58 protein-coding genes, 1 tRNA gene and 1 other RNA gene (1 of these 60 running past the window's edge) are annotated in these 57,671 nt (G+C 39.3%); 14 read left to right on the plus strand and 46 right to left on the minus strand.

What is annotated here, in order from left to right; all coding sequences use genetic code 11:
* Positions 1-408: 408 nt before the first annotated feature.
* From PGP85_RS14485 to PGP85_RS14520, 8 genes are all read right to left on the minus strand, one after another.
* Positions 409-1,914: a HAMP domain-containing sensor histidine kinase gene (locus PGP85_RS14485; RefSeq protein WP_270328193.1), complete on the minus strand. Its 1,506-nt coding sequence runs from the start codon at positions 1,912-1,914 to the stop codon at positions 409-411.
* The gene (locus PGP85_RS14490; protein WP_010740068.1) at positions 1,911-2,597 is read right to left on the minus strand and encodes a response regulator transcription factor; all 687 of its coding nucleotides are present in this window, start codon (positions 2,595-2,597) and stop codon (positions 1,911-1,913) included. Before PGP85_RS14490 ends, PGP85_RS14485 begins: the two co-directional genes overlap by 4 nt.
* Positions 2,598-2,704: 107 nt before the next feature.
* Positions 2,705-4,126 (minus strand): NADP-dependent phosphogluconate dehydrogenase, encoded by a 1,422-nt coding sequence (gene gndA, locus PGP85_RS14495; protein WP_010740069.1) that lies wholly within the window; start codon positions 4,124-4,126, stop codon positions 2,705-2,707.
* Between the two features lie 303 nt (positions 4,127-4,429).
* A complete protein-coding gene (gene rpmF / locus PGP85_RS14500) occupies positions 4,430-4,609 on the minus strand; it encodes a 50S ribosomal protein L32 (protein WP_010740070.1) in 180 nt (59 codons plus the stop codon).
* 59 nt (positions 4,610-4,668) lie between these two features.
* Entirely contained in the window at positions 4,669-5,220 is a 552-nt protein-coding gene (locus tag PGP85_RS14505) for a YceD family protein (protein ID WP_010740071.1), read from the minus strand.
* A gap of 344 nt (positions 5,221-5,564) precedes the next feature.
* On the minus strand, positions 5,565-7,349 hold the full coding sequence (gene pyk, locus PGP85_RS14510) for a pyruvate kinase (RefSeq protein ID WP_178982264.1): 1,785 nt from the start codon (positions 7,347-7,349) through the stop codon (positions 5,565-5,567).
* Between the two features lie 61 nt (positions 7,350-7,410).
* Positions 7,411-8,373, minus strand: coding sequence for a 6-phosphofructokinase (gene pfkA, locus PGP85_RS14515; protein ID WP_010740073.1), 963 nt, complete (start codon positions 8,371-8,373; stop codon positions 7,411-7,413).
* 140 nt (positions 8,374-8,513) lie between these two features.
* Entirely contained in the window at positions 8,514-11,771 is a 3,258-nt protein-coding gene (locus PGP85_RS14520; RefSeq protein WP_270328196.1) for a DNA polymerase III subunit alpha, read from the minus strand.
* A gap of 581 nt (positions 11,772-12,352) precedes the next feature.
* Between PGP85_RS14520 and PGP85_RS14525 the strand changes: the two genes are divergently transcribed.
* Positions 12,353-12,532, plus strand: a complete 180-nt coding sequence (locus PGP85_RS14525; RefSeq protein WP_010740075.1) for a YjzD family protein — start codon at positions 12,353-12,355, stop codon at positions 12,530-12,532.
* Positions 12,533-12,776: 244 nt separating this feature from the next.
* On the opposite strand, the gene PGP85_RS14530 is transcribed toward PGP85_RS14525, so the two are convergent.
* On the minus strand, positions 12,777-13,979 hold the full coding sequence (locus PGP85_RS14530; RefSeq protein WP_010740076.1) for a multidrug efflux MFS transporter: 1,203 nt from the start codon (positions 13,977-13,979) through the stop codon (positions 12,777-12,779).
* Between the two features lie 183 nt (positions 13,980-14,162).
* Here PGP85_RS14530 and PGP85_RS14535 point away from each other — a divergent pair, with 183 nt between their 5' ends.
* Positions 14,163-14,969 carry a Cof-type HAD-IIB family hydrolase gene (locus tag PGP85_RS14535; protein ID WP_178982260.1) on the plus strand — a complete coding sequence of 269 codons (807 nt, stop codon included), beginning with the start codon at positions 14,163-14,165 and terminating at the stop codon, positions 14,967-14,969.
* Positions 14,970-15,012: 43 nt separating this feature from the next.
* Here the strand turns inward: PGP85_RS14535 and PGP85_RS14540 are convergent, their stop codons facing one another.
* The 23 genes from PGP85_RS14540 to PGP85_RS14650 all read right to left on the minus strand — a co-directional run bounded on the left by PGP85_RS14540 (position 15,013) and on the right by PGP85_RS14650 (position 30,552).
* The gene (locus tag PGP85_RS14540; protein WP_251867828.1) at positions 15,013-15,513 is read right to left on the minus strand and encodes a flavodoxin family protein; all 501 of its coding nucleotides are present in this window, start codon (positions 15,511-15,513) and stop codon (positions 15,013-15,015) included.
* Between the two features lie 213 nt (positions 15,514-15,726).
* Complete coding sequence (locus tag PGP85_RS14545) at positions 15,727-16,509, minus strand: hypothetical protein (protein WP_270328203.1); 783 nt, start codon at positions 16,507-16,509, stop codon at positions 15,727-15,729.
* A 243-nt stretch (positions 16,510-16,752) separates the two neighbouring features.
* Complete coding sequence (locus PGP85_RS14550) at positions 16,753-17,385, minus strand: DUF2922 family protein (RefSeq protein WP_270328205.1); 633 nt, start codon at positions 17,383-17,385, stop codon at positions 16,753-16,755.
* Between the two features lie 54 nt (positions 17,386-17,439).
* Positions 17,440-17,823, minus strand: coding sequence for a hypothetical protein (locus tag PGP85_RS14555; RefSeq protein ID WP_010740081.1), 384 nt, complete (start codon positions 17,821-17,823; stop codon positions 17,440-17,442).
* A gap of 357 nt (positions 17,824-18,180) precedes the next feature.
* Positions 18,181-18,408 carry a hypothetical protein gene (locus PGP85_RS14560; protein ID WP_010740082.1) on the minus strand — a complete coding sequence of 76 codons (228 nt, stop codon included), beginning with the start codon at positions 18,406-18,408 and terminating at the stop codon, positions 18,181-18,183.
* 355 nt (positions 18,409-18,763) lie between these two features.
* Positions 18,764-19,390 (minus strand): hypothetical protein, encoded by a 627-nt coding sequence (locus PGP85_RS14565; protein WP_270328207.1) that lies wholly within the window; start codon positions 19,388-19,390, stop codon positions 18,764-18,766.
* Between the two features lie 380 nt (positions 19,391-19,770).
* Positions 19,771-20,103, minus strand: coding sequence for a phage head closure protein (locus tag PGP85_RS14570; RefSeq protein WP_270328209.1), 333 nt, complete (start codon positions 20,101-20,103; stop codon positions 19,771-19,773).
* Positions 20,090-20,374 (minus strand): head-tail connector protein, encoded by a 285-nt coding sequence (locus PGP85_RS14575; RefSeq protein ID WP_048721460.1) that lies wholly within the window; start codon positions 20,372-20,374, stop codon positions 20,090-20,092. Before PGP85_RS14575 ends, PGP85_RS14570 begins: the two co-directional genes overlap by 14 nt.
* 56 nt (positions 20,375-20,430) lie before the next feature.
* Complete coding sequence (locus PGP85_RS14580; RefSeq protein WP_270328212.1) at positions 20,431-21,954, minus strand: phage major capsid protein; 1,524 nt, start codon at positions 21,952-21,954, stop codon at positions 20,431-20,433.
* Positions 21,947-23,122 carry a phage portal protein gene (locus PGP85_RS14585; RefSeq protein WP_270328213.1) on the minus strand — a complete coding sequence of 392 codons (1,176 nt, stop codon included), beginning with the start codon at positions 23,120-23,122 and terminating at the stop codon, positions 21,947-21,949. Before PGP85_RS14585 ends, PGP85_RS14580 begins: the two co-directional genes overlap by 8 nt.
* A gap of 3 nt (positions 23,123-23,125) precedes the next feature.
* Positions 23,126-23,311 carry a hypothetical protein gene (locus PGP85_RS14590; RefSeq protein ID WP_270328215.1) on the minus strand — a complete coding sequence of 62 codons (186 nt, stop codon included), beginning with the start codon at positions 23,309-23,311 and terminating at the stop codon, positions 23,126-23,128.
* On the minus strand, positions 23,277-24,971 hold the full coding sequence (locus PGP85_RS14595; protein ID WP_270328217.1) for a terminase large subunit: 1,695 nt from the start codon (positions 24,969-24,971) through the stop codon (positions 23,277-23,279). The genes PGP85_RS14590 and PGP85_RS14595 overlap by 35 nt, the downstream gene beginning before the upstream one ends.
* Positions 24,968-25,441, minus strand: a complete 474-nt coding sequence (locus PGP85_RS14600; RefSeq protein ID WP_270328219.1) for a phage terminase small subunit P27 family — start codon at positions 25,439-25,441, stop codon at positions 24,968-24,970. The genes PGP85_RS14595 and PGP85_RS14600 overlap by 4 nt, the downstream gene beginning before the upstream one ends.
* 68 nt (positions 25,442-25,509) lie before the next feature.
* Positions 25,510-25,665, minus strand: a complete 156-nt coding sequence (locus tag PGP85_RS14605; RefSeq protein WP_065423091.1) for a DUF2292 domain-containing protein — start codon at positions 25,663-25,665, stop codon at positions 25,510-25,512.
* 126 nt (positions 25,666-25,791) lie between these two features.
* On the minus strand, positions 25,792-26,181 hold the full coding sequence (locus PGP85_RS14610; RefSeq protein WP_270328223.1) for an HNH endonuclease: 390 nt from the start codon (positions 26,179-26,181) through the stop codon (positions 25,792-25,794).
* Between the two features lie 3 nt (positions 26,182-26,184).
* Positions 26,185-26,403 carry a hypothetical protein gene (locus PGP85_RS14615; protein ID WP_270328225.1) on the minus strand — a complete coding sequence of 73 codons (219 nt, stop codon included), beginning with the start codon at positions 26,401-26,403 and terminating at the stop codon, positions 26,185-26,187.
* A complete protein-coding gene (locus tag PGP85_RS14620; RefSeq protein ID WP_270328228.1) occupies positions 26,396-26,749 on the minus strand; it encodes a hypothetical protein in 354 nt (117 codons plus the stop codon). The genes PGP85_RS14615 and PGP85_RS14620 overlap by 8 nt, the downstream gene beginning before the upstream one ends.
* A 264-nt stretch (positions 26,750-27,013) precedes the next feature.
* Positions 27,014-28,486: a virulence-associated E family protein gene (locus PGP85_RS14625; protein ID WP_270328230.1), complete on the minus strand. Its 1,473-nt coding sequence runs from the start codon at positions 28,484-28,486 to the stop codon at positions 27,014-27,016.
* Positions 28,476-29,324, minus strand: a complete 849-nt coding sequence (locus PGP85_RS14630) for a bifunctional DNA primase/polymerase (RefSeq protein ID WP_270328232.1) — start codon at positions 29,322-29,324, stop codon at positions 28,476-28,478. The genes PGP85_RS14625 and PGP85_RS14630 overlap by 11 nt, the downstream gene beginning before the upstream one ends.
* Positions 29,325-29,336: 12 nt before the next feature.
* Positions 29,337-29,633 carry a hypothetical protein gene (locus PGP85_RS14635; RefSeq protein ID WP_270328233.1) on the minus strand — a complete coding sequence of 99 codons (297 nt, stop codon included), beginning with the start codon at positions 29,631-29,633 and terminating at the stop codon, positions 29,337-29,339.
* The gene (locus PGP85_RS14640; RefSeq protein WP_270328235.1) at positions 29,633-29,797 is read right to left on the minus strand and encodes a hypothetical protein; all 165 of its coding nucleotides are present in this window, start codon (positions 29,795-29,797) and stop codon (positions 29,633-29,635) included. Before PGP85_RS14640 ends, PGP85_RS14635 begins: the two co-directional genes overlap by 1 nt.
* A 134-nt stretch (positions 29,798-29,931) precedes the next feature.
* Positions 29,932-30,237, minus strand: a complete 306-nt coding sequence (locus tag PGP85_RS14645) for a hypothetical protein (RefSeq protein WP_270328236.1) — start codon at positions 30,235-30,237, stop codon at positions 29,932-29,934.
* A gap of 39 nt (positions 30,238-30,276) precedes the next feature.
* Positions 30,277-30,552 (minus strand): DNA-binding protein, encoded by a 276-nt coding sequence (locus PGP85_RS14650; protein ID WP_087064045.1) that lies wholly within the window; start codon positions 30,550-30,552, stop codon positions 30,277-30,279.
* A gap of 150 nt (positions 30,553-30,702) precedes the next feature.
* Here PGP85_RS14650 and PGP85_RS14655 point away from each other — a divergent pair, with 150 nt between their 5' ends.
* Together PGP85_RS14655 and PGP85_RS14660 are read left to right on the plus strand one after the other, a co-directional pair.
* Positions 30,703-31,590: a helix-turn-helix domain-containing protein gene (locus tag PGP85_RS14655; RefSeq protein WP_270328240.1), complete on the plus strand. Its 888-nt coding sequence runs from the start codon at positions 30,703-30,705 to the stop codon at positions 31,588-31,590.
* Between the two features lie 41 nt (positions 31,591-31,631).
* Entirely contained in the window at positions 31,632-32,795 is a 1,164-nt protein-coding gene (locus PGP85_RS14660) for a site-specific integrase (protein ID WP_270328243.1), read from the plus strand.
* A gap of 47 nt (positions 32,796-32,842) precedes the next feature.
* Here PGP85_RS14660 and PGP85_RS14665 read toward each other — a convergent pair.
* Positions 32,843-32,930, minus strand: a tRNA-Ser gene (locus PGP85_RS14665).
* A 41-nt stretch (positions 32,931-32,971) separates the two neighbouring features.
* Positions 32,972-33,544 (minus strand): TetR/AcrR family transcriptional regulator, encoded by a 573-nt coding sequence (locus tag PGP85_RS14670; protein ID WP_270328246.1) that lies wholly within the window; start codon positions 33,542-33,544, stop codon positions 32,972-32,974.
* Positions 33,545-33,937: 393 nt separating this feature from the next.
* Here PGP85_RS14670 and PGP85_RS14675 point away from each other — a divergent pair, with 393 nt between their 5' ends.
* The 4 genes from PGP85_RS14675 (at position 33,938) to PGP85_RS14690 (ending at position 38,395) form a co-directional block, all read left to right on the plus strand.
* On the plus strand, positions 33,938-34,690 hold the full coding sequence (locus tag PGP85_RS14675; protein WP_010740084.1) for a threonine/serine exporter family protein: 753 nt from the start codon (positions 33,938-33,940) through the stop codon (positions 34,688-34,690).
* Between the two features lie 39 nt (positions 34,691-34,729).
* On the plus strand, positions 34,730-35,179 hold the full coding sequence (locus tag PGP85_RS14680) for a threonine/serine exporter family protein (protein ID WP_010740085.1): 450 nt from the start codon (positions 34,730-34,732) through the stop codon (positions 35,177-35,179).
* Between the two features lie 182 nt (positions 35,180-35,361).
* A complete protein-coding gene (locus PGP85_RS14685; RefSeq protein ID WP_010740086.1) occupies positions 35,362-35,961 on the plus strand; it encodes a TVP38/TMEM64 family protein in 600 nt (199 codons plus the stop codon).
* A gap of 865 nt (positions 35,962-36,826) precedes the next feature.
* A complete protein-coding gene (locus tag PGP85_RS14690; protein WP_010740087.1) occupies positions 36,827-38,395 on the plus strand; it encodes a glycerophosphodiester phosphodiesterase family protein in 1,569 nt (522 codons plus the stop codon).
* Between the two features lie 56 nt (positions 38,396-38,451).
* Here the strand turns inward: PGP85_RS14690 and PGP85_RS14695 are convergent, their stop codons facing one another.
* The 5 genes from PGP85_RS14695 to gdhA all read right to left on the minus strand — a co-directional run bounded on the left by PGP85_RS14695 (position 38,452) and on the right by gdhA (position 44,150).
* Complete coding sequence (locus PGP85_RS14695; RefSeq protein ID WP_010740088.1) at positions 38,452-39,252, minus strand: ABC transporter permease subunit; 801 nt, start codon at positions 39,250-39,252, stop codon at positions 38,452-38,454.
* Positions 39,245-40,156, minus strand: a complete 912-nt coding sequence (locus tag PGP85_RS14700; RefSeq protein ID WP_270328251.1) for an ABC transporter ATP-binding protein — start codon at positions 40,154-40,156, stop codon at positions 39,245-39,247. Before PGP85_RS14700 ends, PGP85_RS14695 begins: the two co-directional genes overlap by 8 nt.
* Positions 40,157-40,844: 688 nt before the next feature.
* The gene (locus tag PGP85_RS14705) at positions 40,845-41,063 is read right to left on the minus strand and encodes a hypothetical protein (protein WP_010740090.1); all 219 of its coding nucleotides are present in this window, start codon (positions 41,061-41,063) and stop codon (positions 40,845-40,847) included.
* Between the two features lie 311 nt (positions 41,064-41,374).
* Positions 41,375-42,721 carry a glucose-6-phosphate isomerase gene (locus tag PGP85_RS14710; RefSeq protein WP_270328253.1) on the minus strand — a complete coding sequence of 449 codons (1,347 nt, stop codon included), beginning with the start codon at positions 42,719-42,721 and terminating at the stop codon, positions 41,375-41,377.
* Between the two features lie 85 nt (positions 42,722-42,806).
* Positions 42,807-44,150: an NADP-specific glutamate dehydrogenase gene (gene gdhA / locus PGP85_RS14715; RefSeq protein ID WP_010740118.1), complete on the minus strand. Its 1,344-nt coding sequence runs from the start codon at positions 44,148-44,150 to the stop codon at positions 42,807-42,809.
* Positions 44,151-44,312: 162 nt separating this feature from the next.
* Between gdhA and PGP85_RS14720 the strand changes: the two genes are divergently transcribed.
* The gene (locus tag PGP85_RS14720; RefSeq protein WP_251867861.1) at positions 44,313-45,569 is read left to right on the plus strand and encodes a BaiN/RdsA family NAD(P)/FAD-dependent oxidoreductase; all 1,257 of its coding nucleotides are present in this window, start codon (positions 44,313-44,315) and stop codon (positions 45,567-45,569) included.
* Here PGP85_RS14720 and ybaK read toward each other — a convergent pair.
* Positions 45,566-46,051, minus strand: coding sequence for a Cys-tRNA(Pro) deacylase (gene ybaK, locus PGP85_RS14725; protein WP_010740120.1), 486 nt, complete (start codon positions 46,049-46,051; stop codon positions 45,566-45,568). The genes PGP85_RS14720 and ybaK overlap by 4 nt on opposite strands.
* A 131-nt stretch (positions 46,052-46,182) precedes the next feature.
* Here ybaK and PGP85_RS14730 point away from each other — a divergent pair, with 131 nt between their 5' ends.
* Positions 46,183-47,220: a tagatose 1,6-diphosphate aldolase gene (locus PGP85_RS14730; RefSeq protein WP_010740121.1), complete on the plus strand. Its 1,038-nt coding sequence runs from the start codon at positions 46,183-46,185 to the stop codon at positions 47,218-47,220.
* A gap of 32 nt (positions 47,221-47,252) precedes the next feature.
* Here the strand turns inward: PGP85_RS14730 and aroD are convergent, their stop codons facing one another.
* Together aroD and PGP85_RS14740 are read right to left on the minus strand one after the other, a co-directional pair.
* On the minus strand, positions 47,253-48,002 hold the full coding sequence (aroD, locus tag PGP85_RS14735; protein ID WP_010740122.1) for a type I 3-dehydroquinate dehydratase: 750 nt from the start codon (positions 48,000-48,002) through the stop codon (positions 47,253-47,255).
* Between the two features lie 22 nt (positions 48,003-48,024).
* Positions 48,025-49,194 (minus strand): class I SAM-dependent rRNA methyltransferase, encoded by a 1,170-nt coding sequence (locus PGP85_RS14740; RefSeq protein WP_010740123.1) that lies wholly within the window; start codon positions 49,192-49,194, stop codon positions 48,025-48,027.
* A 177-nt stretch (positions 49,195-49,371) separates the two neighbouring features.
* On the opposite strand from PGP85_RS14740, the gene PGP85_RS14745 reads away from it, so the two are divergent.
* From PGP85_RS14745 to PGP85_RS14755, 3 genes are all read left to right on the plus strand, one after another.
* Positions 49,372-51,483: an LTA synthase family protein gene (locus PGP85_RS14745; RefSeq protein ID WP_010740124.1), complete on the plus strand. Its 2,112-nt coding sequence runs from the start codon at positions 49,372-49,374 to the stop codon at positions 51,481-51,483.
* A gap of 124 nt (positions 51,484-51,607) precedes the next feature.
* Complete coding sequence (locus PGP85_RS14750) at positions 51,608-52,264, plus strand: hypothetical protein (protein WP_010740125.1); 657 nt, start codon at positions 51,608-51,610, stop codon at positions 52,262-52,264.
* A 134-nt stretch (positions 52,265-52,398) separates the two neighbouring features.
* Positions 52,399-53,838, plus strand: a complete 1,440-nt coding sequence (locus PGP85_RS14755; protein ID WP_010740126.1) for an NCS2 family permease — start codon at positions 52,399-52,401, stop codon at positions 53,836-53,838.
* Positions 53,839-53,875: 37 nt separating this feature from the next.
* Here PGP85_RS14755 and PGP85_RS14760 read toward each other — a convergent pair whose 3' ends face one another.
* Both PGP85_RS14760 and PGP85_RS14765 read right to left on the minus strand, forming a co-directional pair.
* Positions 53,876-55,354, minus strand: coding sequence for a sensor histidine kinase (locus PGP85_RS14760; RefSeq protein WP_270328257.1), 1,479 nt, complete (start codon positions 55,352-55,354; stop codon positions 53,876-53,878).
* Positions 55,351-56,073: a response regulator transcription factor gene (locus PGP85_RS14765; RefSeq protein WP_010740128.1), complete on the minus strand. Its 723-nt coding sequence runs from the start codon at positions 56,071-56,073 to the stop codon at positions 55,351-55,353. Before PGP85_RS14765 ends, PGP85_RS14760 begins: the two co-directional genes overlap by 4 nt.
* A 209-nt stretch (positions 56,074-56,282) precedes the next feature.
* Here PGP85_RS14765 and ssrA point away from each other — a divergent pair.
* Positions 56,283-56,651: a transfer-messenger RNA gene (gene ssrA, locus PGP85_RS14770) on the plus strand.
* A gap of 73 nt (positions 56,652-56,724) precedes the next feature.
* Here the strand turns inward: ssrA and PGP85_RS14775 are convergent.
* Complete coding sequence (locus PGP85_RS14775; protein WP_010740129.1) at positions 56,725-56,907, minus strand: hypothetical protein; 183 nt, start codon at positions 56,905-56,907, stop codon at positions 56,725-56,727.
* Positions 56,908-57,080: 173 nt separating this feature from the next.
* A protein-coding gene (locus PGP85_RS14780; protein ID WP_010740130.1) for an energy-coupling factor transporter transmembrane component T family protein crosses the window boundary here: on the minus strand, positions 57,081-57,671 show its 3' portion. 243 nt of this gene lie beyond the right edge of the window; 591 of the gene's 834 nt are visible here — the last part of the coding sequence; the start codon falls outside the window, past its right edge; its stop codon occupies positions 57,081-57,083.

Consider the following 57,671-nt stretch of genomic DNA (forward strand, 5'->3'; position numbering starts at 1 on the left):
ATTCGTTCAGTTTTCAAAGGTCTACATTGTTTGTCGCTTTGTTTCAGCAACTTTTATATCATATCAGGTTTCTATTTAAAAGTCAACAACTTTTATTTAAAAATTTTTTGATAAAAAAACAAGTTTGCTTTCTGCTTTGTTCAAGCGACTTTATAAAAATACCACAAGATTTTTCATCCGTCAACAATTATCTTTAATTTTTTTCGAGATGCTTTACTCTCTTGGGAACATTTAATAATATAGCAATCTTCAAGCAGTAATGCAACTATTTTTTGAACATTTTTTTAATCTTTTTTATTTTTCGAACGTTCATTTAAAACTCCAAAATAACGTTCGATTTTAAAACAAAAATAACGCTATCTTGATCAATATTCTTTTCTATCTTTCGCATAAAAAAACAGCCGAGTTCTACTCGGCTGTCTTCTCTTCTACCATCGGGATGAAAATTCTAAAAATTGTTCCCTTCCCGACAGAGCTTTCTACACTAATGCTTCCTTTATAGCTCTCTAAAAGTTTATGAGCAATTGATAATCCCAACCCATTTCCGCCTTTTGTGCGGGCACGGGCTTTATCGACACGATAAAAGCGATTGAATACTTTATCAATATCTTCGTCCGGGATTCCTTCGCCAAAGTCTTGGATAGCTATCTCAAACTTATTGAGCGTGGAAGACACGGAAATGTGTACTTCTTTACGATCCGTAGAATATTTTACGGCATTGTCTAAAATGATGATCAATATTTGCTCTAGGTGATTGCGATAGATTTTCAGAATCTTCTCGCCATCTAGATCGTCATCCAACGTAAACGTAAATTCGGGATAGAGTAATTTAAAGTTATTGAATACTTGATACGTGACTTCTTTTGCTTTAGAGGTCTCATTGCCATAATAGACATCAACCTGCTCTGCACGAGATAGATCCAGCATCTCCTGAACTAGGCTCTTCATTCGGACAATTTCTTGCAAACTTGCTTGAATGGACTCATCCAAAATTTCGGGATCGTCTTTTCCCCAGCGGTTCAGCATATTCAGATGACCTTCAATAACCGCTACGGGTGTCCGCAGCTCATGCGAGACATCTTCAACAAATTGTTCTTGCTGTTCAATATACATTCGGATACGATCAATCACGTCATTAAAAATGACTGCTAAATCAGCCAATTCATCATTGGTGGTAATCTCAGGCACATGTACTTCTGCTTGCGGATCTTGCCGAATGATCTCCATCGTATCCCGTAAGATTTTGACAGGTTTTAAGAAATACGACGATAGTAAGAAGCCTAAAAAGCTGCTCAAGAGCAACGAAACGATCTCTAACACGATCAATGTCAGCAATAATTTACTGCGCATCTCGTAGAAATCAGAGAGCTCGTAAAATACTTGCGCATAACCGATCTTCTCACGAGTCTTCTTAGAATAAATCGGCTCCACTGATAAGAAGCCGTTCTTTTCATCGACTGTTACAATCGTTGGTTCTTTATGTTTTGTTTGGACTAAAGGCTGATAGCTCTTTTGTGTTTTAAAAATCAGCTTTTTGTCTAAGTTGTAGATATCTAAAGATAATTGCCGTTGTCCCAACTCTGAAACAAAGTCATCGATACGCATCATATTGCCTTCTAACGTCATGTTTTGATCATACATGGCATTATCTTGGCTGTCTGTCTCGGTCAAAGTCCGGTACGTATTCACCAAAGTTAGCTCCTCATCTGCATTTGCTAAACGAGAGGTTACCTCAGAGATCGTGCGTTCAACGTTCGTACGTTCTTTTGTTACGATCAGATTCACCGAAGACTTATACGTAATTACAGCAAAAATCGTAAATACGACGAATATAAAGAAAGAACTTGTAAAGGCCCACTTGATGGTAAGTGAGGGCCCTTTCAGTTCTCTTTGTTTCTTGATAAATTTTCTCATGAGCGCATAACGTACCCAGTACCGCGGACAGTTTGAATATAGCTGTCTTCGCCTGGTACATCGATTTTATTACGCAGGTAACGAATGTACACGTCCACAACGTTGGTCTCTACTTCTGTTTCGTAGCCCCAAACTTTGTTAAGTAAAACATCACGTGCAAGAACCACGTTAACATTTTCCATAAGTGTCAATAGTAATTCGTATTCACGTTTAGTCAACTCAATGATTTCGTTTCCGCGACGTACGACACGGTTTTCTTTTTCGATCGTTAAGTCACGATAAGTAATCGTTGTTTGTTTAGCGACATTTTTATCGCCTTCGATATCGATACGACGAAGTAAAGCACGTAAACGCGCCAACAATTCTTCAATCGCAAAAGGTTTCACGATATAGTCATCTGCACCATGATCCAAACCAGATACACGGTCAATCACTGAATCCCGTGCTGTCATCATGATGATTGGGGTATTTTTCACTTGGCGAACACGACGGCACACTTCTAAGCCATTTAACTCAGGAAGCATTAAATCAAGTAAGATTGCATCCCAGTCGCTTTCCAAAGCAGCTTCAAGTCCCGTTCTACCATTATAATGAACTTCTGTATCATAGCCTTCGTGCTTCAATTCTAGTTCGACAAAACGAGCTAGATTTTTCTCATCCTCAATGATCAGAATATTACTCATTTTTTTAGTTCCTTTCCATGTTGAATTTCATTAAACCTCTATCATTATAGGGCTAAACCTGTCAAAAAGCTATAGTTACTGTCACTAAATGTTATAAATAACCTTTGCTATTCTTCATGATACCAACTATAGTGATAAATTCCCTCTTTATCTGTCCGTTCATACGTGTGCGCACCGAAGTAATCACGTTGTGCTTGGATCAAGTTCGCTGGCAAACGTTCTGCACGGTAAGAATCATAATAAGTAATCGCAGATGAGAATGTTGGCACTGGTACGCCTGCTTGAACAGCGATAGCAACAACTTCACGTACAGCTTGTTGATACTTATCAGTGATTTCTTTGAAATAATCATCCAACATCAAGTTTGCTAGATCCGCGTCTTTTTCATACGCATCGGTAATCTTTTGTAAGAAACGCGCACGGATAATACAGCCAGCACGCCAAATCTTCGCGATTTCGCCAAATGGCAGATCCCAGCCGAATTCTTTTGAAGCGGCCCGTAATTCAGAGAAGCCTTGAGCATAGCTCATGATTTTACTGAAATAAAGTGCTTCGCGGATTTTTTCGATTAATTCTTGCTTATCTCCATCATATTTGTAAGGTGCTGGTCCGGCAAGAACTTTGCTTGCAGCCACACGTTCATCTTTATATGCAGAAATGAAACGAGCAAAAACAGATTCTGTAATCAGCGGCAATGGAACACCTAAGTCCAAAGCACTTTGTGACGTCCATTTCCCTGTTCCTTTATTTCCAGCAGCGTCTTTGATGACATCCACGATTGCTTTATCTGTGCCTTCGTCATCTTTACGTGTCAAGATATCCGCAGTGATTTCGATTAAGTAGCTGTCTAATTCTCCTTTGTTCCATTCAGCGAAAACATCCGCCATTTCATCAACGGACAATCCTAGCAAGTGCTGCATCAAATCATATGATTCTGCGATCAATTGCATATCGCCGTATTCGATTCCGTTATGGACCATTTTTACATAGTGTCCGGCACCGTTCGCGCCAATATATGTCACACAAGGTTCGCCGTCTTCAGCTTTCGCTGCGATTTGTTCAAAAATCGGTGCAACTAAGTCATAAGCTTCTTTTTGTCCGCCTGGCATCATTGAAGGACCTTCTAGAGCACCTTTTTCACCACCGGAAACCCCAGTACCAATAAAGTTGATACCTGAGTTCGCTAATTCTTCATTACGACGAATCGTATCTTTGAAGAAGGTATTTCCTCCATCAATCAAGATATCGCCTTTATCTAAATGTGGTAACAATGATTGAATCGTCGCATCTGTTGCAGGTCCTGCTTGCACCATCAACATGATGCGGCGAGGTTTCTCGATTGAATCAACGAATTCCTCGATTGAAAATGTTGCTTTTAAGTTGCGATCAGGATGTTCTGCTGCCACCGCTTCAGTTTTTGATCCAGTCCGATTGTACAAAGCCACTGAGTAGCCGCGGCTTTCGATATTCAAGGCTAGATTTTTCCCCATCACGGCCATACCTACGACGCCGAATTGTTGTTTTGACATATTTATCCTCCTAGTTCATGTTGATGTACTTATTCTCCCATAAGAAAAATAAGGTGGATTCTCACCACGTCTGACATTCTACGAATCACGCACACGCGTAAAGTAGAACGGTCATCCTAATTACTCAATACGTTTCTCATTATATCCTAAGAAAGTGAGAATGGAAAATGAATCGTATTTTTTTGTGAAAAGCTTTGGTAAAATCGTGCAGCCGTATCTGTCCCGCCGAATTTTTCCCAAGAAAAAAACCTCAAGACTCCATGGTTAGTCTTGAGGTTTTGACTTTCTCTATTAAAAAAGTGTTTATGCTTCTTTAGACATAACATCTTTTCCATCATAGTAGCCACAGTTGGCACATACGTGATGGCTCTTCTTCATTTCGCCACAGTTCGGACATTCGTTTAATCCTTTAATGGTCAATTTGTAGTGAGTACGACGTTTGTTCTTTTTAGCTTTTGATGTTTTTCTAGCTGGTACTGCCATTGGGTGTCACACCTCCTTGTAAAATGAAGTATCATTTACTGATACATTTTATTCCAATCTTACTTGTCATCCTCTGATTCATTGAACAGCTCGGATAATTTCGCAAGACGAGGATCAATTGTTTCAGCGGGTTCCTTTTTCTGCAAATACTCTTCTTCGCTTACGACTTCCCAATCGTTGCCTTTCGGTAAGTCTGTTGCGTGAAGTTCTTCTTCAGAAAAGACTTGCATCGGAATCGCCAATAAAATGTTATCTTCGATAGAATCTGTTAAGTCGATCGTATCATTGTCTAAGACAAGGATCTCTTCGTCTCGTTCTTCTTCCATTGAAGACCATTGCTCCCTTGTCATGAATACTTCGTCCACTGAAAGATCAAGTGGTAGATCAACTGGTTTTAAGGAGCGGGCTGAAGGAACAGTTACAATAGTTTTCAACCGATAATGTAAAATATATTCATTTTTTCCGACAGACAAGATTCCTTCTACAGTAACCGGAGCTACGGCTAAGACCTCATTGTCACGGGTTGTCAATGCGTCATTCACATCGATCGTTTCTGAAAAATTTAGTGCTTCTTCTTTATAGCGGCGCAATTCGCCAATCGACCATTTCATTATTCATCACCTCTAAGCAACAATCGCTATTATACAGGTGTAAAAATTCTTTGTCAATGAAATTTTCTTGACACCTTTAATGACTTTACAGACTCACCTAACTTTTGCTTGGTAAGACTAAAGTAATTCTAAATTACTTTCTAAATCCCAAACGATTTTAACAATCGGTGGCATGTAAAGTCAGTCAGATAAAAGCGTTATGGTGCGATTTTATAGATTTTGTTTTCTATCAAAAGCGGACTGCTGCGAACGTCACTCACAAAAAGTGTGTGGCAAATGATATGCCACACACAGAGTTTCAATCAGTATCGTTACATTGTAACAACCACTTTTTAAATCAAGCTTTAGATTGCTGTTGTTTGTCCACGGTAGACAATTCCACGACGAGGGTCAACGGTAACTAATTCACCATCAACAACTGTTGAAGTAGCATCTTTCGCGCCAACAACTACAGGGATATCTTGAGCGATCCCAACAACGGCAGCATGTGAAGTTAACCCGCCATCTTCAACGATCAAAGCAGCTGCTTTTTCGATTGCAGGCATATATTCTTTATCTGTTGTAGGAACAACTAGAACCATGCCGTCTTTCGCGTTTTTGATTGCTTCTTCAGCTGATTTAGCAACAACTGCATGAGCAACTACTGTTGATTCGCCAATACCTTGTGCTTGTAATAGTTTAGAACCGATCATTTGAACTTTCATAACGTTGGTTGTTCCACGTTCACCAACTGGTACACCAGCAGTGATCAAGATCAAGTCGCCTTCTTTAGCAAAGCCTAAGTCAACTGCTTTTTGGGCAGCTAAGTCGAACATGTCATCTGTTGTTGTTGGTTTTTCAGCAACAGTTGGGTATACACCCCAGTTAACCATCAAGCTGCGTTTTGTATTTTCATCAAATGTTACAGCCAAGATGTCAGCATCAGGACGGTATTTAGAGATCATACGGGCAGTATGGCCTGATTCAGTTGCTGCAACGATTGTTTTAACGCCTAAGTTTTTCGCAGCGCGAGCTACAGATAAACCGATTGTTTCAGTTACGTTTGATTTGTCGAATTCGTTGATTTGGAATGAACCTAATTCTGACAATGCAGATTCAGCTTCCATATCGATACGAGCCATTGTGCCTACAGCTTCTACTGGGTATTTACCGTTAGCAGATTCACCAGAAAGCATTGTAGCGTCTGTTCCGTCAAATACAGCGTTGGCAACGTCAGATGCTTCCGCACGTGTTGGACGTGGGTTTTCTTGCATTGATTCTAACATTTGAGTCGCTGTGATAACTGGTTTACCGGCGTAGTTACATTTCTTGATAATGCGTTTTTGAACCATAGGAACTAGTTCAGGCGCGATTTCAACACCCATGTCCCCACGAGCAATCATGATACCATCTGAAACTTTGATGATTTCGTCGATGTTATCGATTCCTTCTTGTGATTCGATTTTAGGGAAGATATGCACGTGTGTCATATTTTTTTCTTCAAGGATTTCACGGATTTCAAGAACGTCTTGTGCTTTACGAACAAAACTTGCTGCGATAAAGTTGATGTCGTTGTCTAAACCGAAACGGATATCGTCAGCATCTTTTTCAGTGATACCAGGTAAGTTGATTGAGATACCAGGAGCGTTAACACCTTTACGAGAACCTAGCATACCAGCATTTTTAACCAACATGATCAATTCGCGATTTGCTTCGTCTTTGTCAACGATTTCCATGTCGATCAAACCATCATCGAATAAGATATGTCCGCCGATATGAGCATCGTCGAATAAACCTGGGTAAGTTACAGCGATTTTTTCTTTGGTTCCTTTTAATTCAGAATCCATTGAAATGCGTGTTTCGTCGCCTACGTTAAATTCGATATAGCCTGCACGACCGTAGTCTGCTTCTGTAGTATCTTGAACAGTTGTACGGATTTCAGCACCTTTAGTGTCTAAAAGAATACCGACATCTTTACCAGTTTTTTCGACTGCTTCACGAACCATGTTCATACGTGTTAGTTGTTCTTCGTGGTCTCCGTGTGAGAAGTTGAAACGGAACACGTTAGCACCAGCTTCAATTAATTGAGAAATTGTTTCTACTGTGTTACTTGCTGGTCCTAATGTACTAACGATTTTGGTTTTTTTCATTACGTAATACGCTCCATTCTTGATTGTCTATAATATATAGTCTGCACTATTATTAACGAGATTAAAATGAGATTTGGTTGTTCAAATCATATAAAGTTAAATCAGGTTTATGTTTGTTGTTTTCCAAAGTATCAACGATGTCGGCTGCAGTGACTTCATTGTTTTCCATACCGATACATAATCCGCCTTTACCAGCTAACAATAAATCTACGGCATATGAACCGAATTTGCTTGCTAAAACACGGTCGCGTGCGCTTGGTGAACCACCGCGGACAACGTGACCCAATACACTGACACGTGTATGGAAGTCGCCGTATTCAGCTAATTTATCAGCGAATTCATTTCCGCCCATAACGCCTTCAGCAAGGATGATCAAGCAATGTTTCTTCCCGCGATCGCGGCCTGCTTGAATTTTCTTCGCAATTCTTTCCATATCGAATTCGTGTTCAGGGATGACGATTTCATCGGCACCGCCGGCAACACCAGACCATAAAGCGATATCGCCCGCGTTACGGCCCATTACTTCGATAACAAAAGTACGAACATGTGATGTTGCAGTATCGCGAATGCGGTCGACAGATTCTAAGACAGTGTTGATTGCTGTATCAAAGCCTACAGTAAAATCTGTTCCTGGAATATCATTATCAATCGTTCCTGGGATTCCGACAGCTGGATAGCCGTGTTTTGTCAATGCCATCGCACCATGGTAAGAACCATCGCCGCCGATGACTACTAATCCTTCGATACCAAATTTTTTCAATTGTTCGATCCCTTTTAATTGCCCTTCTTCAGTAGCAAATTCTGGGTAACGAGCTGAATATAAGAACGTACCGCCTCGTTGGATCTTGTCACCGACATCTGCAACGTCTAAACGACGAATGTCGCCAGCAACTAAACCAGCGAAACCATAATTGATGCCATAAACTTCCATGCCTTCAAAAATCGCTTTACGAACAACTGCACGAATAGCAGCGTTCATTCCTGGAGCGTCTCCTCCACTTGTTAAAATACCAATGCGTTTCATTTTCTCACCTCATAAATATTTTCAAAAAAACAGACATCGTCTAATTCATGGTACATTCTACCAAAAAACATCCCAAAAGTCTTGGGATGTCCACGGGAAAAGCCCGTATTTTGAAAAAAGTTTTTGAAAGTTACAAGAAATCATCTTATTACGACGTTTTGTTCGCCTAATATGTCACTTAAAGCATTTAACAAGGTGTCATTAACCCTCACCCAAAACTTTTTATCCAGCACAATCTTTCGCCGACTTTTCTCATAATAGATCACAACTGGGATTTTTCCTGGAGATAATTGAAGTCTTTCGGCAATTCCTTGCTGAATCTCCGATGTATCCTGTTCTGCTTGAACTCGTAAAAACAATGTTTTATCACTGACCTCGTCTTCGGCCGCCTGGGCTGGAGCCATCTCTTCGACTAATAATTGAATGGCTTGATCATATCGACTGCGTTCGACCTTCCCTTGAACGAGATAGACACTTTCCAGCTCAAGATCATTGCGTAAACGCCGATATGTCTGCGGAAAGATCGTTAGCGAGATATCGCCGCTTTGATCATTTCCAGTCAAGAACGCCATTTGCTCACCTTTCTTAGTTCTGATCTCTCGGATATCCTTTAAATAGAAGAGAATCTTCCCATGATTGCCAACAGTCAGCTCGGTTATCGGCTGCAAATCCTTCTGCTTCAATAATTTCGGGAAATTTTCCGTTGGATGCCCAGAAACATACAGACCAAGATACTGTTCTTCATAATTCAAACGTTCAGCTAAGGAGTAATCCTCCGAAGAGCGTTCCTTCAAGCTCATCATATCAAGCAAGGACATACTGCCGCCGCTGTATTGGACATTTTGGATCTTTCCTTCTAATCCATCAGCCAATTCCCGCCGATTCGAATGAAGCTCATCAAACGCACCAATAAAGATCAATGGCGCGATGTATTCATTCTTCAACCAGCGTGTTTCAATCCGCAGCAAGAATTGATCCAATGATTTAAAGGCCCCTTCTTCTTTGCGAGTGGTCAGAATATCACTAACAAAATCACGCCGCATTCCCTTGATCGCATCAAGTCCAAAACGAATCAAGTCCTTTTCTACTAGGGTGAAGCTATAACTGCTGCGGTTGATGTCCGGTGCCAATAGCTTTACTCCAGCGCGATTCGCTTCAGCGATATATTCCCGCAGCTTCTTCGGATCATTTCGTACTGACTGCATCAACGCCGTGTAAAACGCACCCGGGTAATGAACCTTCATATACGCCATTTGATACCCGACAAAACTATACGCAACCGAATGTGACCGGTTAAATCCATAATTTGCGAAGCGTTCGATGTAATCGTACACTTCTTCCGCACTCTTTTGACTGTGTCCGCGACCAACCGCACCACTGACAAAATGACGTCTTTCTTCATCTAATAAGTCTTTCTTCTTTTTACTGACCGCACGGCGCAGAATGTCCGCTTCGCCTAGACTAAAGCCTGCCATCTGAGCAGCCACCTGCATGATCTGTTCTTGGTAGACGATAAACCCATAGGTCGGCGCCAAAATCTGCTGAACAGAAACGTCAGGGTAAGTCACTTGCTCCTTGCCGTTTTTCCGCGCGATAAACTGATCAATGATCTGCATTGGACCCGGACGATACAGAGCATTTACTGCCACGATATCTTCAAATGATGTCGGATGAAGGTTCCGTAAAACCTTTCGAATGCCGGCAGATTCAAATTGGAAGACCCCGCTGGTTTCGCCTCGTTGGAACAAGGCCAGCGTTTCCGGATCATCTAATGGTACATTCTTTAAATCCAATTCTTCATGGTAAACTCGCCGAATGTTTTGCTGCGCATTATCAATAATCGACAGATTCCGCAATCCCAAGAAATCCATTTTCAACAAGCCAATCGCTTCAACATCGGTCATAGTAAACTGCGTCAATAGAATATCTTCGGAACCATTTTGCAATGGTACGACGCCAATCAAATTCACATCGCTGATTACCACCCCGCCTGCATGGGTGGAGACGTGCCTTGGTAAACCTTCCAAAGTCAAAGCTGTTTGGAATAGCAAATTGCTGCGCTCATCATGAGCTACTAAGCGTTTCAACGGTTCAGACTTATCGTAAGCCTCCCGTAAAGTAATCTTCAATTGACTAGGAATTGCTTTTGACCAGCGATTCGCTTCACTTTGTGATAGGCCAAAGACACGACCAACGTCCCGTAAGACCATTTTCGCAGCCATCGTACCAAACGTCGCGATTTGCGAAACATGGAAATGACCGTATTTCTCATGAACATAATGCAAGACCTGATTCCGGCGATTATCCGGAATATCCAAATCGATATCGGGCATACTGTTTCGTTCAGGATTCAAGAACCGTTCAAACAATAAATTGTATTTAATCGGATCAACGTCCGTGATACTCAGAACATAAGCAACCAGCGATCCAGCCGCCGAACCACGACCGGCACCAGAGACGATTTTGCTGCGATGAACATAATCCATCACATCCCAGACAATCAGAAAATAATCATCAAAGCCCATGTTATGAATGATCTTCAACTCACGGGTCAAGCGCTGCTTGTATTCCTCAGTAACCTCCGTGATTCGTTCCGGCAACTTTTTCCAGCAAAGCTCCTGCAGATAAGCATCGGCCGTTTGCTGTGATGGTAATGGATAATGCGGCAGCAGCTTTTGATGCAGCGGCAAGTCAAATTGGCAGCTCTCTGCCAGTCGCTGAGCGTTTGCCAAAGCTTCTTCATCCTCAAACCCAGCAGTCAATTCTTGTCTCTCAACTAAGTAATTATCTCCCAGCTGATTGGTTAATTCTTCTCTAGGTAGTTGACTGCCGTTTTGAATGTGATTCATGACCTTGATAGCAAACGCTTGGGTCGCTTCCAAACAAGCCACTTCATGAATCGCGATTTTCGGTAGAGAATCCGGTAAAATCGAGGTTTGCGTTGCAGGAGAGACCCCTAGATAGAACTCGCCATCAATAATTTCTATGACTTTTGGTACGATCGTTTCAAGCGGATCATACAAATCATCCACTGGCAAAACGGTCACCAGATTTTTTGCATCTATTTTATAGTCTGCTAACGACAGCGGTTTTTCCGCCATCATGCGGGTACTAGACAAGCGCATCAACTCTTGATATCCGGCGACATTTTGGGCATAAAACAAAATTTTCTCAGTCGCTTCCTCCACATAAAAATCCAATTCCAAGCCGATGATGCCGATCATTTGATTTTTTTGACACGCTTGAAAAAATTCTACCGCGCCATATAAAACATTCTCATCAGTAATCGCGATAGCCGAGTAGCCACGCGCCTTCGCTGATTCCACATATTCTTTAATCGTTAAGGTGCTTTTCAATAATGAATAGGAAGTTTTCGTATAAAGTTGTGGTAAATTCATGATATCCTCCTACTTCGTAATATGGTATTTATTTTTCTCTTAGGAAAAATAAGTTTGATGCTCAGCACGTATATCATTCCGCTACAATTTACGGTTTCATAATACTGCGAAAAGCGGAACTGACATCCTACTTCGTAATATAGTATTTATTTTTCTCTTAGGAAAAATAAGTTCGATGCTCAGCACGTATATCATTCCGCTACAATTTACGGTTTCATAATACTGCGAAAAGCGGAACTGACATCCTACTTCGTAATATAGTATTCATTTTTCTCTTAGGAAAAATAAGTTTGATGCTCGATAAGTATATGTATAATATATCTCTGAGTGCATTGTATCCTATCACTCAGACAGCTTGCTCGTAAAGTCTGAATTTCTCTCAATTTGAAAATACAAAAGAGTTGCGTCTGCCGACCGTTCTGCTAGTTAAACTGTCTATTGATATAGTTATAATTTGCCCGGTACGTTCACTCAAAATCCTATCAAAAGAATAGCTGACAAAACTTGCAGGACTTTTCTTTACATTTTCAAAAAAAATGCTAAACTGTACCTAAATAATGTTGCGAAAAGAGGTGCTCTTGATGAAATATATAGTGACACTATTTTGGGCTTTCGCAATTGGACAAGCCGTTTGTTATTTAGGCGGTGCCTTGCAAAGTGGTACTTATAACTTCGAATTATCTACGATTATTTCACTAATTGTTGGAGTTATCGCGATTATCGCGGTGCGTTTTATCTCACCAAAAAAAGCCGAAGCATAGACAAAACCAGTTACTTTATTGTAACTGGTTTTTTGTTTTTTTCATAGCTTGAAACGGCAACCTGAATAAGGTCAATTCGATTCATGAGAAACCCCAGTACTCTAAAAGAATAGAAACTTCCTCCAATAGTATCCTTACACCTTTTATGCTACAACATTTCCGAGATCTTAGCTCTATTTGATATTAAGCAGGACATAATTAAAAGACTGCCCGATTATTAGACAGCCTTATAAATCCAACAATTCTAGATCTTCGTTTTCGTCAACAGCAGCTTCCGGAAATTAAACGTACTCAAAATAATATTCCCAAAGACACAAGCACTGGTTACTAGGAATACGGCCGGATAGCCCATCGTATGCGCAACAGTCGAACCGAGCATCGGCCCGATGACTTGTCCAAAGTTATTAAACATTTGATTATAGCTGAAAATACGACTAACACCTTCTGGCGGACTAATTTTACTAATGAGTGTATTGATCGACGGCATCAAGGCGCCGGTCGAGAAGCCTAAGAAGAAACGCAGCAGTCCTAATTGAAACGGAGTTTTTACAAAGGCCATCGGAATGAAACAAAACAGTGATAAGACCAAACCTGCTAATAGAACCTTATGATTGCCGATCCGGTCACCGATTTTTCCTAATGTCGGTGAAGAAGCAATCGCCGAAACTCCTGCGATTGAAACAATAAAACCGCTGATGACTAAAGCATTGCTGCTGGAACCGCTCAAATCACGGATATAAAGCGTCAGGATTGGACTAATACTCGTCACACCCACTTGCAGAATCAGCGAGCTAATGAATAATCCAACTAAAATCGGCATATAGTTGATTCGTTTACGCAGTTCGGCCATGCTGATCACATCTTGTTTCTCGATTGGTTCGAAATCTTCCTTCACCATAAAGAAGGTTAAAAATGTACAAATTAATAAAATAATTCCAGTGATGATGAAGACATTTCGCAACCCGAACCATTGAGCCAGCAGTCCGCCGATCAACGGACCAATCAAGTTTCCGGCGACCCCGCCAGTAGCAAGCGTACCTAACGCCCACCCGCTTTTTTGTTTCGGTGCCTGTGAGGCTATCAGCGCCGTCGCATTCGGCATGTAACCTGACAAAACACCGGTCATGAACCGCATGATCAATAACCAATAGACATTCGGGACAAACGCCAGCGACCCCATCGTAATCGTCATACCGGCGGCCGCACGGATCATCATCAGCCTTCGTCCTTTTCGATCCGCGAGATTTCCCCACAATGGCGAAACGATCGCGGCTGCAAAGGCAGTCACAGAGATTGCCAGCCCTGAAAATAATTCTACCTGAGATTTAGGTGTCCCCAACTGTTCAATGTAGACTGGCAAAAAAGGCATCACCAAGCTGAAGCTCGCGCCAGTAAAAAAACAACCGATCCATGAAATCAATAGATTTCTGCGCCAATTGATTTTCATCTCCCTTAATCCCCTTTCAACAACAATTCTTATCTATATACTATAGCAGAATCTATCAGAAAAAACTTTTGAGTGCCCTCAGATAGTGTGAGTAATCTCTAAAAATTTCATCTTTTTTAGGCGCTACAGTTGCGTTTTTTGATGATTATGCTAGACTGAAACAAATCGAAATGAGGAGTTTTTATGAAAAAATTAATCGCCATTGATTTAGATGGAACAACACTGAATCAAGATTCAAAAATTACTGATAAAACAGCAAAAACTTTGCGCCGAGCGGTTGAAGATGGCCATTCTGTAGTGATTGCCACTGGACGCCCTTACCGCATGAGCAAAAACTTTTATCAAGAATTACAATTGACGACGCCGATGATTAATTTTAACGGCGCGCTTGTCCACCTTCCCGGGAAGGTGTGGGCAGGAGAAGAAGAAACATCGTTTAATCGCAAAATCGTGTTTGATTTGATGGCGGAAAAGAAAAATCTGAAATTGGATTTTATCGCCGCAGAAAATCGCGAAACCTTTTTTATTGATGATTTGAATTTCTTTGATCAACATTTCTTCTCTAGTGACTTTGCCACCGATGAAAATTTGTTGACCGTTAATACATTACGGACAAATCCAACTTCGGTCTTATTGCGCAGCCAGCCTGAAAATGTCGGCAGTGTTTCTGAAGAATTGAAACAGCAATTTGGACAAGAAGTAGAAGTCAATACATGGGGCGGACCTAATCCGATCCTAGAAGTTGTCGCAAAAGGGATCCAAAAAGCCCACGGGCTAAAACGGGTTATCGATAATTTTAATCTAAAAAGTGAAGATATCATCGCGTTCGGTGACGAACATAACGATGTTGACATGCTGAAATTTGCCGGTTGGGGTGTTGCGATGGCGAATGGGACTGATCAAGTAAAATCAGTTGCCAACGACATCACTGAAAAGCCGAATACCGAAGACGGTATGGCGGATTATCTAACCAAATATCTAGACTTATAGAAAGCTGCGGGTTTGAATCAACTTGATTCTCCCACAGCTTTTTTTATTTTCCTGCTAACTCCAACGCCTTCTCTGCAAAACGCTGGCCAAATATCTCAAACATCGCTTTTGATTCTTCAAAATGATTTCCTACCGCATCCAATGCCACAGGACCATGATGAATAAATGGCTGACCAAAAGCCGAACCGCCCGAATAAACCAGCATCCCCTTCACCAGCAAGATACCCAACATAGAAAGAATCGCACTGTCACTTCCACCTTGCGCGTAATGGGCTGTCGCAAATCCGCCGCCCAATTTACCAGCCAATGAAAGATCACCGCTTTCTTCTAACAACCATTGCGTGATACGCCAATGACTCGTCGCCATATACGTTGGTGAACCAAAAACTATTCCCGTGCACTCAGATAAAAACGCCTTATCCATCGGTTCATCTACCGAGAAGAGATGCACCTCACCACCAGCACGCTCCATTCCCTTTGCGATAACCTCCGCCATTTCTTTCGTCTGCCCAGTCTTACTAAAGTAAATGATCGCTAATTTCATTTGCCCCGCTCCTTTAGCTCTTTTCTTTGATAGTACGCCTTTGTAAGCGGAAATTTCAATAGAAAATAAACATAGTGTTTTCCCAATAATTTTGCCTGCAAAAAGCGATCGTTTTAACCGATCGCCTCAATACTGCTTACATACAGTTCACTCTAAATCTCTTTTATAAAATTGACAACTCTCTAACCAAAAAAAGAAGCTCGAAAGCTTCTCTTATTTCACTACCGTATATTCATCAATTGTTTTACCATCTTTATCTTTCAACACGAGCCAGCCATTAGTCCCAGCATAATATAGAAAAATACCGATCTCGTTGACACTCTTTAAAACAATATCTTCCGTTGTTGTAAGATCTGAAATCTTATCCGCATGATCCGCACGTAATTTTTCCGTTAGTCGCGCACTGAATCCGATCGATCCGTCCTTGTTCAACGGCATTTCCTGTTTCAGTTTCGCACCAGCCTTCAGAACCATTTCGTTGCGTTTCTGCCAGATAACCTCACCTTTTGAATCGTTGTAATCAATATAGAACGGGATCTCACTGACCTGCTTGTTCCAGCGATGCTGCGCCTTCGCAGGTTTTGCTTTGACCTTTTCATTCTCATAACCAAACGTGGCCAGAATCTCAAACAACTCTTTCTGATAATTTTCTACTACTGGAAAATAATTCGCAGCAATTTTTTGCGACTCAAACAACCCGCTTGTTTTCAGCGCGTTATCTTGCCAAACATTCAACATTTGCTGCGCCAAAATCTGTCCCTCAATGTCCCACGGTACACTGATCGTCACTAGACTATCGGCTTCTTTCAAGACCTTCTTATCGATTTTTTGACCGTAGTCAATCGCCTGTGCTTCCCGACCCTTGAAGTACAGCAAAAGTTCATCCTCAGTCAACACTGGGATCTTTTTCAACTCCCGATAGATCGCAATTGCTCCCTGATCGTCAAACTGAATCGTCGTTCTCTTTTTATCTATTTCAACCGCTAATTTAATCATCGTTTTCCCCTCGACTCTTTTTTTCTTAAGCTTATAGAAAAAGCATTTTAGAGTCGAATAATATGTCTCAAATGATTGAATTTGCGCGTTAAAGTATTCTTTCTTCAAGAATAACCATCCAGTTCATTCCTCACCAAATAGACCACTACTGTAGCGGATCAAAAGATTGCTAGATAAAAGGAGTAATAATCATAGGTCCAGCTCATACCAACGTTGGATTTTTGATGAGATGGAAACCTCTGTTTATTCTCGTTTTCTGATACGATCCAGTAGCCGCCAGCGTTTTCTTTTCGCTTCAAGCGGAGAAGTAGTGATTTCAGGCGGTTCTGCTCGGCCTTCCTTCAATCTTTCTGTCAAAACGAGTGTCGCCGGTTCTTCGTTGTCCTCGATTTGAACGTTTTCCAATGTGTAGTCATCTGGTAGGCAAGCCGTGATCACTGTCATTGCCTGACTTTCCGTCATTTTCCGCAGATTGATCCCTTCTGGTAATCTGACTCTTTGAATCAAGCTGCCCGGTTCTGGAATTTCCATAGTGATTCTTAAGTCTTCCGGAATCCGTACATTCTGTAGTTCTTTTATTGCCTGGACAGGGGCTTGTTCCTGTGTACTTGGTTTTTCTGATGCTATTTGAACAGCCGCTTTTTTCGGGCTTGATTGACTATCGTCAAAAATCGTCGTTTCGATCTTTTCAATCAATTTCGCATGGCGCAACTTTTTGAATAAGCCTACGCCATCCTTTTCAAACAAGGTCAATTTAGTCAGCTTGTTTAACGATGCCTTGATTTCTTCCGCGGATTTCGTTGTATCAAAATCCTTCAAGCGCAAATACTGCTTTCTTCCGTTGCTTTTTTCAAATTCTGCCTCTAAAGTTTTCATTTTCTCATTCCTTTCGTCTTAAATTTCTTATCGATTATTCTCCGTTGTTCGTCGTCATGAGCCGACTAACCCTGCCAACGGTTCTTTGATAAATTGTGTATATAATGTTTTCAGCTTCTCAGCGATATAAGTTTTAGCGGGAAATAATTTGATTAGCAATAAACGCCATTCTTTCTTCTCGAAATATTCCGCGAAGAAAATATAATAGCGGCGCAAAGCAGCGTTTGATCGGGTTCTTAAAAAGATATGTTGAACCAAGTTCGCCAGCATGTAAGAAAAGTCCTCTTCGCACAATTCTTCTCTCACTTGAAGCGCTACCAACATTTCGATCGCGCCATTGCCGTCATTGGTTGTTCGATAATAATTTTTGATTCTCTTTTCTAGCGTTTTGCGCTTTAGATTAAATAGCTGTCTGCGGCTTAATCCGTGATCCTCCACGTGTATCCCTCCCTTATTTGATTTTATTTAACGTAACTTTTGCTCATCATGATAATACAAAGCAGCTTTCTGTTTATGTCAAAAATATCCATCACTTTGTAACCGTTCCCAAAACAAACATAAACTACTGGATTCAAAAGTGCTACTTCAGCTTTTTTAAAATAATTTAAAAATAGTAATCGTTCTTTATTAATAAAGCTAGAGTCCGTATAAAATAATTTTTATCGGCCATTAAAAACGCTAGATAATTTGTCAGATTGTCGTAAAATGAACGTCTCTTTTATGTTTAATTGACCACTAATACAATTGGACCTTTAATCAAAAAATCCTCCGTTCAATGAACGAAGGATTTCCTGTTTATTCAATGATTTTTTTTACTTTAAAGGCTTCGGTATTTTCTGAAGGTTCTTCTTGATCAGCTAAATCGAACAAGATAAGAGGCTCATCCCCATCACCCTCAACGATCACTAGTTTCCCCCGCGGATCGCGCTTGTCTTTGACGATTTGCGCTTCTTTGATCAATTCCTTCGGATCACGCTTTGCGGCGATCGCATTGCCCAAATTAAAGAACACTGTTTCTTCCATCTTCATCCACTCCTCAAGAACTTTGTACCTAAGTATAGCAGAAATAGCGGTAATACGTTCAGTACGAGAATCTGAGAGTCAAATCCATTCGAAAATATTTTACTTCTTTTTTAAATGGAGAGTCAGAAAATAAAATAAGCTAAAATGGGCACAAAAAAGACGTGGTCGAAACCACGTCAAACGGTTGATAAATAAGGAAGGTACAGGAATCACAAAACACTTTAATAATCTGTCACTTTCCTTGATTTAAAGGCAAAAATTTCTAATTAAAACTAAAAACTAATCAGTCAGAATCAGACTTTTTCAAATGTTTCTGGGTCACTGACTGGTCAAAAACTTCAATAAGCCGTGGGGGTTATTTATTGTCTCTAAAGAACCATAAGATTACATCAATATCTCTAGGAGTCCAACAATATTGGTTAAATAGCTTGTTTAACTCATTAGCCTTTTTCTTAAAAATATTAATTAGATATACAGCTTCATCTATTTTTATGTTCTTTGGATTCATGGATTTAATAGTCTCATCATCTTTGTATTCATTAGTTGATAGAAGTGCTCTTATAACCATATCATCAACTGTCCCAAAATAACTAGGATACAATAGCGACAATAAACCAGATGCACCAGCAATACCTAAGCCTTTAATTTGAACAGCTACATTTAATCCCATTCTAGTTTTTTCTAGTTTGAAGTTAAATAGCTCTTCTTGTATATCTTTTAATTCTTTCATATCAACTACATATTCTTCTAATTTTTTTCTAGTAGTAGCTAGTCTATTTTTGGCTGTGTACTTCCACAAAAAATAATCATCATGTAAAAAATTATAAAAGTCGTTTACTTCTAAATTTTTTAAGTACTCGACATTTAATTTTAGCATCTTAGTTTCAATAAAATTATCCCTACCAGTTTCTTCTTTAGCACTTAGTAAAGCCTCATTCCAAACATCATTGTCTTGAGAACTCCAAATATCATTAATATTCATTTAATAACCTCCTAAACTATTTCCTTTATTATAGCAAAAAACACGCCCATAAAGGACGTGCCTCAAACGAATTTAAAACAATTCGTGACCCACTCATTAACTACTGCCAATAATGGTTCACCATATGAAAAACAATTTTTGAATTAAAACAAGCTTCTGCTTTACGATTAGCAAAAAAAGCGTAGCCCCGACAGTCGTCAGGAATTTTGAACGTTCATAACCTATCGTCTTTCCTAGTCCAGCATGTTTGCAACCACACCTACAATTTTCAGTCCAACAATAGATTTCGACTAGCTAAGTCTTGCAAAATTCAGGCAGCCAACCCCTTCATTTACTACTTATATTATACTAAATTCTTGCAACGTTTACAACTGTAATCTTTATTGTTTTTGCTTTACTAACAAGACCATATACTCTTTAAAAGCCGTGTCTGGATTGACTTTTACCACATTATATTTGTTCCCTTGCCAACCAATAATCATCTTGGTGGTAATCGTCTGTTTTTGCTCTTGCCGGATGACTATTTCTAAGGTGTCATCATACGTTGTTCCAGCTAATTCTTTTACGTCCTTTATATTTTGAGTGCGAATTTTCGCCCAACAACTAAAGATTATCGTTTCAACATCCTCCCCTGGCATTGGCCCCGGTTTGGGTTTCATGGTAATAACATCTATCCGTTCATTTAACTCATTGATATTCTTAATGATCGGCATAGTATAGCCCCCTCATTTGCTGGATTAAGGCTTGTACCGTTACTGGCATACGTTCACTGTTTGGAGTGTCTCTTGTTTCATACCAATGCTGAGTAAGTAATGACACTGCCCAATTAAACTGCTTATAAGCCTCTATGACGCCTTCTTCTGCTTTTGAATCAATAGCACTGATAACGTACTGACAAGCTGTATCTAGTAATTGCTGCAATAATCCATCATCAAAATTATGGTCTATCCGCAAACTATTTTTTAAATCTTCTAATGTTGGCATTCTATCCCTCCTAAATAAAAAAAAGGCAGCGGGATCAACCGCCGCCCAATATTTTTCTATCCTTCTGGTGTTACAACTGGTGTAAATTCAATATACACCGAAGCGTTCGGATCAATCGTTTTATAATCGTTGCGGATAATGACGGCTAATCCTTGAGAATAAGCTTCGAATTGTTGCCATTGAGTAGTCACTTGATTTCTTCGTGCCACAAAGACTGATTGGGCAATATCTCCCATAATCATTGGGAACGTACCAGCTTTAGGATTGGCAAACAACGCATCACTGATAAGAACCACTGGCATACCAAACAACGATTTTCCGCTTTGTGCTGTTACATCCGGCTGTAAGATATAACGGCCATCTGAATCTTTAAGCGTATCTAAATGATTAAATCCGCTTTGGTTTAGAATAACCATTTTATCTAATGCTGGATCAAGTGCTACATTATGAAGTTGCTTTAAATCATCCAAAGTAGCCGCTGTTTTCTTAGTGAAGGTTTTCAATAGATCCACGATATGTTTGTTATCCGTATTTTCGACTAGTTTTGCTAACTGGTCTTTGACTTCTGCCACAATATTAACCGCTGCATCTTCCACTACCTCATTGGACAAATACAACTTTCCAGCGCGGGTTTCTACTTTGTAATCAACTGCTGTAAACATATCCGCATCAATATCACCAATTTCAGCTAGTTCCGCTTTTGTGGCTAACACTGCTTGATTATTTGTAGCTACTGGATAAGACCCTTGTCCATTATTTACTGTTTTAACGGTCGCATATTGTGCTAGGTTATAGTTTGAACGTTTTAAGTCAAATACTTCACCGATTACTTCTGTTGGTACAACTGCCCCAGCCGTTACAGTGGTAATTCCATCACGTTCTTCACCGTGTGAACGAATATATTCTTCATATCCTCGAATTTCTGTTTTTTCGTTATCAATTAAAGTTTTTTCCATGTTTTTGCTCTCCTTTTGTGTCTTAGAAGTGGATTCTAAGGCTTCGTTTGTTTGATTGGATTGGTTGTTACTCATAAACGTTTCATATGAACGCTTATTTACTTGGACATTTGATGAATCATAAGCGGGAACGGTCACGACACTGATTTCATTCAAAGCTTTCATTTTATCAATAGATCGGACTACCTCACCATCTTCTTTCTTGTCAAAGGAATCGATCCCTAACACGAAACCAAATGACATAGAATCAAGCAATTTTTTTGAGACATTTTCATATACATCGTTGGCATAGCTGGTATCATTCAATGTTGCTTCAAAATGTAACCCCACATCATCAATATTTAATTTCAACGTGCCAGCTTTAACGCTTGCTAAAGGCTTGCTGTAATCGTGGTTGTGTAATAAGAACACATTTGATAAGTCCACCTCTTTCAAGGCTTCGGGTGTAATCACTTCTACAAAGCCACCTAAATCTTTTGACGGTTGGCCAAACTTCAAAGCATAGCCTGAAATAGTTTTACCGTCTGTTGGTTGTTTTTCATTTTCTTTCTCCACTTTGGGAGAATCGGCTGTTAGCTCAGCTTCTTCTGTCAGCCGTTTTTCCTTTTCTTCTTCATTATTCAACTGGTGTAACTCCTTCCTGTTCTTTTAATTGGTATTTCTCCAACGTATCTAAATACGTAAAGTTCAAACTTGCTAGTAAACGATCTCCGCCATCCATTGGGGGTAGCCCCATTTTCGACCGCCCTTCATTAATTGTGAGTAGCGATCCTTTGACCTGTTCCAATACGTTCTTTACTTTGGTTTCGGGGTCAGTCTCTAGTAATTGATCGGAATTAAAGCGTGTGTTGGTTTCTAGTTTTGTATCAAATTCACTCACAAAGACATTAAAGTAATGAATCAATGTGCTTTGAATGTATTGGAGATTACTTTGAACTGTGCTGGAATGTTCATTTTCAACGCCTAAACGCTCGATTGGTACCCCAAACGCCTTGGCAATTTGTTTTGTGTTCCAATCATTGGAATTGATAAGCTTCAAAACATCGGTGTTTATTTCTAATGTTTTGTAGTCCATCGTTTCATCAAGAATGATCGTTCTAAGAGCATTATCACCACTACTTGCTCCGTTGGCTTCTTCAAACTTTTCACGAATTGCACTTTTGGCTGATCCGTCCAAATCAGACTTATGAACTTTCAAAATACCTGACCCACTGACACCACGAGTAAAGAAATTGTGCAATGTACGATTGCCAGCCTGTTGGATTTTTAGTTCATCACGTAAAGCATAAAGTGGTGGTAATCCTGTTAAACCATCTTGAGTGAAATATTTAAAGTGCAAAATATCGCTAGACTTCACACGTCTTTTTTTATCACCAATCTGATAAGACAACGTGCCATTATCTAATTGAGTAACCGTTACACTTGAGTTAGGTAATAAGTGAAGTTCTTCTACCTTTTCACCGTTACGCTTGATTTCTGCAAAGCTATTACCGTTTAACAGCATATTGACTGCTAAAGCAAATTTGAAATGCCAACCGTCCATTTCTGAATTAGGTTTCTCGTTTAGTAACTTCACCAGTTCATCATCAGCTTGCGGCATATTGTTTTTGACCAATTGAATCGGACTTGAAGCAATATCACTAGCAATAATTCGAACGGCTGCAAACACATCACTATTTCTTAATGCACGAACGCTTGTAAAATTGGTGGTGTAATCATCTGATTGGATGGATACCACATGATCCAAGAAAGGATCTCCCGTTGTATTTTGTCTCGCTTTAAAAAATGCCATCTTTTAACCTCCCTTCTGTCCTGTATTTAGCATGACCGCTATCCCAATAAGCACTACGCCCAGCGCTAACAAGCCATAGTAGACATTTGTTAGTAAGGTGATAGCAACCAGCACACACACCAATCCAAGAAGTAAAAGAACGGTATGAATATTATTAGAAAGAAAATTCTTCACTTGTGTAGAATTCATTGTCTGCTACCTCCGATTGTTTATTGGTGAAATAGTCCATTGCGAACACATAAGCATTTATAAGTGCTGCTATCGGGTCAATTTTGTTGCTATTCTTTGATTTATTAATCTGAATCCCGTTGTTATCCGTTTTTAAAATAGCGTTGTTCACTGCATGGGTGAGAATCGTATTTTTATTATGAATAACGTTGCCTTCATAAACTTGTTCTCTAAAAGTTCGGGTCGGAACGTTTAGAGTAATCGTTCCTTGTCTTACTTCTAACATTGGGTAGTTGGCTTTTTCAGCTTTTGAGATAAGGCTGTTACTGTTGTACGGGTCATATGCTATCCCTAAGCACTCTAAATCATTTTCTTGAATCAAGTCTTGGATAAATTCAAATACTTGGTCATAGTCCACGATGCCACTTTCTAATTGAGTAATGGAACACTCACCAGCTTTTTCTAATTCCCGATAAGGCAACCCGTCACGTTTTTCTTTGTCAGTCAAACCATGTTTTGTAGCTACAAATGAATGAGAATCACAATATAACTTGCCATCTTCTAAGGGAATGACCCATGAAACGCTAGTTAAATCATCTGTTTTAGATAAATCCACTCCGATATAAACGGGCTTGCCTGTAATATCTTGTGGTTCTACTTCGGTTGCTTGCCAGTCTTCCATAGCCATATAGCTATCTTCTGAAGCCTGTCTCCATAAATTGAAGTTTTTCACCAATACAGAATTAAGATTGTTTTGTTTCAAAGCAAGGTTCACATCATCTTGAATGGTCGGGATCATTACTTTTTTGATTTCTTCACTTTCAAAAATCGGATTCGCTTTTATCCATTTTTCTTGGTCGTGAATTTCTTCGGGATCGTCTAATTCCCATATCGCTATAAAGTACCTGTCAGCTTGTTCTTCGCCTTTTAGCACCCGATCTAACAATAAGTATTCCTCGTACATAGGAACGTTTAAATCAAGCCCAGCGGTACTAATAACACACAATAAGCCGTTTTTTTGTTGGGTCATTCCTGACTTAATGACGTTGTACGTTTTACGAGTTTTTGCTTCGTGCCACTCATCTAACACGCTCGTTGTTGGTGCAAATCCATCTAACGTGCTGGTTTCACTAGCCAGCGCCATTGCGAACGAATTAGAAGGCAAATGCTGAATTTTTGAGTTCATAATTTTTAGTTGTGGTCTTAAAAACTTACTAGACTTGACCACGTTTTTAAGTGAATTAGACAGCATATCATAGCCCAATTTAGCTTGTTTCAAAGCGTTACTTACAAACAACACTTGTCTTGATTCTGCTGGTTCCTGTTCCATAATCAACGCATTAGCAGCCATGCCACTAGCGATATATGTTTTCCCATTCTTACGGCTCATACTGGTAAATGCTCGATTGAATCGCCTGTAATTCCCTTCTTTAGTACGCCAGCCATAAAGACTGCCTAGAATGAATTTTTGAAATCCCAACATCTTGATTGGTTTACCGTCCGTAGATGGTAGCAACTCAATGAATTTAATCGCTTTGGTGGCTTGTTCTTCATCAAACACATAAGGGAAGCTATTTGACTTAGAACGCTCTAAATCGTTTATATGGCGCTCACACGCTTGGATAATTTTCTTAGGTGCAATCAACTTGCCTGATAAGACTTTTTCAATGTAATCATTCATGAACTCATCAACTCTTTGAATGGGTCTTCGGGTTCATCATTTTTAACCTTGTTCAAAGCTAGTCTTGAACGTGATTCTAAGGTCATGCCTAGTGACGTGGCTTGTTTCTTTAAATCACTCATGGCTTGAGATTGAACACGTACCGCTGGATTGGCTTTTTTTACGCCATTTTCACAAGTGACGAACGTTCCTGACTTTTTAATTTCTGCTTCCGCAGTCTTGATTCGTGAAAAGGCTAGACAGTATGCGACCAATGAACCATAATCCGTTTCACTCAATGGATAATCTTTTTTTAAGGCTGGTACAATACGATTCCATTCGCTTCTAGCGCTCGCTGCCATCCAGTCGGGGGGTGTGATATTGATTAAGGGTTGCTGTTTGAACAATTCTTCTCTAGCGTCCACACGGACAGCCTTTTCTTCACTTGATATATTGCCTTTTGTATCTTCCAATAATTTTGGGTGTCCCATGTTGTCCTCCTTTCTGACAAAAGAAAAAGGAACGCCAGCAATTAAGCCAACATTCCTTCGTTTTTCGATCAGAATTTTTCTTTGTCTAATTTATCTATATAAATAATTTTTCCGTTCTGCATTTGAATGGTCACATGACCAAATTCTGGTAATTTAATGGTGCGTTGTTTCCCTGTTTTATCAGTGATTATCGCTTTATTTTCCAATAAATCTCCTACTTTCATTATATACTCTTTCATTTATGATTACAACTGTAATCGTTATATCAAACTTACTTTTAAGCCTTTTACAACGGTTATTCGTGAGAAAATGACCCATCCCTCGGTTTCCAGCGACCAGACACCACGCCCCTATCTGTTAAGGGTGGCTCTTTTCGCCTTCTCTTGTCTCGTTTTAAGGTTGTGGTGATAGTGACAGCGTGAACGGTAATTACTTTCATCTAGCCGTTTAGACCAATCATCACGCAATTCTATGACGTGATCCGTTACATCAGTTTTACGGATAATTCCTTCATCAAGGCAATCCTCACAACATGGATTCTTTAGCTTATATAACTGTGAAGCCTTCTTCCATTCTTTACTGTGGTAGAACTTGAAATACTTCCCACCAGTCCGCTTGCGGTTCTCATATCGGTCAGCTTCGGTCTGTTTCGTTGCTGGCTTGTGCTTCTCACAATATTTCTGCCTATAATCGACTAATACTTTACATCCAGCATGATTACATTGTTTTTTTACTGCCATAGATTACCAATCCATGGCATTTAGCTCATCTAGCGACTTTTCTAGGTCTATTGGTTCTTGATGAACTTCAATAAACGGACTGTACAAAAGATAGTGCCTTCCATCATCGAAACTTACATCTATACAATTGTCTTTCACCATTTCAAATCCATAGACTCCATCTTGGCCAGTTGCATAGCGAACACGTTCCACACCATTAAACACATAAACTACTTCAATCATTTATTTTACCTCCTTGTTTATTCAATCTTTTAACAATGTAATAAACCTTAGTAACACTTGAACCACGGTAAATATTTGTGAGCTGTCGATTTTCCCAAATACCAAATGATAAGTAGACAGAATCCATTAAATTAGTAATTCTTAATTCCAATAGATGATTATTAATCTGTAACTCAAGATATTCATTCCCGACAATTTTAAATCCAAATTCCTTAACGAACAGCTTTCTAACTAGATCAGACATATTTCTATAAACCCTAGAAATTTTTTCATCATCTTTTTTGGTTCTTGATAAAATAATTTCTCCATTTGAATCTACAAAATTAATGTTTAATTCTTCTTTCATATTTTCCTCCTTAATTCGTACCATGTAGAACCACCTAAGTACCGGGTAGCCCGGTACCACTTAACCCCAACGGGGACAAGGTGTCTAGCGTTTTGGTGACGGGTACCGGGTAAAATCTAGTAACATTATTCCCTGAGTATTATCTAACTATTTCAAAAGTTTTAAGAAAATTAGGTGGTACCCCGGTACCAAATCTCTATCCCTTGGGGCAGAAGGCTTGAACTGGTACCGGGGTAGGTGGTACTAAGCCGGTTCAACCCGGTACTATTTATATTTTCCAGCTCGCTTCCCGTTTTCATTGGCATTTGCCTTATTGTAAAATCCTCGTCGCTTATTTCTTTTAGTCAATCTTTTCCGTTCCCAACCTGGAATACTAGTGATAACTAAAGCAATCTTTTTAGATTCTGCATCTGATCGACCGTTCAATAAATCTTTAGATTGTTTATCAAAAACAGCTTCTAATATATCGGCGGTTAGTACGCTATCAACTAAATAAAAATCTTGTCTCATGGTAGCTCCATTGTAGAAGTGCTGTAAATTCTTCTCGTTACACTTGCTATCAGGATAGTTCTGATAATAAGAACGTCTCGCCCATGCTGGAGCATCTTCCCATTTATACGGGATTTCCATTCCCAAATATTTAGTGATTGCCTCTTTAATCGGATTTTCTACCTTAGCATCCTCTTGGTATTCTTTCGCAATTTCCAAAACGGCTTTGTCTTCATCTGGAATAAAATAGATTCGTTGACCTTTATCAAAAAGTACCTTTGCTTCTGCTAATACTTGCAGAAAATATTCATCTTCGGTTTTGAATGGATTCATCTTCGGCTTATTTTTGCAAGGTAAAGGATAAAAACGGCGGTTTCCTGTATCATCTTTCAAATACTGGCCATCATTAGATGTTCCGATAAATACACATTGCCTTGCCCAAGCTATAACATTCCGACCATAAGGAGGTCTGATTTTATCTATCTTGGCACTAATGAAGTTTTTTATCTGTTCAATTTTAGTTTTACCCATTGAAGATAATTCTCCAAGTTCGATGATGACATTGCCTTGAAGTTGCATATAATCATCTTTCTTTTCGCCCAGCGAATCTAATGAATCAGTGAAAAAATCATCCGTATAAAGCAAAGCTGGAACGGTACTCTTGCCAATCCCTTGCGGCCCATCTAAAACGGGAACGATCTCAAACTTTATTCCTGGTTTATAAATACGTGCGACCGATCCCACTATCCAGCGTTTTGTGACTTCTCGTGTATAGAGGTTGTCTTCTACCCCTAAAAGGTCAATAAACATTGTTTCCAGTCTAGGCTTCTGATCCCATTTAACTTTTTCGATACGCTCTTTTACTGGATTGAAAACATTTTTGCGAGCTACATTCACCACTGCTTTATGGATTTTATTATCATCAAAGACTACGTTATAATTTTCTTCAATGTAAGCTGTTAAGGCATCCTCAAAACTATCTTCCCATTCTCCAGCACTACGATTGATCCAAGGAGAATCTTTTAATAGGTGAATGTATCCGCTAAATTCGTTATAAGCGATTGTTCCAGCCAGATTACTATCATTGGTTAAAATTAACTCTGCATTTACAACACTGTTACTTTTGATCTGATCGTCTTTATTACATCTTAAACGTGACATCCAAGCTTTCAATTCAATGATATTATCTTCACGCTCACTGGCTTCGGGGAAGTCTAATACACTATCTAATTTGTGTTTATGCACCATGCACTTTCCCCCTCAAATCTTTTTTTATCATTGATCGAATAATCTGATTGACTTCCTTATCTTCTAGTGGTGGTTCGTTGTACGCATTCGCTGTATAAATCAATTCTGCTAAAGTCTGATTATCTACACCGTGCCATAGCAACCAACCGCATAACTTAGTTAAATGATCGTTTCTACTACCTTCGCCAGCGCCTTGAACAATCATATCTAATTTTTTTGCTGTTCCTGTTTTCGTTACTGGTCTGTATTGAGTTTTTATTTCTTGCGGTTTTTTTAATAATAGATTGACTAACCAATCAGGAGCTGCGGCAACATTATCTAAAGAAACATTCTCAATAGGTTCATAAGCTCGTCCAACACTTCCTGAAATAATCATTGTTGGTGCTATTGGTATCCCTTTGGTGATAATATCAATTCCACTGAGACTTTTTCCCTTCTCATCACGCCCGAAAATATCCGCAAAAGCTCCTGTTTCTTGTTGAATGATTACACCATCTGGAATCTTAAAAAAGAAATGAATTCCCTTGCCCGGTGTTATTTCTGTATAAGTAGATGGAAATGGGCTATACATTACAGCAAGCTTCTTATAATTCTCGACACCATTTCTTGTTTTAGAGTGCTGATCTAAATCAACTACCATCATCTGGTGATCTTCAAGCATCAAGCCAATATTTCTAGCTGGATCTTCCGTCCACCATTCATTAATCTGATTAGAATCGTTGGTTGCATCATTCCAACCACTAGAGCCTTTTATTGGAATTTTGGTTCCTGGTGATAAAGGATAAATTGACCAACCCGACTTTTGTAATTCCGTTGCTGCTTGATAATTATTTGCCAATAAACTTCCCTCCTAACTAGCAAAAATTGCCTTTGGTGTGCCATCTTCATTAAATCGATCGTTAAACACGAGCCACACCTGTTGGGCTTCAAAACTGATCCATCGTTGATTGTTATCCCCATTCACATCCGTCAAAACAGAAATAGTAATTTCTCTATCCATATCATTTCCAGCGCCAACCGTTGCTGCATGAGATAAAATTGGTGTATCAATCGGTATTTCTTTGAAGCCCCAACGATCAATCATTAAGATTCGTCCTGTCGGTTTGCCAGTTGGATCATATTGTTTTTCTAGCAACGTTTTACTCATTATTCAGCACCTCCAATATTATGATCGTGGTTATAAGACCATTCATCATACTTGAAAAATAGATACACCGCTAAGCCTGTAAAAATGAATAATTTTGCTATCAACGGTAATAAGCTGAAAATTCCGCCGATTAAAATGCTTCCTATAATTAAGTTTCGTTTCATAATAGTTCCCTCCGATTTTTTAATATGGTATAATCGGAACAAAGAATATCGGGTTTTATCCCAATACTGTTGCCTTTAACTCTGTCCGCCAAGACTTAATCGAGTTAAGGCTTTTTCTTTTGTCCATCATGTTCTTAATACTCCAATTCAATTCCTAACAAGCTGGCTAATTGATCGACTTGCTGATACAAAATTTCTTGATACTCTTCAATAGAAAGTCGTTCTTTAAACTCTGCTTGTACTAAATCGTTCAAGCCACGCAATACTCCGCTTACCGTTGGTTCTTGTGGTAGCAATTTTTGATAGTCCATTTGCTCGTATAAGCAATTAAACGTTTCTTCTAGTGCTTCGCCTTCCAAATTTGCTAATTCCTCAGCGGTTTCTTCTGTAACAACTCTCGATAATACTTTTTCAATTACTTTATTTTGTGTTAAATCCATTTTGGTTCCTCCTGTTAATCACTTGCCCCACGCTTGCGATTATTTTTGATGATTCATAAGCCATTTTTTTGTTTCTTCTTTAGAAAAAAAGATTAATCCGTCAATTTGAATAACTGGCAATCCCATACTCTCTAATTTAGAAAGTGAATTGTAACTAATGCCTAGCCATTTTGCCATTTCACCTTTTTTCAAAAAGTCCTTATCAACGTTTGCCACATTCTTTGCTTCGGCCATTGCTTCTTTAGTAATTTCGAAAACATACTCTTTTAAAGAAGCTGCTTGCTCGTCTGATAGCATTACTTGAAATCCGTTCATGTTTTTCACCTCTTTCTAACGTTAACTAAACTTAAACGTTCGTTAATCTTAGTTAACCATACATTTAAATCATTTGCAAGAAATATTTTAACTCTAGTTTACAGCCCGTTAACTTTACTGTACTATGAGATTAAGAATAGGAGTGATGGCGTGATTGTTTTTAACTTAAAAGAGATTTTATCTGAGAAAAAAATGACACTTACCGATCTTTCAGAAGAAACTGGTATCTCTCGAACATCTCTTAGTCAACTATCTACCGGAAAATCAAAAGGTATCCAATTTTCAAACTTAGACAGTATATGTACTGCTTTAGATGTGCCTCCAGGTGAGTTATTTACTCAATATCTCGAACCCAAAGATTTGGAATTAGATATCACAGCAATGGCAGAATCAGGAAATTTCACTTATCATTTTCTCTTTTTGTATAAATATAAAATTAAGGAAGAAACATTTTGGTCTGCTTTGAACGCCAAGGTAACTTTTTCTAATTTTGAAATTCCTGATAGAAATACGAGAAGGTATGTTGAAATTTCTTTCTCCCTTAACAATCAAGGAAACTATTTAGATTTGATTAGAAAAAAATATGGTGAAAAATATGATGATAGCTTGTATTTTTCTAAAAAAAGAATATATCCAAAATATATTAGAGATACTAAGACTGCAGCGGAAAAAAAGATATTACCTGATTACGAACTAAGTTATATCGATATCACAAAGAATTTATCTAAACAAATATTGAAAGATGTTTTTAAAACAAATCAAGAAATTGCTTCAATAGTTGAGAAGCAAGAACTTTATTTAAGTATTAAAAAAACTTGGTTTACTCCAAATGAAAAATTCAATGTACAATTGTTGACAAAAGAAACAAATAATTTGCTAAAAGAAAATAAGATAAATCATCAAAGCTTCGTAACCTTTTACAAATATGGAGTAAAAAAAGTGAAAGATGATTATCAATTTTCATCCGTTCCTTTGATAAGTGTAGAAAAGCAGCCTACATATAAACCACAAATATTAGACTTTAAGATAATAAACTAACCTCCTCCCACGCCCCCACGCTTGCACCAGGAGGAATTTAAATGATTAAAAAATATACAAAAAAAGACGGTTCAACCGCCTATATGTTCAAAGCTTACCTAGGTACTGACTCTGACGGAAAGCAACGTTTTACAACCAGACGTGGTTTCAGCACAAAAAAAGAAGCCACTCTAGAATTGAGTCGCTTAAAAGTTGATATTAGTAAGAATGGGTTTAAAAAATCAGACAAGCTGACATTTCAACAAGTATATGATCTCTGGGTTGTTAATTATGAATTGACGGTAAAAGAATCAACATTTGTAAAGCAAACCGAACAATACAAAGTTCATATACTTCCCTTCTTTGGCGAATGTCTGATTTCAAAAATAACCCCAGCAATGGTACAAAAGTTTGCTAATGAAAAAGTAACTAAATTCGCTAGGTATCGTGAGTTTATCAGCAACACTTCACGTATTTTTGAATACGCCATAAAATTGAAGCTAATTAATTCAAATCCTTGTAAATCAATTACGATTCCGAAAGCAAAAAAAGACGTTGGAAAAAAGAAGCGTGAAAATTATTTTTCTCGTGAAGAAATGCTAATATTTTTAAATGCTCTAGAGAAACACGAAAATAAAAAAATCGCCACTTTCTTTAGAGTATTAGCTATGTCATCTGCTCGTATGGGTGAAATACTTGGGCTTGAATGGAGTTCAGTCAACTTCAAAGAGAATTATATCTCTATCACCCAAACACTTGCTAGAGGAAAGAATAGGCGGCTTTATCTTGAGGAACCTAAAACCAATAGTTCTGCTAGAGACATTCCACTAGACAAAACGACCATGGATTGGTTAAAAGTATGGCGTAAAGAACAGCGAGAAGAATTATTGGTGACTGGACACAATTCACTGCAACCCAATCAACTTGTTTTTTCTTCTGCCTTGAATAATTCATTTATTCAATTATCAAAACCTAGAAATTGGCTTCTAACTATTTTGAAACAAGAAAAATTGAAACCAATCACTATTCATGGATTACGCCATAGTGGAGCTGTTATGATGTTAGAATCAGGACTAACGCTAAAAGATATTCAAGATAGATTGGGCCATTCTGATATATCCGTGACCAGCGCCCACTACCTTCACATATCCGAAAAAAGGAAACGTGAAACAGTCGCCCAAATGGCTGACTATATAAATACTGGGTCAATTACTGGGTCAAAATAAAAAAAGCTCCTAGAAACGTTGATTTCTAGGGGCTTAAATAAGATAAAAGGAAGGTACAGGATTTGAACCTGCGCACCACATTACTGCGGCTCGCCGGATTTCGAGTCCGGTGCATTACCACTCTGCCAACCTTCCGCACCATTTATCTTACCTTTTTTCTTTAAAATGTCAAGATTTTATAATGAGTCTAATACAGACGTGTCATCTTCTTGCAAAACAGTGTTGATCGTACGGTCGATCAAATGAACAATCTCATCTTGAGTCGGCTCAATGATGCCAGAAGACATCAACGTTGCGATCCCAGTAACAACGATCCACGTTCCTACATGCAAAGCGTTGATTTTATTTTCAGACAGCTTGCTGTATTTAGGATGTTTTACGATCAATTGATGGAAGTAATTGTAAGAAAAGTCATGCATTTTTTTCCCGCCGCCGTATTCTTGAACATATAGGGCGTTATAAAGATTGATTTGTTCTTTCGCGAAGTACACATAGCTCAAGCCCAAATCAATAATCGTATCACCTGTGCGAACTTCTGGGAAAATATCGTAATACAGGTGATTGCAGATTTCATCTAACAACGTATTCTTTAGATCACTCATGTTTTTAAACTCTAAATAAATCGGTTGCGTACTGATCCCCATTTTTTTGGCGATATTACGTGCTGTAAATCCAGAAAAACCTTCATTTTCCACAACTTCATAGGCAGCCTTTAGAATCTGGTCTTTAGTATAAACTTTTCTTCTCATTTTAATTCCTCCCAGAATGTTATTATTTTTCCCGTCATTTTATTTTAATCAAAAACCGATTAGTTTTGCAACCCTTATGCAAGATGTTATCTAAATTTACGGAAATTTTTTTCGATTATGCGTCTTCCCCTTGTATTTTTTTCTTACAAAGGGAGTGGAACCGTTTTATTATTTTTGTAATATTTAACTTATTTCATTAAAAAACAAAAGAGCCGTTATACATTTGGAGGCATTTTTGTTTCTTTAAGCTAAAATTGGAATCTTCTAAAAAAAAATTCGTTGTTACTTTATTATACTTTCTCTGAGGTTCAGTGACAATCCTTATTCTTTTTCTTGTCTAATTTATTTATTTTATCTACTATAGTAAGGGAATAGAAAAAGGTGGTTAACTTGATGGAACAGCAAAATTACGCGCAACTTGTTTTAAATACCTGCTTAAAAGCCGGAAAAATTATGATGGAAGCCGGCTCAGAAGTCTATCGGGTAGAAGATACAATGAAACGAATCGCCTTGAATGCAGGGCTTGATGATATCCAAACGTATGTAACAGCAACGGGCTTAATCGTAGGCTTCCCTTCTGAACAAAACAGTCAGGTGATCCAAATTACTCCGCAATCAATTAATCTGGAAAAAGTGACCGCAGTCAATCAGGGCTCGCGGCAATTCGCTGACGGTGAACTTTCTCTACCAGATTTTTACCTCTATTTGGAAGAAGTAGATCATGCTACACCGGATTTTCCTTACATCTGGAAAATTATTGCAGCGGGTGTTGTCAGCAGCACCCTAATGATCATTTTAAACGGTACATGGTTTGATTTCATACCGACATTTATTATTGGAATCATCGGCTTTGCCGTTCATACTTTTTTCGGCAACAATTTGCATATGAAATTTCTAAATGATTTTGTGGCGGCCCTAGTGATTGGCTGTTTATCCTTATTGGCTGTTTCTTCCTCAGTCGCCCGCGATGTGAATAGTCTGATTATCGGCTCGATCATGCCGTTAGTGCCGGGATTAGCTATCACAAACGCTTTTCGTGATATTATGGCCGGTCATTTAATCAGCGGTGTCGCCCGCGGTACCGAGGCCCTGTTTATCGCCGGTGCGATTGGCGGCGGAATAATCGTTGCTTTTAATTTCTTTTAATCAACTGGCGGACAGCCAAAATACCGTAGGAGGTCGCTCATGAACTTTATCGTCAATTTTTTATTCAGTATGTTTAGTACTATTGCTTTCAGTGTCATTACCAATATTCCCCGCCGCGCATTCTTAGCCTGCGGCTTCACTGGAGCTGCTGGCTGGATGACTTTTTGGATTTTACAAACCTATTTTCATCAAAATATCGGAATTTCCAACTTTTTAGGGGCATTAATGATTGGTCTTATTAGTATCTTTTTTTCTAAGGTCATGCATATGCCGGTAATTGTATTTAATGTGCCCAGTTTGGTCCCGCTCGTCCCTGGAGGACCTGCATACATGGCGGTACGTCACATGATGAACCAGCAATTTACAGAGTCGATGGAGAAAGTCGTTACTGTCTTGGTCACTTCCGGTGCTATCGCGATTGGTTTTATGTTTTCAAATCTAATCGAACGCGCGCTAAAACGGACCCGTTCTAATTTTCAGCCAAAATAGGCAATCAATAAACAGGAGGTCTCATCCTGTTTATTTACCGGTTAACTATGTAAGCGCAACCAACAAAATTCTAAAAATATTTTAAATTTCACAGAATATTTACAAATTACAACCTCAGACCTATGCATTTTGTGAATTTATCCTATATACTTCACTTTAGAAAGACAAAGGAGATGAATCCAATGAGTGTTGTTCAATCCAGAAGATTATTAAATATTATTTCGCTAATGGGTATTGCCCTAACTGTCAGCTTGACCATCTACTTCTATCGTTTAGGGGTATTTAATGATATAAACTCGTTGCAACAACTAGTCGGCAGCTCTCCAATCGCCGGACCGCTCATCTTTGTTTTCATCCAGATCATCCAAGTGGTGATCCCAATCATTCCAGGCGGCATCAGTCTTGCAGCCGGGGTATTAATTTTCGGACCCTATTGGGGCTTTGTTTACAACTATGTTGGAATCGTCATCGGCTCTTTGATTCTTTTCTTGATGGGTCGGCACTACGGCAAACCGTTTATTATGCATCTGGTCAGTGATAAGGTATATCAAAAATATAGCCATTGGCTTGATAATCAATCTCGTTTTGAAAAAATGTTTGCTTTAGCAATTTTCCTTCCAGTAGCACCAGACGATGCCCTTTGTTTAATGGCAAGTCTGACAAATATGTCATTTAAAAAATATAGCGCAATCATCTTTTTAGCAAAACCCGCATCGATTTTCTTATACAGCTGGGCTTTACTACAAGGTGGCAGCTTATTATCACACCTACTCGTCCACTAATAAATTAGTGGACTTTTTTTGTCAGTCCAACTTTTCACAGTTTACTTAGTTCAAACTAAATATTTACTAATTGCACCTAATCAACAATAATGATGTATAGTTGGATGATATGCGTTGGATGGATAAAACTTATTTTTCACGAACTTCGAAAAATAATTCCCTTAAAACGACCTAGCTGCGTGTTCCGCTTTTCGCAATTTATTTTTTATCGGAACATTTATTTAGAATATCCCGATTACTTAACCGCGTGAACTGTCTAGCGGAATCGTATGCGTGGCGAAATACTTGGTCATTTTTCGTGCTTTCCGAGAAATGACTTTCTTATTATGAGTTAGCTGTCAGTCCAACTTTTCGCAATTTACTTAGTTCAAACTAAATATTTACTAATTGCACCTAATCAACAATAATGATGTTTAGTTGGATGATATGCGTTGGGAGGATAAAACTTATTTTTCGCGAACTTCGAAAAATAATTCCCTTAAAACGACCTAGCTGCGTGTTCCGCTTTTCGCAATTTAATTTTTATCGGAACATTTATTTAGAATGTCCCGATTACTTAACCGCGTGAATTGTTTAGCGGAATTGTATACGTGGCGAAATACTTGGTCATTTTTCGTGCTTTCCGAAAAATGGTTTTTTTTATGAACTGGACGTCAATCCAACTTTTCATAGTTTACTATATACGAGCGTGTGATTTAGGAGTATTCTAATGATTCAAAGCATAAGCTAGTTTTAGAGCCTAGACTTGGTCAATGGTGAATTCTTTTTTGGTTTTATTGAATATGAAGGACCGGCCTTATGATAAACTAACTTTGTGGCTTGCTTTGATCTAAAAAATATTCTTTTTTTATTTTCAGGAGGAACTATGACTTACATTCGACGACGAATCGCGCATTTTTTCAGCACGTTTTCTTTATATAATTTTTTATTGCTGGCCTTTGGTCTCCCATTTCTAACGGAGGGACTCTTTTTATTTCTACGGCAAAGCTTTTTGAATAATCTCTATCATCCGCCTTACTTATTTTTATTTTTAGCCTTGATCTTTCTTTATGGAAATTTGTTTAGTCAAGTTCAGGCGAATGAAAAAGCCTTCGAGAACTTTTCTCTAAAAGCCGCTTTCGTTAGTTTTGCTTATTGGCTGCTTTTATCACCAATTTTTTTCTTTCGTTTTTATCAAATGCTGCTGGCTTGGCAGCCGCTTCCGGCGAATATGCTTTCCTTTTTATTTCTCTATCGTTGGAAAATTTTGCCAATCATTCTTTTATTTTATGTGATTGTTCTGTATTTTCTTTATCGGGCCATTTTAGTGCCTAAATATCTCAAAAAGGGCAACTCCTTGAAACAGAGCATTCAACTTAGCTGGCAGCAGTCCAAAAAGAACCCCGTTAAACAGCTCGGTATCTTTTTCTTGATCCCGCTAATCTTTTTAGTGACCAGCTTATTGATAAAAGTTGGCTTCATAGGACTGACCCAGCTATTGTCTAGGCAGAGTACCGCGATGATTCTCTTGCTGCTCTACCGGGTGCTGCAAAATATTGTCTGGGCGCTCTTTTTTCTCTACTTGGCTGCTTCTGATAAAAAAGCGGTCGTTGAGGATGATCGACCAAAAACAACGTTCATCTGGATGGGTTTAATGGTTGTTGCCTGTTTGAGTCTTTATTCTTTACACTATGCGCACGCATTTCATGTACAGAAAGCAAATACGCAGTTGACGATTTCACACCGCGGTGTTTCCAATCAGAATGGTGTCCAAAATTCAATCGAGGTCTTACGAAAGACGAGTGAAACGTTCCACCCCGACCTCGTTGAGATGGATGTACAAGAAACAGCCGATCATCAATTAGTCGTGATGCACGATGAAGATCTTAATGCTCTCGCTGACAAAAATCTTCGCATTGATGAAACGACTTGGAAGGATTTAAAGAACCTCACGTTAAAGGAAAACGGTCATTCCAGCAAAATCCCTTTGTTCGCGGATTATCTAGCTGCTGCGAATCAATTGAATCAAAAATTGCTGATCGAGCTAAAGGTTACCGCCAAAACCAAGGCGACGATTGTTCAAGGCTTGCTCCCTTTGAGTGATCAATTAGCAAATCATCAGTTGCAAAGTATGGATCTAGATACAGCCAATCAAATGAAGAAACTTTTCCCGATGTTAAAAGTCGGCTACATTCTCCCCTTTGACTTATTAGGAGCTCCAAGAACCTCGCTAGATTTCGTCAATATCGAGGCCCGAACCGCCAGCGGCGATCTGATTCAAGTGTTGCAGCACAGAAAACAAGCCGTTTATGCTTGGCCAATCAATACGAAGCAGCAAGCGGCTGCTTATCGATTTCTACAGGTAAAAGGCATTTTATCTGATGATTTAGCTGTCATTTCGGCTCCGTCAGATGATATAAAAGCCCGAACCGCCAGCATCCTGCAATTCGATTAAAAAAAATACCGTAAACAATCTCCTTCGTGGAAGACTGTTTACGGTATTTTTAATTATTATCGATCCAATAAACGTTCATAGGTGAATCCGGTCATGGAATATCTAAGGAGCAGAAGTGCCACTAATAATAGAAATGCTCCGATTGAGATCACAACCCAGCCGCCGAAAACTAAAATACCTGTAAATTGACCGACGAGCAGCAAAGCCAACGGCAAGATCAGAAAGGCCGCTTTTTGTTGCGATTCTTCGATCGTGGTGGATTTTGCCGAGCCTTTAACGATCAACACGATCGAGATAATCGTGATTGCGGGAACGATCAGCAGCATGACCCACAACCAGTTGATACTTAATGGAAGCAGTATCCCTTTAAACAGATACACTTCGACTTCAACGACAATGACGGTTAAAAGAAACGAGACGTAGGTCACTAATATACCTACAAGAAAAGAGGCATACACTTTTGCTCGAAAGATCTCTCGAATTGATAACGGTGAATAAAATAGCGTTTCAAGCGTGCGTTTTTCCTTCTCACCGACAAACGAACTGGCAGCCATGACACTGGAGGTCATGATTGGAATAATCAAAAAGAAAATTGGGATGACATTGTTGATCATTAATGACAATAAATCCACTATCAACTGCTCCGGTTCTAACTTTTGAAAGTCCGGTAAAATGCGAGCCATTTCGGTAAAAGACGAGGAGTCGGTTGGACTCAATAAAACAGTGAGTAGCATAATCGTAGGAAAAACGACAGAAAAAAGCAACGGCAGAATCGTCAATACTGAAAAGTAGCGCTTGTTTTCCGTAATCCCCCGAATATCTTTTAACATAATAGCTTTTTGCCGACTATTAAACATACGTCTCCCCTCCTTCTAATAACGCAAAATAAATATCTTCCAAGGAATAATCCGTCGGTGTAACTTGCGAAATATTTCCTCCCTGCTGAACGATTTCTTTTACTAAAACCGGAATCTCAGACTTTTCTTGCAGCGATAATTCATAGGTATCCTCGCTGATTTGTTTACTATCAATCGTTTGCGACATAAAATCCGTTTCAATAGTTAGTTTATAACTATTAAAGGTTCGCTTTCTCAATTGCTCTAAACTGCCTAAAGCCAATAACTTTCCGTTATCCATCAAGCCATACTCATTACAAATCTCTTGCGCGTACCTTAACTGATGTGTGCACAGAAAAATCGTTGTTCCTTCTTCTTTTGACAATTCCAGTAAAAGTTCATTCACGCTTTTCGTGCTTTCAGGATCAAGTCCACTCGTCGGTTCATCAAGAAAAAGCAGCTTTGGGCTATGGATCAATGTTCTAGCCAAGGAAAGTCGCTGCCTCATCCCTGTTGAATAGCTCTTCAATTTTACTTGCGCCGCATCAGACAATCCAAGCTTTTCCAAAAGCTGCATACCCTTCGCTTCACTATCCGATTTGCTCATTCCAAAAAGCTGACCAAAGAACGACAGATTATCAATCCCCGTTAAATGATCATACATCCCCGCGTGCTCGGTTAACACCCCGGTCAATTGGTGAAGTTTTTCAGCCTCCTTAGCCGGATTCAAATTTAGGACACTCATTTCTCCTCCCGTTGGATTCAAAATGCCGGTTAATAATTTGATTGTCGTCGTTTTCCCGGCGCCATTCGGACCTAAAAACCCAAAGATCGTTCCTTGAGGCACGACCAAACTAATCGTATCCAACGCTTTCTTACCTTCAGGGTACGTTTTTTCTAACTGTTCAATTTCAATTGCATTCATCTATAATCCCTCACTTCTATCGATCGACAAATTGATTCGACCACTCTGATTCATTTTTCCTTCATTTTCATTGTATTTCTTCTATTTAAAAGGTTCAATGGACTTCTTGTTAACTTTGAGACTTATAAGTCACCTGACACGATACCTTTGCTAGTTAGAGGTAAAATGACTCTATTTTTCCAAATACACGAGAAATAGGCTGATCGCCGCTTCGCATACGATTCTGTTAAACTTTTTTTATTTATCTATCTTAAAAATTTATTCTTCCTTGAACCATACATACTGCAAAAACCGAAACTCGCAGCTAGTTCTTTTTAATGAAAGCCTTTTTCCGAAGAAAAAGGCTTTGAATTTTCACTACGCATATCATTGCACTAAACATCTCGAACAATAAGTCCACTATCAGTATGAAACAGATTGTCTCACCAGTTATTCTGCAAAAAGTGCAACTGACAGCTAGCTCCCAAAAATGAATCTATTTTTCCAAATACACGAAAAATAGGCTGATTGTCGCTTCGCATACGATTCTGCTAAACCATTTTATTTATATACCTATCTTAAAAAATTTATTCTTCCTTGAGCCATACACACTGCAAAAAGCAGAACTCGCAAAAAAAGATTCGGACCTTAATGGTAAGATCCGAATCTAGTTCCTGTCAAAATAAACATTTCACATACTTATCAAAAATTACGCTGTACATTCAATCTCGGCACATGCTAATACATTCTCATATTTTACTAATAAACGATTTTGAAGTTCAATTACAGCGGCGCGATCAGATGGATCACACGTCACAACGTTGATTAATACGGTATTATTGTAAAGTTGTTCAACCACACCGATTACTTCTTTTTCAATTCCGATTGCTCGGCATTCATAAGCAAGACCAATTTCAATAGTTTCCATAATAAATCCCCCTTTATTTCTACGTTCTTATAATAACATAATGAGAGAAATATGAAAACGTTTTTTGTTAGTTTTTTTGCTTTGATATCAAGGTAAATGTCGTAATTGTTAGAAAATTCGCAAAACACAAACATAAACAACTGTGGTTATTTTTAATCCGCTGTTCATTTTCTATTTATCTTTATTTGTTTAAAACCGATTTCATTAACCTTTCAATATGTTTTTTATCATTAATTTTGATTAGCTCTAAATTAATTTTACTATACCAATTAAAAAAAGAGCCCTCGCCATGCGAGAGCTCTTTTGTGATTTTATAAACGATTATTCAATTCTTTTGCTAAATCTTCAAATCCTGGTTTTCCAAGTAAAGCGAACATGTTTTTCTTGTAAGCTTCTACACCTGGTTGGTTGAATGGGTTCACACCCAATAGATAACCAGAAACACCTACTGCGATTTCGAAGAAGTACATTGCATAACCTAGTGTATAAGCATCCATTGTTGGGATGTTCAATACGAAGTTAGGAACGCCGCCATCTGTATGGGCTAATAATGTTCCTTGGTAAGCTTTAGAGTTAACAAAGTCAACATTTTTACCTTCTAAATAGCCTAAGCCATCTAAGTCAGATTCTTGTGAAGGGATCGCCACCGATTTACGAGGTTTTTCCACTTTCACGATTGTTTCAAAGATATTGCGGCGGCCTTCTTGGATGTATTGTCCAAATGAATGCAAGTCAGTTGAGAAGTTTGCGCTTGATGGGTAAATACCTTTCAAGTCTTTTCCTTCTGATTCGCCGTATAATTGTTTCCACCATTCGTTGAAGTATTGCATACCAGGTTCATAGTTGACTAAGATTTCAGTCACTTTGCCTTTACGGTATAAAATATTACGAAGTGCTGCATATTGATAGGCTTCATTTTCATCTAAGTTCTCGCTTGAGTAAGCTTCACGAGCATCAGCCGCACCTTGCATTAACGCATCAATGTCTGCGCCGCTAGCTGCGATCGGTAATAAACCAACTGCTGTAAGCACTGAGAAACGTCCGCCGACATCATCAGGAATAACAAAAGTTTCCCAACCTGCTGCATCAGCTTCAACTTTAACTGCTCCACGAGCCTTATCAGTTGTTGCGTAGATACGTTTGTTTGCTTCTGCTTCACCATATTTTTTAATTAATAGTTCTTTGAAGACACGGAATGCGATTGCTGGTTCAGTCGTTGTTCCTGATTTAGAAATTACGTTTACTGAGAAATCACGGTCGCCGATCACTTCGATCAAATCAGCAATGTATGTTGAGCTGATTGAGTTTCCTGCAAAGAATACTTGTGGTGCTTTACGATCTTCTTTATCCAATACATTGAAGAAACTTTGATGTAAGAATTCGATTGCTGCACGGGCTCCAAGGTATGAACCGCCGATTCCGATAACTACTAATACTTCAGAATCAGATTTAATTTTTTCAGCTGCTTTTTTGATGCGCGCAAATTCGTCTTTGTCATAGTTTACTGGAAGATCAACCCAGCCTAGGAAGTCGCTTCCTGCGCCAGTACCTTCGCGTAATTCTTTGTGAGCTAGAGCTACTTCAGATTTGATGTAGTCCATTTCATGCTCGCTCACAAATGGTGCTACTTTCGAATAATCGAAATGAATGTGTGCCATTGTTTTTCCTCCTTGAAAGTCACTTCATACAATCTATACTTTACGTTTCTTTTAATTTTTTTTCAAGCTTAAACCTTTTAAAAAATTAAACTACTCCTTGAGCCAACATTGCTGCTGCAACTTTTGCAAAACCAGCGATATTTGCGCCAGCCGCATAATTATCTTTTTCAGCATATTTTTCAGCTGTATCACGGCACGTTTCATAGATATTTTTCATGATATCATCGAGTTTTTCATCGACTTCTTCTTTTGTCCATGCTAGACGTTGCGAGTTTTGCGCCATTTCTAACGCTGATACTGCTACGCCGCCTGCATTAGCCGCTTTACCAGGTCCGTACAACACACCTTTTTCATGATAGATCTTGACTGCTGCTATCGTACTTGGCATATTTGCCCCTTCAGCGACAATCTTCACACCATTTTTAACAAGAATCTCAGCTTTTTTGTCGTCGATCTCATTTTGCGTCGCACAAGGTAAAGCAATGTCAGCCGCTTGTTCAAGCTCCCAAACAGATCCTTCGTGGTACTCTGCTGTTGAGCGTTCCTTCGCATATTCTGTTAAACGGGCACGACGAACCTCTTTGATATCCTTCAAAAGTTCAACATCGATGCCATCTTTATCATAAATGTAGCCATTTGAATCAGAACAAGTAATCGCAGTCGCACCAAGCGCTTGGGCCTTTTCAATCGCGTAAATAGCAACATTTCCGCTGCCTGAAACAAGTACTTTTTTACCTTCAAAAGAATCTTTGCGATCTTCTAAAAGATGCTTAACAAAATAAACTGCGCCGTATCCAGTCGCTTCTGTCCGGCCAAGACTTCCGTTGAAGCCTAATGGTTTACCTGTCAATACGCCCATGTCATACTCACGCAAGCGTTTATATTGGCCAAATAAATAGCCGATTTCACGACCGCCAACACCGATGTCTCCTGCTGGTACATCTAAGTTCGGGCCGATATGTTTTGATAGTTCGGTCATAAAGCTTTGGCAGTAGCGCATAACTTCAGAATCAGATTTTCCTTTCGGATCAAAATCTGAACCGCCTTTACCGCCGCCGATAGGAAGACCGGTCAAACTGTTTTTGAAGATTTGTTCAAAGCCTAGAAATTTTAAAATACTTAGATTTACAGTTGGGTGGAAACGTAAGCCGCCCTTATATGGTCCAATTGCTGAATTAAATTGAACGCGATACCCGCGGTTGACTTGCCAGTTGCCTGCATCGTCTTGCCAAGGTACGCGAAACTGAATCATGCGTTCTGGTTCTAGGATCATTCCTAAAATATTTTTTTCAACATATTCTGGATGTTCCTCTAGAAAAGGAATCACCGTTGGTAAAAACTCATCTACCGCTTGTAAAAATTCTTCTTGATTCGGGTCTTTGTTCACCAGTTTTTCTTGGATCTGCTCTACGTATTGTTTTACTTCCATCAAATTCCTCCTCACAGTTAATACTCATAGTTTACATCATTTTCTAATAGAAGTGAAAAAAAATTCATGCTACACTGCAAGTTGAGTGCCAATTGTTCGTATTTCACGTATGATTATACAAGCTGTAAAAGTAAAAATTTAGATAAATGAGGGTTAATTGATATGAGTAAAAAATTTGATGTGATTGTTGTTGGAGGAGGACCCGCCGGTATGATGGCGGCCATAACGGCAGCGATGAATGGCACTAAAGTTGCCTTATTTGAGAAAAATAAACGCCTAGGAAAAAAATTATTGATGACTGGCGGCGGCCGCTGCAATGTGACCAATAATCGACCTGTCGATGACTTGATTTTCCACATTCCTGGCAACGGACGCTTTTTATATAGTACATTTTCGCAATTTGATAATCAAGATGTCATGAGTTTCTTTAGTGAACGCGGTGTCGCTCTTAAGGAAGAGGATCACGGCCGGATTTTTCCTGTTTCGGATAAATCGGCTACGATCGTAAATACATTGAAAGATGAATTAGAGCAATTGAACGTGTCGCTTCATTTCAAAGAACCCATCGAAAAAATCATTAGCGATGGCGAACGTATCCAAGGTGTTCGCACAGCAGAAGGCGACTATTCAGCCAAAAGTGTTATCTTGACCACCGGCGGTATCACTTACCCATCGACTGGATCACAAGGTGACGGCTACCGTTTCGCAAAAAGTGTCGGACATCATGTTACACCTCTATATCCAACCGAATCACCGATCTTCTTAACCGATGATTTTGTCGCAGAAAAAACATTGCAAGGACTCTCCCTGCAAGACGTGACACTATCCGTTATCGATGAGAAAAACAAGACCATCGCCAGTCATGAGATGGACCTGCTCTTTACGCACTTCGGAATTTCCGGTCCGGCTGCCTTGCGGTGCTCAAGCTTTGTGAATCAGCTATTGCGAACACAACAGACTGTAACGCTAAAGCTGGATTGCTTTCCTGATAAAACCGTTAATGACCTAATGGAGGAAGTAGCAGAACTTGCAAAAACATCTACAAAACAGTTGAAAAACGCGTTGGCCGGTTTCTTACCAGAACGCTTATTGCTCTTTTTCTTAGAGAAAGTCGGTATTAGCGAACAAACTTATGGTCAGACATCAAAAGAACAGCTGGAAGAATTTGTTTCCTATTGTAAGAATTGGTCGTTAACAGCTAACAAGACCTTTGGCTTGGAAAAATCATTCGTTACCGGCGGTGGCGTTGAACTCAAAGAGGTCAATCCAAAAGATTTAGCCAGCAAAAAAATCCCCGGCTTGTATTTTGCCGGGGAGGTTCTTGATGTTAATGGGTACACTGGCGGTTATAATATCACTACCGCGTTTTGTACAGGCTATGTGGCTGGTACACATGCTGCTTACAATGCCTTCGCTTAATGTGTCAGCTCAACAAATTGTCCTCGCGTCAGTTCCACAATGGCGTTGGGGGCAATTTCCATTTGCAGCCCTCTTCTGCCTGCTGATATCGCGATTTGATCAAAATTTTCCGCTGAAGCATCCACAAAGGTCGGAAATAATTTTTTCATGCCGATCGGTGAACAGCCGCCGCGAATATAACCTGTCGTTGCTTCTAAATCTCTTAAATGCAGCATCTCAACCTTTTTATTGCCGCTGGCTTTTGCGATCTTCTTCAAATCCAACTCATGATCACTTGGGATTACCGCCACGACTGGACCTGTTTTATTCCCTACTGCAACCAACGTTTTAAAAATTCGTGCCGGTGCTATTCCAACTTGTTCAGAAACATGTCCCGCTCCTAAGTCATCCTCATTCCACGAATACTCATGCTCTGTATAAGCGATTTTCTTTTGTTCGACTAAACGAATCGCATTGGTCTTTTGAATTTTCTTCTTAGCCAAGTCAATCCCCCACTTCATTCATTTTCTAAAGTCTAGCAAAAAAATCGGAAGGAAACAAACCGGTCGTTTTGTTTGGTCTTTTTCCTTAAATGTCCTACACTTGAACTTGTAGTAGAAAGGATGTTTTCATCATGAAAAGAATTTCCAGAGGAAAGTTTGAAAAGATGCAACAATTGTCAAATGATCATGGCGTCATTGCAGCCTTAGCAATCGATCAACGGGGCTCTATGAAAAAGATGATGCAAGCCGCTGTCGGCGAGGATAAATTCTCAATGGATCAAGTCTATGAATTCAAAGAACTTGTCTCACAAGAATTGACTAAGCGAGTCAGTGCGATTCTGCTAGATGAACAATACGGCTTCAAAGGAATGAAAGCCAAAGATCCCAATTGCGGATTGATCATGTCTTATGAAAAAACTGGCTATGATGCCAACACACCTGGTCGTTTACCAGAATTGCTGCCAGAAGAATCATTGGATCGCTTATTGGCTAAGGGCGCAGATGCAGCCAAGGTCTTGGTTTATTATGATCCCGATGAAGCGCAAGAAATTTTGGATGTCAAACATGCCTTCCTAGAACGTTTAGGAACAGAAGCGTTGGCTGCTGATATTCCTGTATTCGTTGAACCAATCGTTTATGACAATAAAATCACTGACGATCACTCCCCTGAGTTTGCAAAAATCAAACCACAAAAAGTGATCGACACAATCAAAGAATTTACCAAGGATAAATACCACATCGATGTACTGAAGGTTGAAGTTCCCGTATTATTCAACTATGTTGAAGGGTTCAATAAGGGCGACGATCCTGTAGTTTATACGCAAGAAGAAGCCGCAGCTTATTTCAAAGAAGCGGGTGAAGCTGCTACTCGTCCGTTTATTTATCTAAGTGCTGGTGTTCCTGCTGATACTTTCCGTGAAGAATTAAAATTTGCTGGTGAACACGGTGCAAATTATTGCGGAATTTTAGGTGGTCGTGCAACTTGGCGTGACGGTGTTCAAGTGTACGCCGATGGCGGCAAAGACGCGTTAATCAAATGGTTAGACACGCAAGGCCGTGAAAACGTTGAAGAATTAAATGACATTTTAGCGAAATATGCGAAACCATGGTACGAAATTTACGGTGGTTTAGATAACATTGAGGTTTTTGATATCGATGTAATGGCTTAAAAAAAGGATTCCCGAAAAGTCGGGAATCCTTTTTATCTTAATACATCAATCATCAAAGCTAATTTTTCTGCATCAATCTGGGCTTCAGGATAGGACTGGCCTTCTAGGCAACCATAAGCCATACAAGAACCATCCAACGAGCCGCTGACCTGTGAGAACTTCCCGATTCTTCCTAAGGAAACGGAAACAACTGGTAACGAAACAAACGTTTGCGCCTTCATCACGATGCCCATCTGACGCAAGACATCCGCTTCATTTTGCGGCTGCACGACGATTTTCGCAATATCTGCTCCCCAATGCTCCATCAAGTTCAATCGAAAGAGAATCACAGCATCCTCCGGCGTTTCTTCAAAATTGTAATAGCTCAAAATCACTCGTACATCTAAAGCCTGCATCCATTTGATGAAGGTCGTTGATAGTTGGTCAATGATCGTGACTTCTACATCAGCTACATCAATTGCTCGTGATGAGACGGCGAATTCATTGATATGCCGGTATTGGTTTAGCGAAATCTCGATCTGTCCACCTGCCTCCGAGGTCCTCAGGCTGAAAATTAATGGAATATTTCGAATCTCATCCCGCAAGGCTAATAGAGTCGAATTTAACTTGTCATCATCTAAGACATCTTCATAATAATCCGCACGCCACTCGATCACTTCAGCAATTTTTTTGGCTTCATTTGCCTGCTCAATGATCTCATCGAAAGTCTTTCCAACAATCGGCACGCAGATTTTAGGTTTTCCTGCATCAAATCGTACCTCTCTTACCTGAACATCCATCATACGCATCCCATCCCATTTTCTTCTATTTTTTTATCGTATAAAACAAAACTTTCAAATAATTACTTTCTTCAAAATTACTGGCTGGAAAATCTGCTGGCAAACGGTAACTTTCGGCTAATTGAAAGCTCACCTCTTTTTTCTTCAAAGCTTCTTCAATCGACTGTTTGAATTTTTTGATTGGTAGATTCGCCGCGTTGGTTGAAGCGATAATCATTCCTTCATCAGAAAGAATCTCTACACTGTCTTCAATCAATCGCCCGTAATCCTTCGCCACTGAAAAAGTTTTTTTCTTATTTCGGGCAAAGCTTGGCGGGTCCAAAATGATCAAGTCATACGTTAGATTCTTCCTCGCAGCGTAACGAAAATAATCAAATGTATCCATTACGATAATTCTTTGCTGCTCTAATGACAAACCATTTACTTCAAATTGTTCTTGCGTTTTAGGCAGACTGCGCTGAGCCAAATCCACGCTAGTAGTTTCTAAAGCACCGCCATAAGCCGCAGCAACTGAAAAGGCACCGGTATAACTAAACATATTCAATACTTTTTGTCCGGCCGCAAGCCCCTCTGTTAAGCGTCCGCGAACTTCCTTTTGATCTAAAAAAACACCTGTCATATAACCTTCATCTAAGTATACGGCATATGAAACGCCATTTTCCAGTATAATTAACGGCTCTTGCGGTTTTTCTCCGGCTAGCCAGCGGCTTTCTTTCAGCTCGCTTTTAAAACGGATTTTTTCAACGACACCTTTAGCCGTTGGGAAAACGTTCAACAAACTATCCACGATCAGCTTTTGAAAGTGATAAATTGTCTGATTATACCAAGAGATAACCAAATAATCGGCATAATAATCAACCGTCACGCCGCCGAATCCATCGCCTTCTCCATTGAATAAACGAAAGGCGGTCGTCGTTTCATCTGCAAAAAAAGCTTGGCGCTGTTCAATCGCCTGCTGGAATTTCTCCATTATAAAGGCTTGATCGATCGGACGCTGTGTTTGATCCAACACCCAGCCGAATCCTTTATTTTGTTTTCCTAAATAACCTGCAGCAATATAATTATTTTTATTATCAACAAAGGTAACCCATTCTAGTGGGATTTTTTTAATTGGTTGTCGCAGATCTTCTTCCTGAATCAACGGATTCCCTTGTCGAATTCGTTTGATTCCATAATTAGTTAATTCTATTTTCACTCTTATCCCTACTTTCTTCTATAGTATATCAAAAAAAATTAGTATTTTTCGCTTATAAAGTTTTCTTTAAACCTGAATGCTCCAGTTTTGATAAGAATTGACTGGGGTGATGTAAGCGAGTAAAATGTTAACAAGTGAACATTCCGCATTTTTTCTGCGGCAGAAAGGAAGTTACTATTGAAAAAACTAAAAGCTCCTGCATTTTTAAATAAACGTCTCGGCTTTTATGCGTTACTTACATTCTTATTATGGGCGAAAAGTATCTTTGCATACTTATTTGAATTTAACTTAGGGATCGAAAGTTTGACACAGTATTTCATCCTATTTATTAATCCAATCGCATCGACGATGTTTCTATTGTCGATTGCTTTATATGTGCGGCGGTCGAAAGCCTCTTATCTTACGATGATGATCATTTATGCACTGGCAAGTTTCCTACTCTTTGCCAATGTCGTCTACTATCGTGAATTTACTGACTTTATTACCGTCAATACTTTCCTAGGTGCCGGCAAAGTAGCCAGCGGTTTAGGAGAAAGCGCGGTTCGTCTCTTCCGTCCATACGATGTTTTATATTTGATTGATATCGTGATCCTGCCTCTTCTTTTATGGCGCAAACGCATTAAAGAAGAAGAACGTCCGGTACGCGCTCGGATGGCTTTCGCCATGACTGCTCTTTCGGTCATGATTTTCTCAGGAAATCTTTTCTTAGCAGAAGCCGATCGTCCAGAATTATTGACGCGTACTTTTTCACGCGACTATTTGATCAAATACCTTGGTGTGAATGCTTTTACTGTTTATGACGGTATTCAAACATACAAAACGAACCAAGTCCGTGCGGAAGCAAGTCCGAATGATTTAAAAGAAGTCGAATCTTATGTAAAAGAACATTATGCTGCACCAAACAGTGACTACTACGGTATCGCTAAAGGGCGCAACGTCATCACGATCCATTTAGAAAGTCTGCAGCAATTTGTGATTGACTACAAACTGAAGGATGAGAATGGACAAGAACATGAAGTCACACCGTTCTTGAACAGCATTTTCCATAGCAACAGTACCTTCAGTTTCGATAATTTCTTCCACCAAGTAAAGGCCGGGAAAACTTCCGATGCTGAAACCTTGATGGAAAACTCATTGTTTGGTTTGAATCAAGGATCATTGTTCTCGCAATTAGGCGGGAAGAATACATTCCAAGCAGCTCCAGACATTTTGAAACAAACAGCCGGTTACACAAGTGCGTCTTTCCACGGAAACTCCGGCAGCTTCTGGAACCGTACTGAAACTTACAAAAATCTTGGATACGATTATTTCTTCGATTCCTCTTACTATGATGTGAACGATGAAAACTCATTCCAATATGGCTTGCACGACAAACCGTTCTTCCAGCAATCTGTGAAATATTTGGAACGTCTGCAACAGCCTTTCTATTCGAAATTTATCGCGGTATCTAACCACTATCCATATAGTGAGTTCAAGAACGACGAAGCTGGCTTCCCAATGGCCAACACAAGTGATGAAACTATCAACGGCTATTTCGCGACAGCGAACTATCTAGATAAAGCAGTGGAAGAATTCTTTAACTACCTGAAGGCTTCAGGTTTGTACGACAATTCGATCATCGTTATGTACGGTGACCACTACGGAATCTCGAACTCAAGAAACTCTGACTTAGCACCATTACTTGGCAAATCAAAAGAAACATGGTCAAACTTTGATAATGCTCAAATGCAGCGTGTACCGTATATGGTTCATGTTCCAGGTCAAGACAAAGGCGGAATCAACCACACTTATGGTGGCGAAGTTGACGCATTGCCTACCCTGCTGCATCTTTTAGGTACTGACACAAGCAAATATATTCAATTAGGCCAAGATCTATTATCTAAAGACAATGATCAAATCGTTGCCTTCCGTGATGGTGATTATGTAACGCCAGAATATACCTATTACAGTGGCAGCTTATATAGCAACAGCAATGGCATGCCGATCACTGAACCAAGTGAAACCTTGCAACATCAAGCCGAAACTTGGAAAGAAGCTGTTTCTAAGCAGTTAAGCACCTCGGATAATATCAATAACGGGGATCTGCTTCGTTTCTACTCAGCAAGCGGGTTGAAACCAATCGATGCGTCACAATTCGATTACAAAAATGGGCTTAATAAGATGGAGAAAATCGAGAATAAATTGGGCGATAAATCTACCAGCCTATTCGATCAAAACGGCAAAAAATCTACACAAGAGTTATATAAAACAGAGACCTACAAGCAATATCAAGAACAAGGTCAACAATAAATTTACATCTAACACCTGTCACGAAATTGTGATGGGTGTTTTTTTGTTTGCTCTTATTTCTTCCGATAGAATTCATACTTCTTTCAAATTAGGATTTTATACTTATTATAAGAGGTGGGAATCTATGGAACTTATTTCAACAACACTTTCATCAATCAAACGACATCGAATACAATTCTCGATTTCTTGGGTGATCTGCTTGGTTGCTCTATTTATCTTAACGAGTTTAGGTATGCTAAAACTCGTTTTGCATCAATTAGATTCCTCCAACCAAATTCAATTATTTACCAATAAAGAAGTCACACAGCTGCAGCAATATTTTTCTGATCGACTGTTTATAAGTGCTATTGGTCTTTTCGCTTTGCTGCTCCTATTCTTTGGGGTCAAAATCCATTGGCAGAAAAAAAGTGCTTCTTCTGTGAAACAGTTGATCTACTCAACAGGATTAGAATTGTTTTTAGTTTTATTGTTTGCTTCAACTTGCCTGATTTTATTATTTACACTGTTCGAGCCGATATATGAATCCATCTTACAATCCTTTTATCATCAAGGGTTGAATCAATTTAAAGAATTGCCGAATTTTGTTTTAAGCAATGGTACGAGCGGCATTGCCTACTCGATTCGTTCTTCGTTGTCCTTTGAGCTATCCTCGACAACCTTGCTTGATTTATTTTTTTGCTCTTTACTCAAAGCTGTTTCATATGTAATTTTATGCTTATGTTTGTCAATTCTCTGTTTTCGTTTACTTAATTTCATATCCAGAAGAAAGAATGCTCGTTAAACACGAACATTCTTCTTTTTATTTGTTCTTTCGTTAAACTTATTCTTGAAAGTCGATTGATCCTTCATTATACTTAGAAAGTATTCGGTTTTTACCGATATAATGAACTTATTTCTAAGGAGCGTTTATTTATAATGGAGAAATTCTTTAAATTGAAGGAACAAGGTACCAACATTTCCACTGAAGTAATGGCAGGAATTACAACATTCTTTGCAATGAGCTATATTTTATTCGTTAATCCAACTATTTTGTCAGCTTCAGGGATGCCCTTTCAAGCGGTTTTCTTAGCAACGATCATCGCCTCTGTCATCGGGACACTAGTCATGGGATTATTCGCCAACGTTCCTTATGCGCAAGCACCTGGGATGGGATTGAATGCCTTCTTCACTTATACTGTTGTATTTGGTTTAGGTTATTCTTGGCAGCAAGCTTTAGCAATGGTCTTCATTTGCGGAATTATCAATATCTTGATTACTGTTACAAAAATTCGTAAATTGATCATTCACGCAATTCCAGAAAGTATGCAGCATGCAATCGGCGGCGGGATCGGAATCTTCGTTGCCTATGTTGGGATCAAGAATGCTGGATTACTATCTTTCAGCGCGGATTCATCTGCGATCACCAGCAGTGTTGTCGAAGGCGGCAAAGCAACCAATGTCTCCATCAACAGCGGAATTGTTCCGGCATTAGCTAATTTCAATAATGCCCCAATCCTGTTAGCCATCATTGGTTTAGTTATTACAACTATTTTAGTTGTTAAGAATGTTCGCGGTGCGATCTTGATCGGTATCGTCGTTACCACATTATTAGGTATTCCTATGGGTGTCGTCCAACTTGGCGCAATTGATTGGCATGCTAATTCATTAGGCAGCTCGATTCAAGAACTTGGTACAACATTCGGCGCTGCTTTCGGTTCTGAAGGAATGGGCTCGCTATTCTCTGACTCTTCAAAATTACCGCAGGTCTTAATGACTATCTTGGCTTTCAGCTTATCTGATACCTTCGATACGATCGGAACCTTCATTGGTACTGGCCGCAGAACAGGCATCTTCTCTAAAGAAGATGAAAATGCTCTAGATAATGATTCTCGTGGATTTAAAACAAAAATGGACAAGGCATTATTCGCAGATGCGATCGCTACTTCGATCGGTGCGATTTTTGGAACTTCTAATACTACGACATATGTGGAATCAGCTGCCGGCATCGGGGCTGGCGGTCGAACTGGATTGACTTCTGTTGTCGTAGCGATTTTATTCGCATTAAGCAGTCTATTCTCACCACTAATCGCTGTTGTCCCTGCACAAGCTACTGCACCTGCATTGATCTTAGTCGGTGTTATGATGTTAGCCTCTTTTGCGGATATCAACTGGTTAGATTTAGAAGAAGCAGTCCCTGCATTCTTTGCTAGTGTCTTTATGGGACTATGCTACAGTATCTCTTACGGGATTGCAGCTGGCTTCATCTTCTATACAATTGTTAAAGTTATCAAAGGAAAAACCAAAGACGTTTCACCAATTCTTTGGATCGTTGATATTCTATTCATTTTGAACTTTATCATCTTAGCTATTCTGTAATTTATTCAAAACAAAGAAGCGTAAAACCGTCATGGTTTTACGCTTCTTTATTTTCTTCTGGCTCGATTACTTCAGGTTTGTCGGGAAACCTGACAGTAAAAGTTGTTCCCTTTTCTAATTCACTCGCGACTTCGATCGTCCCGTGATGCAAACGCACCAATTCTTCTACGATCGACAGCCCTAAACCTGACTCGCCATATTTTGTATTCTTTCGTGATGAATCAGCTTTGTAATAGCGATCCCAAATATTCTTTACTTGATCCTCTGACATACCAATCCCCGTATCAGAGATCGTGATCTCTGTAGCCTGTTCAAGCTTATTGATGGCAACAGTAATCGTTCCATCTTTAGTAAATTGGATCGCATTTTGAATCAAGTTCACCATGACTTGAACAAAACGATCATAATCGGCATATACATTGATCGGTTCATTTGTCTGCAGGACTAACTGATCCCCCGAAGCTTCTGCTTTTGCCTCTAATTGTGATAACAATGTTGAAACAGTCTCAGTTGCATTGAATTCTTGTAAAACGATACTAATCTGATTGGTTCGAATTTTTTCATAATCCAAATTCTCATTAACTAAACGGATCAAACGCGATGTCTCATTTTGCATGAGCTTAATCGCCTTTTCCTTTTGACTTTCCGGAATCGCATTGTATTGTAATCCTTCTAACAATCCATTGATCGTCGTTAGTGGCGTACGCATCTCATGGGAGGCATCTGCCATAAACTGTTTTCGTCGTTCTTCTTGTCGTTCGATTTCCTCATGAGACTCTTTTAGCGAAACGGTCATTCGATTGAAATCATCCGCCAGATCATCAAACTCATCGCGATTACGATTTGGTACGACAACGTCAAAATTCCCTGTCGCAACTTCCTTAGTAGCCGAACGCATTCGATTGATTCGCTTCACCTGCTGCGTAGCAAAGAAATAGCTGACGATGATCGCGATGATCGAAGCGATGATAAAGGCCTTAAATAAATCGGTCACGATCGAATTGACACTGGTTTCTACATTCATCGCTGGTTGACTGACCAGTAAGACACCAAAGAAAACACCATCCGTGAAAAAAGGAACCATCGCGTAAGAAGTCGTTTGATTCTGCCCCATCACATTTTTTGAACTAGTCTCTTTTTGCTGCTGCCCCGCCTTCAGCGACTTCCATTGGGCATCACTGACCAAATGTTGATTTACTTTCCCTGAATGCTCTGGATATTGCACGCTTCTATCTTTATCAATGAAAACAAACGAGACATCCTGCTGATTCAAGCTCGACTCAGTCACTCCGATAGCAAACTGAAAAATTTCATTGCTCGACATGCCTTCAAACCGAATATCTCTGCTCAAAGAGATATTATTCTTCTCCATTGACTGCGCATAGCCGAGCAGCTCTTTGTAGTTATTATCCTCAAGTGTCTTGCGTGTAAATTGCGTAAAAGACAATCCCAGCGTCAGTAAAATCAGCAAAATCAAGCCGCCAAACGCCAATAATTGTTGATACAGGTATTTCATCGACCGACCTCGGTGTCGTCAAACTTGTAGCCTACGCCCCAAACAGTTTGGATAACTTGTGCACCGACTTTCTCGATTTTTTGACGCAGCTTTTTAATGTGGGCATCTACTGTTCGTTCATCACCGAAATATTGATAGTCCCAAACTAATTCTAATAGTTGTTCACGCGTAAATACTTGGCGCGGTTTTTTCGCCATAGTGTACAATAAATCAAACTCTTTTGGCGTTAAGCCTTCAATCGGCTTGCTATCCAAATAAGCTTCTCGTGTCTTCAAATTCATCTTGAAATGCTCAGTTTGAATATCAAAGTTTTCGCTGCTGGTTTCCGCTTCTTTTTGCGGTTCAGAAACTAACTCGCTGCGACGATGCAACGCCTTGATCCGTGCAATCAAGGTTAGCGGTGAAAATGGTTTTGTTACATAGTCGTCTGCACCCATTTCCAACCCGATCACTTGATCACTTTCAGAATCTCTTGCTGTCAGCATAATGATCGGTACAGTTCTTGAAACCTTTCGAATCTCACGACCAACTTCCATCCCATCCATGCTAGGCAGATTCAAATCAAGCGTGATCATATCCCATTTATCGGGCTCCGCTTTAAAGGCATCTAAGCCTTCTTTTCCATCGTATTTAAATTCCGCCTCCCAGCCTTCATTCAAAAAAAACATCTGCATCATTTCAGAAACGGATTCGTTGTCTTCAATCATTAAAATATTCATACTTTAACCCCCTGGTATCATCTGATTCTCATTCTAAGTATACTCTATTTCATTTTTTTCAACCATTACCTTACCCGTATCTTCACTAACAATTTGTTTTTTCTTCAATTTTTCTTACTCAGAGTGACAAATTCTTCATTATTCATTTACTTCTTTGCTTTTTTTATAACGTAATGTTATACTTTTTTCTGCAGCAAATTATTTATCAAGGGGCTGTTACGGATTCGACAGGCATGGTTCGAGCCTGAATTGCGCTTCGTAGGTTACGTCTACGTAAAAACGTTACAGTTAATATAACTGCTAAAAACAACAATAACACTTACGCTTTAGCTGCCTAAAAACAGTTAGCGTAGATCCTCTTGGTATCGCCCATGTGCTCAAGTAAGGGTCTCAAAATTAGTGGGATACGTTTTAACTTTCCGTCTGTAAGTTAAAAAAGAGATTATCAGACTAGCAAAATCAGAGGCCTGTCGTTCGGCAGCTGATCACGCGAAACCTTAAATTGAGTCGACTATGAGCGTAGATTTTTGGGTAATCGGAGTGTTTGGACAGGGGTTCGATTCCCCTCAGCTCCATTACAGCAACACAAACAAAAAGCCAAAACGTTGTTCTCACAGCGTTTTGGCTTTTTGTTTTAAGTTATACTTTCTATTAATCCAAGGCTTCCTGCTCTTGATCAACAAAGACAAATTTTAAACTATCAGGGTAGACGTAAACGATCAGGCGCTCTTTGCGGATGTCGGTTGTTGGGTAGACTTGTTCCGTAGTGACATTATCAGAATATAATTCCTTTAGTACAATTTCCAAGCCAGCGTTAATAAACGGATTCAGCATTCAACTCGCTCCCTTTCAGTAGCCCTCCCCTCCATTATACGGATTAATTCCAATAGATAGATTCTTTTTTCAAAATTCGTTCATTTTATTAACAAAACGGACTATCATTTTTTATAAATACTAAATTGAAAAAGAAGCCTTCTGCACAAAACAGAAAGCTTCCTTTTTAATGTCTATCGGAAAGGATTATAGAAACGGCCGCCATTGACGACTAATAAGCAAATTCCTGCTGAACACAAAATAATTACCACTAATAAAGCAATGTAGTCATTTCGTTTTAATGGTTTAGCAAGCAGCCAGGTTCGACTCTTTTTCTTACCAAAACGCCGCAGCTCCATTGCTGAAGAGATCGTCTCGATCCGTTCTAAGCTGGAAAAAATCAAGGGGATCGCAATCGTTAGATTTCCTCGCACGCGCTTCATTAATGAGGCCTTCTTAGACAGTTCGGTTCCCCGAGCTTGCTGTGCTTTGGAAATCGTCCGAAAATCTTCTTGAATGTCTGGAATGTAGCGCAGCGCCAACGAGAAGGCATAAGCGATCTTATAAGACCCGCCAACTCGATGGATGCTTGATGCCAGCTCACTTGGATTTGTAGTCAAAATGAAAATCAATCCAGGTGGGATCGTTACAAAATATTTGATCAGCAAGTTGAATTCATAAAAAAGCTGTTCCTGTGTAATCGTATATCGGCCAATTCCTTCAAAGATCACGTGACGTGTACCATAGATCGTAACACCATATTCAGGTGCAAATAAATAGACGGT

The sequence above is a fragment of the Enterococcus malodoratus genome (assembly GCF_027659535.1).
Taxonomy (GTDB): domain Bacteria; phylum Bacillota; class Bacilli; order Lactobacillales; family Enterococcaceae; genus Enterococcus_A; species Enterococcus_A malodoratus.

Bases quoted from the DNA above. Each gene is read 5' to 3' on its own strand.
- PGP85_RS14485 (WP_270328193.1), bottom strand. From the start codon at position 1,914: ATGAGAAAATTTATCAAGAAACAAAGAGAACTGAAAGGGCCCTCACTT.
- PGP85_RS14765 (WP_010740128.1), bottom strand. From the start codon at position 56,073: ATGAATATTTTAATGATTGAAGACAACGAATCCGTTTCTGAAATGATG.
- PGP85_RS14675 (WP_010740084.1), top strand. From the start codon at position 33,938: ATGGAACAGCAAAATTACGCGCAACTTGTTTTAAATACCTGCTTAAAA.
- gdhA (WP_010740118.1), bottom strand. From the start codon at position 44,150: ATGGAAGTAAAACAATACGTAGAGCAGATCCAAGAAAAACTGGTGAAC.
- aroD (WP_010740122.1), bottom strand. From the start codon at position 48,002: ATGATGGATGTTCAGGTAAGAGAGGTACGATTTGATGCAGGAAAACCT.
- PGP85_RS14730 (WP_010740121.1), top strand. From the start codon at position 46,183: ATGAAAAGAATTTCCAGAGGAAAGTTTGAAAAGATGCAACAATTGTCA.
- PGP85_RS14750 (WP_010740125.1), top strand. From the start codon at position 51,608: ATGGAACTTATTTCAACAACACTTTCATCAATCAAACGACATCGAATA.
- gndA (WP_010740069.1), bottom strand. From the start codon at position 4,126: ATGTCAAAACAACAATTCGGCGTCGTAGGTATGGCCGTGATGGGGAAA.
- PGP85_RS14490 (WP_010740068.1), bottom strand. From the start codon at position 2,597: ATGAGTAATATTCTGATCATTGAGGATGAGAAAAATCTAGCTCGTTTT.
- PGP85_RS14535 (WP_178982260.1), top strand. From the start codon at position 14,163: ATGAAAAAATTAATCGCCATTGATTTAGATGGAACAACACTGAATCAA.
- PGP85_RS14570 (WP_270328209.1), bottom strand. From the start codon at position 20,103: ATGCCGATCATTAAGAATATCAATGAGTTAAATGAACGGATAGATGTT.
- PGP85_RS14645 (WP_270328236.1), bottom strand. From the start codon at position 30,237: ATGGATTTAACACAAAATAAAGTAATTGAAAAAGTATTATCGAGAGTT.
- PGP85_RS14670 (WP_270328246.1), bottom strand. From the start codon at position 33,544: ATGAGAAGAAAAGTTTATACTAAAGACCAGATTCTAAAGGCTGCCTAT.
- PGP85_RS14505 (WP_010740071.1), bottom strand. From the start codon at position 5,220: ATGAAATGGTCGATTGGCGAATTGCGCCGCTATAAAGAAGAAGCACTA.
- pfkA (WP_010740073.1), bottom strand. From the start codon at position 8,373: ATGAAACGCATTGGTATTTTAACAAGTGGAGGAGACGCTCCAGGAATG.
- PGP85_RS14550 (WP_270328205.1), bottom strand. From the start codon at position 17,385: ATGAAAACTTTAGAGGCAGAATTTGAAAAAAGCAACGGAAGAAAGCAG.
- PGP85_RS14650 (WP_087064045.1), bottom strand. From the start codon at position 30,552: ATGAACGGATTTCAAGTAATGCTATCAGACGAGCAAGCAGCTTCTTTA.
- PGP85_RS14620 (WP_270328228.1), bottom strand. From the start codon at position 26,749: ATGAAAGAAGAATTAAACATTAATTTTGTAGATTCAAATGGAGAAATT.
- PGP85_RS14610 (WP_270328223.1), bottom strand. From the start codon at position 26,181: ATGGCAGTAAAAAAACAATGTAATCATGCTGGATGTAAAGTATTAGTC.
- PGP85_RS14575 (WP_048721460.1), bottom strand. From the start codon at position 20,374: ATGCCAACATTAGAAGATTTAAAAAATAGTTTGCGGATAGACCATAAT.
- PGP85_RS14660 (WP_270328243.1), top strand. From the start codon at position 31,632: ATGATTAAAAAATATACAAAAAAAGACGGTTCAACCGCCTATATGTTC.
- PGP85_RS14755 (WP_010740126.1), top strand. From the start codon at position 52,399: ATGGAGAAATTCTTTAAATTGAAGGAACAAGGTACCAACATTTCCACT.
- PGP85_RS14760 (WP_270328257.1), bottom strand. From the start codon at position 55,354: ATGAAATACCTGTATCAACAATTATTGGCGTTTGGCGGCTTGATTTTG.
- PGP85_RS14615 (WP_270328225.1), bottom strand. From the start codon at position 26,403: ATGATTGAAGTAGTTTATGTGTTTAATGGTGTGGAACGTGTTCGCTAT.
- PGP85_RS14720 (WP_251867861.1), top strand. From the start codon at position 44,313: ATGAGTAAAAAATTTGATGTGATTGTTGTTGGAGGAGGACCCGCCGGT.
- PGP85_RS14705 (WP_010740090.1), bottom strand. From the start codon at position 41,063: ATGGAAACTATTGAAATTGGTCTTGCTTATGAATGCCGAGCAATCGGA.
- PGP85_RS14590 (WP_270328215.1), bottom strand. From the start codon at position 23,311: ATGAATTCTACACAAGTGAAGAATTTTCTTTCTAATAATATTCATACC.
- PGP85_RS14635 (WP_270328233.1), bottom strand. From the start codon at position 29,633: ATGAGTAAAACGTTGCTAGAAAAACAATATGATCCAACTGGCAAACCG.
- rpmF (WP_010740070.1), bottom strand. From the start codon at position 4,609: ATGGCAGTACCAGCTAGAAAAACATCAAAAGCTAAAAAGAACAAACGT.
- PGP85_RS14690 (WP_010740087.1), top strand. From the start codon at position 36,827: ATGACTTACATTCGACGACGAATCGCGCATTTTTTCAGCACGTTTTCT.
- PGP85_RS14600 (WP_270328219.1), bottom strand. From the start codon at position 25,441: ATGGGACACCCAAAATTATTGGAAGATACAAAAGGCAATATATCAAGT.
- PGP85_RS14525 (WP_010740075.1), top strand. From the start codon at position 12,353: ATGAAATATATAGTGACACTATTTTGGGCTTTCGCAATTGGACAAGCC.
- PGP85_RS14585 (WP_270328213.1), bottom strand. From the start codon at position 23,122: ATGGCATTTTTTAAAGCGAGACAAAATACAACGGGAGATCCTTTCTTG.
- PGP85_RS14545 (WP_270328203.1), bottom strand. From the start codon at position 16,509: ATGATTAAATTAGCGGTTGAAATAGATAAAAAGAGAACGACGATTCAG.
- PGP85_RS14625 (WP_270328230.1), bottom strand. From the start codon at position 28,486: ATGGTGCATAAACACAAATTAGATAGTGTATTAGACTTCCCCGAAGCC.
- PGP85_RS14560 (WP_010740082.1), bottom strand. From the start codon at position 18,408: ATGGAAGAAACAGTGTTCTTTAATTTGGGCAATGCGATCGCCGCAAAG.
- pyk (WP_178982264.1), bottom strand. From the start codon at position 7,349: ATGAAAAAAACCAAAATCGTTAGTACATTAGGACCAGCAAGTAACACA.
- PGP85_RS14530 (WP_010740076.1), bottom strand. From the start codon at position 13,979: ATGAAAATCAATTGGCGCAGAAATCTATTGATTTCATGGATCGGTTGT.
- PGP85_RS14605 (WP_065423091.1), bottom strand. From the start codon at position 25,665: ATGAAAGTAGGAGATTTATTGGAAAATAAAGCGATAATCACTGATAAA.
- PGP85_RS14595 (WP_270328217.1), bottom strand. From the start codon at position 24,971: ATGAATGATTACATTGAAAAAGTCTTATCAGGCAAGTTGATTGCACCT.
- PGP85_RS14565 (WP_270328207.1), bottom strand. From the start codon at position 19,390: ATGAATATTAATGATATTTGGAGTTCTCAAGACAATGATGTTTGGAAT.
- PGP85_RS14640 (WP_270328235.1), bottom strand. From the start codon at position 29,797: ATGAAACGAAACTTAATTATAGGAAGCATTTTAATCGGCGGAATTTTC.
- PGP85_RS14775 (WP_010740129.1), bottom strand. From the start codon at position 56,907: ATGCTGAATCCGTTTATTAACGCTGGCTTGGAAATTGTACTAAAGGAA.
- PGP85_RS14520 (WP_270328196.1), bottom strand. From the start codon at position 11,771: ATGAATTTACCACAACTTTATACGAAAACTTCCTATTCATTATTGAAA.
- PGP85_RS14685 (WP_010740086.1), top strand. From the start codon at position 35,362: ATGAGTGTTGTTCAATCCAGAAGATTATTAAATATTATTTCGCTAATG.
- PGP85_RS14695 (WP_010740088.1), bottom strand. From the start codon at position 39,252: ATGTTTAATAGTCGGCAAAAAGCTATTATGTTAAAAGATATTCGGGGG.
- PGP85_RS14680 (WP_010740085.1), top strand. From the start codon at position 34,730: ATGAACTTTATCGTCAATTTTTTATTCAGTATGTTTAGTACTATTGCT.
- PGP85_RS14700 (WP_270328251.1), bottom strand. From the start codon at position 40,156: ATGAATGCAATTGAAATTGAACAGTTAGAAAAAACGTACCCTGAAGGT.
- PGP85_RS14710 (WP_270328253.1), bottom strand. From the start codon at position 42,721: ATGGCACACATTCATTTCGATTATTCGAAAGTAGCACCATTTGTGAGC.
- PGP85_RS14540 (WP_251867828.1), bottom strand. From the start codon at position 15,513: ATGAAATTAGCGATCATTTACTTTAGTAAGACTGGGCAGACGAAAGAA.